General features: G+C 74.4%; 52 protein-coding genes (2 of these 52 only partly in view). 38 read left to right on the top strand and 14 right to left on the bottom strand.

All coding sequences use genetic code 11. From position 1 onward, the window contains the following. From TNCT1_RS23350 to TNCT1_RS23325, 6 genes are all read left to right on the top strand, one after another. Window positions 1-2,648, top strand: the 3' portion of a protein-coding gene (locus TNCT1_RS23350; protein ID WP_143635341.1) for an RNA helicase. 205 nt of this gene lie to the left of the window's left edge; 2,648 of the gene's 2,853 nt are visible here — the last part of the coding sequence; its start codon lies beyond the left edge, outside the window; it ends in the stop codon at window positions 2,646-2,648. A 349-nt stretch (window positions 2,649-2,997) separates the two neighbouring features. After that, the gene (locus TNCT1_RS23345) at window positions 2,998-4,656 is read left to right on the top strand and encodes a sensor histidine kinase KdpD (protein ID WP_235902849.1); all 1,659 of its coding nucleotides are present in this window, start codon (window positions 2,998-3,000) and stop codon (window positions 4,654-4,656) included. After that, a complete protein-coding gene (locus TNCT1_RS23340) occupies window positions 4,653-5,057 on the top strand; it encodes a roadblock/LC7 domain-containing protein (RefSeq protein ID WP_143635339.1) in 405 nt (134 codons plus the stop codon). Before TNCT1_RS23345 ends, TNCT1_RS23340 begins: the two co-directional genes overlap by 4 nt. Further along, window positions 5,054-5,473 carry a DUF742 domain-containing protein gene (locus tag TNCT1_RS23335; RefSeq protein WP_143635337.1) on the top strand — a complete coding sequence of 140 codons (420 nt, stop codon included), beginning with the start codon at window positions 5,054-5,056 and terminating at the stop codon, window positions 5,471-5,473. Before TNCT1_RS23340 ends, TNCT1_RS23335 begins: the two co-directional genes overlap by 4 nt. After that, a complete protein-coding gene (locus TNCT1_RS23330; protein ID WP_143635335.1) occupies window positions 5,454-6,074 on the top strand; it encodes an ATP/GTP-binding protein in 621 nt (206 codons plus the stop codon). The genes TNCT1_RS23335 and TNCT1_RS23330 overlap by 20 nt, the downstream gene beginning before the upstream one ends. Before the next feature lie 38 nt (window positions 6,075-6,112). Beyond that, window positions 6,113-7,591: a cytochrome P450 gene (locus TNCT1_RS23325; protein ID WP_143635332.1), complete on the top strand. Its 1,479-nt coding sequence runs from the start codon at window positions 6,113-6,115 to the stop codon at window positions 7,589-7,591. A 169-nt stretch (window positions 7,592-7,760) separates the two neighbouring features. On the opposite strand, the gene TNCT1_RS23320 is transcribed toward TNCT1_RS23325, so the two are convergent. From TNCT1_RS23320 to TNCT1_RS23310, 3 genes are all read right to left on the bottom strand, one after another. Beyond that, entirely contained in the window at window positions 7,761-8,717 is a 957-nt protein-coding gene (locus TNCT1_RS23320; RefSeq protein WP_143635330.1) for an RluA family pseudouridine synthase, read from the bottom strand. A 127-nt stretch (window positions 8,718-8,844) separates the two neighbouring features. After that, complete coding sequence (locus TNCT1_RS23315) at window positions 8,845-9,693, bottom strand: siderophore-interacting protein (protein ID WP_143635328.1); 849 nt, start codon at window positions 9,691-9,693, stop codon at window positions 8,845-8,847. Between the two features lie 42 nt (window positions 9,694-9,735). After that, window positions 9,736-10,668: a 5'-3' exonuclease gene (locus TNCT1_RS23310; protein ID WP_235902861.1), complete on the bottom strand. Its 933-nt coding sequence runs from the start codon at window positions 10,666-10,668 to the stop codon at window positions 9,736-9,738. A gap of 116 nt (window positions 10,669-10,784) precedes the next feature. Between TNCT1_RS23310 and TNCT1_RS23305 the strand changes: the two genes are divergently transcribed. The 5 genes from TNCT1_RS23305 to TNCT1_RS23280 all read left to right on the top strand — a co-directional run bounded on the left by TNCT1_RS23305 (window position 10,785) and on the right by TNCT1_RS23280 (window position 16,917). Then, window positions 10,785-11,864, top strand: a complete 1,080-nt coding sequence (locus TNCT1_RS23305; protein ID WP_143635324.1) for a glycine betaine/L-proline ABC transporter ATP-binding protein — start codon at window positions 10,785-10,787, stop codon at window positions 11,862-11,864. Beyond that, window positions 11,857-13,668: an ABC transporter permease/substrate binding protein gene (locus tag TNCT1_RS23300; RefSeq protein ID WP_143635322.1), complete on the top strand. Its 1,812-nt coding sequence runs from the start codon at window positions 11,857-11,859 to the stop codon at window positions 13,666-13,668. Before TNCT1_RS23305 ends, TNCT1_RS23300 begins: the two co-directional genes overlap by 8 nt. A gap of 413 nt (window positions 13,669-14,081) precedes the next feature. Then, window positions 14,082-14,654, top strand: a complete 573-nt coding sequence (locus TNCT1_RS23295) for a helix-turn-helix domain-containing protein (protein WP_143635319.1) — start codon at window positions 14,082-14,084, stop codon at window positions 14,652-14,654. A 185-nt stretch (window positions 14,655-14,839) separates the two neighbouring features. Then, window positions 14,840-15,559, top strand: coding sequence for a helical backbone metal receptor (locus TNCT1_RS23285; RefSeq protein ID WP_143635316.1), 720 nt, complete (start codon window positions 14,840-14,842; stop codon window positions 15,557-15,559). 428 nt (window positions 15,560-15,987) lie between these two features. Further along, window positions 15,988-16,917 carry a LysR family transcriptional regulator gene (locus tag TNCT1_RS23280; RefSeq protein ID WP_143635315.1) on the top strand — a complete coding sequence of 310 codons (930 nt, stop codon included), beginning with the start codon at window positions 15,988-15,990 and terminating at the stop codon, window positions 16,915-16,917. A gap of 67 nt (window positions 16,918-16,984) precedes the next feature. Here the strand turns inward: TNCT1_RS23280 and TNCT1_RS23275 are convergent, their stop codons facing one another. Together TNCT1_RS23275 and TNCT1_RS23270 are read right to left on the bottom strand one after the other, a co-directional pair. After that, a complete protein-coding gene (locus TNCT1_RS23275; RefSeq protein ID WP_174266429.1) occupies window positions 16,985-17,659 on the bottom strand; it encodes a gamma-glutamyl-gamma-aminobutyrate hydrolase family protein in 675 nt (224 codons plus the stop codon). Between the two features lie 67 nt (window positions 17,660-17,726). Continuing rightward, complete coding sequence (locus tag TNCT1_RS23270) at window positions 17,727-18,479, bottom strand: FadR/GntR family transcriptional regulator (RefSeq protein ID WP_143635310.1); 753 nt, start codon at window positions 18,477-18,479, stop codon at window positions 17,727-17,729. Window positions 18,480-18,575: 96 nt separating this feature from the next. Between TNCT1_RS23270 and TNCT1_RS23265 the strand changes: the two genes are divergently transcribed. The 4 genes from TNCT1_RS23265 to TNCT1_RS23250 are packed head-to-tail and all read left to right on the top strand — an operon-like array spanning window position 18,576 to window position 23,354. Beyond that, complete coding sequence (locus TNCT1_RS23265) at window positions 18,576-19,934, top strand: glutamine synthetase family protein (protein ID WP_143635308.1); 1,359 nt, start codon at window positions 18,576-18,578, stop codon at window positions 19,932-19,934. Between the two features lie 11 nt (window positions 19,935-19,945). Beyond that, window positions 19,946-21,319 (top strand): aldehyde dehydrogenase, encoded by a 1,374-nt coding sequence (locus TNCT1_RS23260; RefSeq protein WP_143635306.1) that lies wholly within the window; start codon window positions 19,946-19,948, stop codon window positions 21,317-21,319. Further along, complete coding sequence (locus TNCT1_RS23255; RefSeq protein ID WP_143635303.1) at window positions 21,316-22,098, top strand: 3-oxoacyl-ACP reductase; 783 nt, start codon at window positions 21,316-21,318, stop codon at window positions 22,096-22,098. The genes TNCT1_RS23260 and TNCT1_RS23255 overlap by 4 nt, the downstream gene beginning before the upstream one ends. A gap of 26 nt (window positions 22,099-22,124) precedes the next feature. After that, a complete protein-coding gene (locus TNCT1_RS23250) occupies window positions 22,125-23,354 on the top strand; it encodes a haloacid dehalogenase-like hydrolase (RefSeq protein ID WP_143635301.1) in 1,230 nt (409 codons plus the stop codon). Window positions 23,355-23,462: 108 nt separating this feature from the next. On the opposite strand, the gene TNCT1_RS23245 is transcribed toward TNCT1_RS23250, so the two are convergent. After that, window positions 23,463-24,665, bottom strand: coding sequence for an amino acid deaminase/aldolase (locus TNCT1_RS23245; protein ID WP_143635300.1), 1,203 nt, complete (start codon window positions 24,663-24,665; stop codon window positions 23,463-23,465). 1,574 nt (window positions 24,666-26,239) lie between these two features. Here TNCT1_RS23245 and TNCT1_RS23235 point away from each other — a divergent pair. Then, window positions 26,240-27,100, top strand: a complete 861-nt coding sequence (locus TNCT1_RS23235; protein ID WP_174266413.1) for a hypothetical protein — start codon at window positions 26,240-26,242, stop codon at window positions 27,098-27,100. Then, window positions 27,097-28,314: a type VII secretion-associated serine protease mycosin gene (gene mycP, locus TNCT1_RS23230; protein WP_143635297.1), complete on the top strand. Its 1,218-nt coding sequence runs from the start codon at window positions 27,097-27,099 to the stop codon at window positions 28,312-28,314. Before TNCT1_RS23235 ends, mycP begins: the two co-directional genes overlap by 4 nt. A gap of 55 nt (window positions 28,315-28,369) precedes the next feature. Here the strand turns inward: mycP and TNCT1_RS23225 are convergent, their stop codons facing one another. Continuing rightward, a complete protein-coding gene (locus TNCT1_RS23225; protein WP_143635295.1) occupies window positions 28,370-29,257 on the bottom strand; it encodes an NAD(P)H-binding protein in 888 nt (295 codons plus the stop codon). Window positions 29,258-29,647: 390 nt separating this feature from the next. On the opposite strand from TNCT1_RS23225, the gene TNCT1_RS23220 reads away from it, so the two are divergent. The 8 genes from TNCT1_RS23220 (at window position 29,648) to TNCT1_RS23185 (ending at window position 38,502) form a co-directional block, all read left to right on the top strand. Further along, complete coding sequence (locus tag TNCT1_RS23220) at window positions 29,648-30,550, top strand: AfsA-related hotdog domain-containing protein (RefSeq protein ID WP_143635292.1); 903 nt, start codon at window positions 29,648-29,650, stop codon at window positions 30,548-30,550. Next, window positions 30,547-31,188, top strand: a complete 642-nt coding sequence (locus TNCT1_RS23215) for an isoprenylcysteine carboxylmethyltransferase family protein (protein ID WP_143635289.1) — start codon at window positions 30,547-30,549, stop codon at window positions 31,186-31,188. Before TNCT1_RS23220 ends, TNCT1_RS23215 begins: the two co-directional genes overlap by 4 nt. Window positions 31,189-31,191: 3 nt before the next feature. Then, window positions 31,192-33,963 (top strand): PEP/pyruvate-binding domain-containing protein, encoded by a 2,772-nt coding sequence (locus TNCT1_RS23210; protein ID WP_143635286.1) that lies wholly within the window; start codon window positions 31,192-31,194, stop codon window positions 33,961-33,963. Beyond that, window positions 33,954-35,039 (top strand): ketoacyl-ACP synthase III family protein, encoded by a 1,086-nt coding sequence (locus tag TNCT1_RS23205; RefSeq protein ID WP_143635284.1) that lies wholly within the window; start codon window positions 33,954-33,956, stop codon window positions 35,037-35,039. Before TNCT1_RS23210 ends, TNCT1_RS23205 begins: the two co-directional genes overlap by 10 nt. After that, window positions 35,036-35,473 (top strand): nuclear transport factor 2 family protein, encoded by a 438-nt coding sequence (locus tag TNCT1_RS23200; RefSeq protein WP_143635281.1) that lies wholly within the window; start codon window positions 35,036-35,038, stop codon window positions 35,471-35,473. The genes TNCT1_RS23205 and TNCT1_RS23200 overlap by 4 nt, the downstream gene beginning before the upstream one ends. Beyond that, complete coding sequence (locus TNCT1_RS23195; protein WP_160160427.1) at window positions 35,470-36,738, top strand: cytochrome P450; 1,269 nt, start codon at window positions 35,470-35,472, stop codon at window positions 36,736-36,738. Before TNCT1_RS23200 ends, TNCT1_RS23195 begins: the two co-directional genes overlap by 4 nt. After that, on the top strand, window positions 36,732-37,613 hold the full coding sequence (locus TNCT1_RS23190; RefSeq protein ID WP_143635277.1) for a hypothetical protein: 882 nt from the start codon (window positions 36,732-36,734) through the stop codon (window positions 37,611-37,613). Before TNCT1_RS23195 ends, TNCT1_RS23190 begins: the two co-directional genes overlap by 7 nt. Before the next feature lie 157 nt (window positions 37,614-37,770). Further along, entirely contained in the window at window positions 37,771-38,502 is a 732-nt protein-coding gene (locus TNCT1_RS23185; protein WP_143635275.1) for an SseB family protein, read from the top strand. A 39-nt stretch (window positions 38,503-38,541) separates the two neighbouring features. On the opposite strand, the gene TNCT1_RS23180 is transcribed toward TNCT1_RS23185, so the two are convergent. Beyond that, entirely contained in the window at window positions 38,542-38,898 is a 357-nt protein-coding gene (locus TNCT1_RS23180) for a DUF1844 domain-containing protein (protein ID WP_143635273.1), read from the bottom strand. A 365-nt stretch (window positions 38,899-39,263) separates the two neighbouring features. Between TNCT1_RS23180 and infC the strand changes: the two genes are divergently transcribed. From infC to TNCT1_RS23130, 9 genes are all read left to right on the top strand, one after another. Further along, window positions 39,264-39,914, top strand: coding sequence for a translation initiation factor IF-3 (gene infC, locus TNCT1_RS23170; RefSeq protein WP_143635270.1), 651 nt, complete (start codon window positions 39,264-39,266; stop codon window positions 39,912-39,914). 112 nt (window positions 39,915-40,026) lie between these two features. Next, window positions 40,027-40,221, top strand: coding sequence for a 50S ribosomal protein L35 (gene rpmI, locus TNCT1_RS23165; RefSeq protein ID WP_003977225.1), 195 nt, complete (start codon window positions 40,027-40,029; stop codon window positions 40,219-40,221). A 101-nt stretch (window positions 40,222-40,322) separates the two neighbouring features. Then, window positions 40,323-40,706: a 50S ribosomal protein L20 gene (gene rplT / locus TNCT1_RS23160; protein ID WP_143635268.1), complete on the top strand. Its 384-nt coding sequence runs from the start codon at window positions 40,323-40,325 to the stop codon at window positions 40,704-40,706. A gap of 163 nt (window positions 40,707-40,869) precedes the next feature. Beyond that, complete coding sequence (locus tag TNCT1_RS23155) at window positions 40,870-41,730, top strand: RNA methyltransferase (protein WP_143635266.1); 861 nt, start codon at window positions 40,870-40,872, stop codon at window positions 41,728-41,730. A gap of 50 nt (window positions 41,731-41,780) precedes the next feature. Next, window positions 41,781-42,914: an ATP-binding protein gene (locus tag TNCT1_RS23150; protein WP_143635264.1), complete on the top strand. Its 1,134-nt coding sequence runs from the start codon at window positions 41,781-41,783 to the stop codon at window positions 42,912-42,914. Between the two features lie 146 nt (window positions 42,915-43,060). Next, window positions 43,061-44,182, top strand: coding sequence for a phenylalanine--tRNA ligase subunit alpha (gene pheS / locus TNCT1_RS23145; protein WP_143635262.1), 1,122 nt, complete (start codon window positions 43,061-43,063; stop codon window positions 44,180-44,182). After that, window positions 44,182-46,695 (top strand): phenylalanine--tRNA ligase subunit beta, encoded by a 2,514-nt coding sequence (gene pheT, locus TNCT1_RS23140; RefSeq protein WP_143635260.1) that lies wholly within the window; start codon window positions 44,182-44,184, stop codon window positions 46,693-46,695. Before pheS ends, pheT begins: the two co-directional genes overlap by 1 nt. Window positions 46,696-46,986: 291 nt before the next feature. Then, window positions 46,987-48,327: a transcriptional regulator gene (locus tag TNCT1_RS23135; protein ID WP_143635258.1), complete on the top strand. Its 1,341-nt coding sequence runs from the start codon at window positions 46,987-46,989 to the stop codon at window positions 48,325-48,327. 88 nt (window positions 48,328-48,415) lie between these two features. Then, window positions 48,416-48,961: an NUDIX hydrolase gene (locus TNCT1_RS23130; protein ID WP_143635257.1), complete on the top strand. Its 546-nt coding sequence runs from the start codon at window positions 48,416-48,418 to the stop codon at window positions 48,959-48,961. On the opposite strand, the gene TNCT1_RS23125 is transcribed toward TNCT1_RS23130, so the two are convergent. Together TNCT1_RS23125 and TNCT1_RS23120 are read right to left on the bottom strand one after the other, a co-directional pair. Then, the gene (locus tag TNCT1_RS23125; protein WP_143635254.1) at window positions 48,958-49,215 is read right to left on the bottom strand and encodes a hypothetical protein; all 258 of its coding nucleotides are present in this window, start codon (window positions 49,213-49,215) and stop codon (window positions 48,958-48,960) included. The genes TNCT1_RS23130 and TNCT1_RS23125 overlap by 4 nt on opposite strands. A gap of 193 nt (window positions 49,216-49,408) precedes the next feature. Beyond that, window positions 49,409-50,266, bottom strand: coding sequence for a 3-hydroxybutyryl-CoA dehydrogenase (locus TNCT1_RS23120; RefSeq protein WP_143635252.1), 858 nt, complete (start codon window positions 50,264-50,266; stop codon window positions 49,409-49,411). Between the two features lie 181 nt (window positions 50,267-50,447). Between TNCT1_RS23120 and TNCT1_RS23115 the strand changes: the two genes are divergently transcribed. Next, entirely contained in the window at window positions 50,448-51,722 is a 1,275-nt protein-coding gene (locus TNCT1_RS23115; RefSeq protein ID WP_143635250.1) for a glycoside hydrolase family 10 protein, read from the top strand. 198 nt (window positions 51,723-51,920) lie between these two features. Here TNCT1_RS23115 and TNCT1_RS23110 read toward each other — a convergent pair whose 3' ends face one another. Both TNCT1_RS23110 and TNCT1_RS23105 read right to left on the bottom strand, forming a co-directional pair. Then, a complete protein-coding gene (locus tag TNCT1_RS23110) occupies window positions 51,921-52,121 on the bottom strand; it encodes a DUF1918 domain-containing protein (RefSeq protein WP_143635248.1) in 201 nt (66 codons plus the stop codon). Between the two features lie 18 nt (window positions 52,122-52,139). Further along, entirely contained in the window at window positions 52,140-53,054 is a 915-nt protein-coding gene (locus tag TNCT1_RS23105; protein WP_143635245.1) for a DMT family transporter, read from the bottom strand. On the opposite strand from TNCT1_RS23105, the gene TNCT1_RS23100 reads away from it, so the two are divergent. From TNCT1_RS23100 to TNCT1_RS23090, 3 genes are all read left to right on the top strand, one after another. Next, window positions 53,053-54,525 carry a PLP-dependent aminotransferase family protein gene (locus TNCT1_RS23100; RefSeq protein ID WP_143635243.1) on the top strand — a complete coding sequence of 491 codons (1,473 nt, stop codon included), beginning with the start codon at window positions 53,053-53,055 and terminating at the stop codon, window positions 54,523-54,525. The genes TNCT1_RS23105 and TNCT1_RS23100 overlap by 2 nt on opposite strands. Window positions 54,526-54,639: 114 nt before the next feature. Beyond that, the gene (locus TNCT1_RS23095; protein WP_143635242.1) at window positions 54,640-55,077 is read left to right on the top strand and encodes a GNAT family N-acetyltransferase; all 438 of its coding nucleotides are present in this window, start codon (window positions 54,640-54,642) and stop codon (window positions 55,075-55,077) included. Window positions 55,078-55,150: 73 nt separating this feature from the next. Then, the gene (locus TNCT1_RS23090; RefSeq protein WP_143635241.1) at window positions 55,151-55,744 is read left to right on the top strand and encodes a histidine phosphatase family protein; all 594 of its coding nucleotides are present in this window, start codon (window positions 55,151-55,153) and stop codon (window positions 55,742-55,744) included. Here TNCT1_RS23090 and TNCT1_RS23085 read toward each other — a convergent pair. Both TNCT1_RS23085 and TNCT1_RS23080 read right to left on the bottom strand, forming a co-directional pair. Next, complete coding sequence (locus TNCT1_RS23085) at window positions 55,726-56,169, bottom strand: DUF6314 family protein (protein ID WP_143635240.1); 444 nt, start codon at window positions 56,167-56,169, stop codon at window positions 55,726-55,728. The two genes, TNCT1_RS23090 and TNCT1_RS23085, sit on opposite strands and share 19 nt — an antisense overlap. A gap of 188 nt (window positions 56,170-56,357) precedes the next feature. Further along, on the bottom strand, window positions 56,358-56,447 hold the final stretch of the coding sequence (locus tag TNCT1_RS23080; protein ID WP_143635239.1) for a carboxymuconolactone decarboxylase family protein. 354 nt of this gene lie beyond the right edge of the window; the window shows 90 of its 444 coding nt (coding positions 355-444); the start codon falls outside the window, past its right edge — the gene reads right to left on this strand; its stop codon occupies window positions 56,358-56,360.

Below are 56,447 nucleotides of genomic sequence, written 5' to 3'. Positions count from 1 at the left end.
TGGTGGCCGCCCCCACCGGCTCCGGCAAGACGATCGTGGGCGAGTTCGCCGTCCACCTCGCCCTGCTGCAGGGCAAGAAGTGCTTCTACACGACACCCATCAAGGCGCTGTCCAACCAGAAGTACGCCGACCTGTGCCGCCGCTACGGCGCGTCGAAGGTCGGCCTGCTCACCGGCGACAACAGCGTGAACTCCGACGCCCCGGTGGTCGTGATGACCACCGAGGTGCTGCGCAACATGCTGTACGCGGGCTCGCAGACCCTCCTCGGCCTCGGCTACGTGGTCATGGACGAGGTGCACTACCTCTCCGACCGCTTCCGCGGCGCCGTCTGGGAGGAAGTGATCATCCACCTGCCCGAGTCGGTGACCCTGGTGTCGCTGTCGGCGACCGTGTCCAACGCCGAGGAGTTCGGCGACTGGCTGGACACCGTCCGCGGCGACACCGAGGTGATCGTCTCCGAGCACCGGCCCGTGCCGCTGTTCCAGCACGTGCTCGCCGGGCGCCGGACGTACGACCTGTTCGAGGAGGGCGAGGGCCACAAGAAGGCCGTCAACCCCGACCTCGTCCGCCTCGCCCGCATGGAGGCGAGCCGGCCCTCGTACCAGGACCGGCGGCGCGGGCGCGCGATGCGCGAGGCCGACCGGGAGCGGGAGCGCAGACAGCGCTCCCGTGTGTGGACGCCCAGCCGGCCCGAGGTCATCGAGCGCCTCGACTCCGAAGGCCTGCTGCCCGCCATCACCTTCATCTTCAGCCGGGCCGGCTGCGAGGCCGCCGTCCAGCAGTGCCTGTACGCGGGCCTGCGGCTCAACGACGACGAGGCCCGGGAACAGGTCAGGGCCCTCGTCGAGGAGCGCACCGCCGCCATCCCGCCGGAGGACCTGCACGTCCTCGGGTACTACGAGTGGCTGGAGGGCCTGGAGCGCGGTATCGCCGCGCACCACGCGGGCATGCTCCCGACCTTCAAGGAGGTCGTGGAGGAGCTGTTCGTGCGCGGCCTGGTCAAGGCCGTGTTCGCGACCGAGACGCTCGCGCTCGGCATCAACATGCCCGCCCGCTCGGTGGTCCTGGAAAAACTCGTCAAGTGGAACGGCGAGCAGCACGCCGACATCACCCCCGGCGAGTACACCCAGCTCACCGGCCGGGCCGGACGCCGTGGCATCGATGTCGAGGGCCACGCGGTCGTGCTGTGGCAGCGCGGCATGAGCCCCGAGCACCTCGCGGGCCTGGCCGGCACGCGCACGTACCCGCTGCGCTCCAGCTTCAAGCCGTCGTACAACATGGCGGTCAACCTGGTCGAGCAGTTCGGCCGGCACCGCTCGCGCGAGCTGCTGGAGACCTCCTTCGCGCAGTTCCAGGCCGACAAGTCGGTCGTCGGCATCTCCCGCCAGGTGCAGCGCAACGAGGAGGGCCTGGACGGCTACAAGGCCTCCATGACCTGCCACCTCGGCGACTTCGAGGAGTACGCGCGGCTGCGCCGGGAGCTGAAGGACCGGGAGACCGAACTGGCCCGGCAGGGCGCCCACCAGCGGCGCGCCGAGGCCGCCGTCGCGCTGGAGAAGCTCAAGCCGGGTGACGTCATCCACGTGCCCACCGGCAAGTACGCGGGCCTCGCGCTGGTGCTCGACCCGGGCCTGCCCGCCGGGCGTTCCAACGGCCACCGCGGCTACGACCACCAGGACGGCCCGCGCCCGCTGGTGCTGACGGCCGAACGGCAGGTCAAGCGGCTGGCGTCGATGGACTTCCCGGTGCCGGTGGAGGCGCTGGACCGGATGCGGATCCCGAAGTCCTTCAACCCGCGCTCCCCGCAGTCGCGCCGGGACCTCGCCTCGGCGCTGCGCACCAAGGCCGGGCACATCCCGCCGGAGCGGGCCCGCAAGAAGCGGTCGCAGGCCGCCGACGACCGGGAGATCGCCCGGCTGCGCACGGCGATCCGCGCCCACCCCTGCCACGGCTGCGACGACCGTGAGGACCACGCCCGCTGGGCGGAGCGCTACCACCGCCTGCTGCGCGACACCTCGCAGCTCGAGCGCCGGATCGAGGGCCGTACGAACACCATCGCGCGGACCTTCGACCGCATCGTGGCGCTGCTCACCGAACTGGACTACCTGCGCGGCGACGAGGTCACCGAGCACGGCAGGCGGCTCGCGCGCCTCTACGGCGAACTGGACCTGCTGGCCAGTGAATGCCTGCGCGAAGGCGTCTGGGAGAACCTCGCCCCGGCCGAACTCGCCGCCTGCGTCTCGGCGCTGGTGTACGAGGCCCGGGTCGGCGACGACGCGATGGCACCCAAGCTGCCCTCGGGCGGCGCCAAGGCCGCCCTCGGCGAGATGGTCCGCATCTGGGGCCGGCTGGACGCGGTCGAGGAGGAGTTCCGGATCAGCCAGACCGAGGGCGTCGGCCAGCGCGAACCGGACCTCGGCTTCGCCTGGGCCGCCTACATGTGGGCCTCCGGCAAGGGCCTCGACGAGGTGCTGCGCGAGGCGGAGATGCCGGCGGGCGACTTCGTGCGGTGGTGCAAGCAGGTGATCGACGTCCTCGGGCAGATCTCCGCCGCGGCGCCCACGGAGGGCTCGACCGTGGCGAAGGCCGCGCGCAAGGCCGTGGACCAGCTGCTGCGCGGCGTGGTGGCCTACTCGTCGGTGGGCTGAGCCCCGCCGCGCGGACGCGACCGGCCAGGAGCCGGTCGCGTCCGCGCCCGACCCCCCTCCACTCATCACGGTGAGTGGTATTCGCATGCCCGTACGCCGTCACCGAAGGTGTTCGAACAGGTGCGCAGCGTGGAAATGGGGCCGAGCGTACTCCTGTTGCGCGGGTGAATTCAGGTGCTTGCCGAACACGACACGGCGGTGATCCGGTCGGACTAAGCTCGCCCGCGGCGCACCGAGTTGAGCGACTTCGCGCGCTTGTTCCCAAACGCCCCGAAGATACCGGAAGTTCCGTGAATCTTCCCCGCGCAAGCTCCCCCGACACCCAGCCGTCCCGTCTCGGAAGGCAACCATGGTGAGTGTCCGAAAGCCTCCCGGCGGCCGTGAACTTTCCCTCGCACGCGTGCTGTTGCCGCCCGCCGCGGTGATGACGGCGGTCACCGGGGCGGCCGCCGCCCTCGTCCCGGCGGGCGCCCGGGTCGCCGTCGCCGGATGCGGGGCCGTGGCCCTTCTGCTGCTGCTCGCCCTGGCCTCGGAGATCGTCCGCCGTGCCCGCCGGCTCGGCGAGACACAGGCCGAGCACGCCCGTCACACCGCGTATCTGGAACACCGCATCACCGGCCACGACGCGGAGATCATCCGGCTCGGCGACGACATCCTGCCCACCGCGCTGCTCCACCTGCGTGCCGGAGACCCGCCGCGGGAGGTCATGCGCAAGGTCGTCGACGCCGACCCCGAACTGCGCCACCTGCCCGAGTCGCAGCGCACGCTGCTGTGGACGGCGCTGCGCGGCGCCGACCGCGAGATCTCGATGCGCGACGCCACCGAGCGCTCCTTCGTCAGCATCGCCCGCCGCGTCCAGGCCATCGTCCACCAGCAGGCCGGCGAACTGCGCGAGATGGAGGAGGACCACGGCCGCAACCCCGAGGTCTTCGACGACCTGCTGCGCATCGACCACGGCACCGCGCTGATCGGCCGCCTCGCCGACTCCATCTCCGTCCTCGGCGGCGGCCGCCCGGGCCGTCAGTGGCCCCTGCCCGTGTCGCTGTACAGCGTCCTGCGCGGCGCGATGTCCCGGATCCTGGAGTACCGGCGCATCAACCTGAGCTCCATCGTCAACATCAACATCAAGGGCACCGCCGTGGAGCCCATCATCCACGCCGCCGCCGAGCTGCTCGACAACGCCACCCGCTACTCGCCACCGTCGACCAAGGTGCACGTCACCGCCGTCGAGGTCCAGGCCGGCCTCGCCATCGAGATCGAGGACGCGGGCGTCAGTCTCAGCGAGGAGTCCCGGGCCCGCATCGAGAAGGCCATCGCCGACGCCATGGCGGCCGACGACGCCCACAACCTGGGCGACAGCCCGCGCCTCGGCCTCGCCGTCGTCGGCCGGCTCTGCAAGGCGTTCGACATGCGGGTCTCGCTGCGCGCGTCCGCCTACGGCGGCGTCCGCGCCATCCTCGTCGTGCCGCGCGTGATGACCACCACCGAGCCCGGCGTCGGCGCCGCCCACGGCATCGGGGCCACCGCCGTGCCCATGCCCGAACTCGGCGCGGTGGAGGGCCCCGCGCGCCCGCCCAAGAAGCGCCGCCCCACCAGCCCCCGCATCCCCGCCGGTGTCTCCATGGAGGACGACGTCCCCGAGGTCACCGAGTGGACGGCGGGCGGCCTGCCGCAGCGCCGCAGCCGGGTGAAGACCCCGCTCAGCGTGCGCTACGCCGAACAGGCCGCCGTCGAGCGCGCCGAGCGCGAGGGCACCCCCACCGTCTGGTCCCGCCCGGCGCCCGAACCGGAACCCGGGCCCGAGATCGACCCCGAGCTCCAGAAGCTCAAGGACCGGCCCCCCGGCATGTGGGTCGACGCCTTCTGGGACGGACTGAAGAAGGGCATGCCCGAAGGCGCCACCGCGGCCGAGCTGACCGACTTCACCCGCAACCCGACCGCTTACCTGCACCTGATCGACGATTCGGCAGGCCCCACCGAGGCCGACGAAGAGGGGAACCCCACGTGATCCAGCAGCGAGGCAACATCGACTGGATGCTCAAGCAGCTCAACGACGGCGTCCCGGGCATCCAGATGATCGTGGTCCTCTCCGCCGACGGACTGCGCATCGCCCGGCACGGCGGCGACCCCGACGCCGCCGACCGGGTGGCCGCGGCCTGCGCGGGACTGCAGAGCCTGGCCGGTGCCATCACCCAGGAGATCGAGGGCACCGGCGACATGAAGCTCGTCGTCATCGAGATCGACGGCGGCTACTTCTACCTCATGAACGCCGGCGCCAACGCCTTCCTCGCGGTGCTCGCCGACGTGACCTGCGAACCGGGCCGGATGAGCGGCATGATGCGCGACCTCGTCGTCCGGATCGGCACCCACCTGACGAGCCCGCCCCGGCGCAACGGGCAGACCGTATGACTCCGCCGCGCCGCAGACGCCGCCGCCCACCGCGACTGCCGTCACCCCCGCCCGCGCCGGCCGCCGCTTCGCAGGACGGCCCCGAGCGGCCCGGCAACCCCGAGCGGCTGTACACCATCGCCGGCTCCGCCGACGGCCCCCGGGCCGAACTGGACCTGGTGACGCTGATCGTGGCGCACGCGGCGCCGACACCGTCCGCCTCCCCCGAGCAGGCGGCGGTGCTCCGGCTGTGCACCGCGCCGCTGTCCGTGGCCGAACTGTCGGCCTACCTCGATCTGCCGTTCAGCGCGACGACCGTCCTGCTCACCGAGCTGATCGCGGCCGAACTGGTGCAGGCGCGCGCCCCGATCGTGCGCCAGGCGCTTCCCGACCGTTCACTCCTCGAAGCGGTGATGCATGGACTTCAACGGCTCTGACACCATCCCCGGCCCGCGCACCGAGGACCACCTGCCGCGGACGGCCCAGGCCGCGGTGAAGATCGTGATCGTGGGCGGCTTCGGTGTCGGCAAGACCACCATGGTCGGCTCGGTCAGCGACATCAGGCCGCTGACCACCGAGGAGACCATGACCCAGGCCGGCATCGGGGTCGACGACGACTACGGCTCCGAGACCAAGACGGCCACCACCGTGGCGATGGACTTCGGCCGCATCGGCATCACCGACAAGCTGGTGCTGTACCTCTTCGGCACCCCCGGCCAGGAGCGCTTCTGGTTCCTGTGGAACGGCCTGTTCGAAGGCGCGCTCGGCGCGGTCGTGCTGGTCGACACCCGGCGCCTCGAAGTGAGCTTCGACGTCATGGGACGGCTGGAGGAACGCGGCGTGCCCTTCGTCGTCGCCGTCAACACCTTCCCGGACGCGCCCCGTTACCCGGTCGAGGAACTGCGCACCGCGCTCGACCTGGCGCCGGACATCCCGATCATCGACTGCGACGTGCGCCGCCGGGCCTCCAGCAAGGACGTGCTGATGACCCTGATGCGCTTCCTGCACTCCCTGGCCCTGTCCGGCGCCCTGCGCTGACCCGTGTCCCACCGACCCGTCCGTTCCGGAGCTGCACCGTGACGTCTGAACCCCAGTCCCTGACCGGCACCGCCCCCACCCCCGGCCCGCCGCCCGGCTGCCCGGCGCACGGCCTCGGTCCCGGCGAGGCGCACCGCCTCCACGGCCCCGACGCCGAGGACCTGGGCGACCTCTACGAACACCTGCGGGAGCGGCACGGCGCCGTGGCGCCCGTCCTGCTCCACGACGACGTACCGATGTGGGTGGTCCTCGGGCACGCCGAGAACCTGCAACTGGTGCGCAGCCCCTCCCAGTACACCCGCGACAGCCGGATCTGGTCCCCGCTGCTCCAGGGGCAGGTCAAGCCCGACCACCCGCTGATGCCGCACATCGCCTGGCAGCCCATCTGCTCGCACGCGGAGGGCGACGAGCACCAGCGGCTGCGCGCGGCGGTCACCGGCGCGATGGCGCCCATCGACCACCGCGGACTCAGGCGCCACATCGGCCGCCACACCCAGGACCTGGTCAACGACTTCTGCGAGCGCGGCCGGGCCGACCTGGTCTCCCAGTTCGCCGAGCACCTGCCGATGGCCGTCATGTGCGAGATCCTCGGTATGCCCGAGGAGTACGACGGCCGGATGGTGCAGGCCGCCCGCGACGCGCTCAAGGGCACCGAGACCGCCATCCGGAGCCACGCCCACGTCATGGAGGCGCTCGGCCGGCTCACCGCCCGCCGCCGGGCCCGCCCCGAGGACGACTTCGCCAGCCACCTCATCGGCCACCCGGCGGGGCTGACCGACGACGAGGTCCGCGAACACCTGCGGCTCGTGCTGTTCGCGGCCTACGAGGCCACCGTCAACCTCCTCGCCAACGCGCTGCGCATGGTGCTGACCGAGCCGGGCTTCCGCGCCCGGCTCAACGGCGGCCAGATGACCGTGCCGGAGGCCATCGAGCAGTCGCTGTGGGACGAGCCGCCGTTCAGCACCGTCTTCGGCTACTTCGCCAAGCAGGACACCGAGCTGGGCGGGCAGCGCATCCGCCGGGGCGAAGGGCTGCTCTTCGCGCCCGCCCCGGGCAACGTCGACCCCCGGGTGCGGCCCGACCTCTCCGCCGGCATGCGGGGCAACCGGTCCCACCTGGCGTTCGGCGGCGGCCCGCACGAGTGCCCCGGCCAGGACATCGGCCGGGCCATCGCCGACGTCGGGGTGGACGCCCTGCTGATGCGGCTGCCCGACGTCCAGCTCGACTGCGCCGAGGAGGAGCTGCGCTGGCGCTCCTCCATCGCCTCCCGGCACCTGGTGTCGCTGCCGGTGCGCTTCGAGCCGAAGGCCCAGCAGGACGCCAGCCTGCCGCCCAGGCCCTCGGTCGTCCCCCCGCAGCGCTCCGCCGGCCCCTCCGCCACCCCGCCCCCCGCCGAGGTCCCCGCCGCCGGCCCCCTGCCCCCGGCCACCACCACCGCCCAAGCCCCCACCACGCCGCAGCCGCCCCACCGCACGGGCGTCTGGCAGCGGCTGCTGCGCTGGTGGCGGGGGGAGTGAGCGGGGTCCCGGACGGGGAGTGACGACGCGGGGCGACGGCTGGCCCGTCGGCCGCGACGAGGACGACGACGGCCCGACGCGTCGGCATCGGCGGGGCGGGCCGGTCGCGCCACCGGGCGCGGCCGGGCGGGCGGGCTGGAGCGCGGGGAGGCCGGCCGCGGAGGGCTAGCTATGGTCGCCGGGCGGCGTCCCAGTCGGCCGGGCAGGACCAGGCTCGCAGGGTCCGCCGGCTGGTGAAGGCGTGCCGGGCTCCGGTGACGGGATCGGTGAACTCCAGTTCCCGGGCCAGCAGTTGCAGCGGACGCCGGAAGTCACCGGGCGGTACCGGGCCGGTCACCTCCGGGTACAGCGGGTCACCCAGGATGGGCACGCCCAGCGCGTTCAGGTGCACCCGGAGCTGATGGGTCTGACCGGTCTCCGGGAGGAGCCGGTACCGGCCAAGGCCGCCCCGGTGCTCGGCCAGCTCCACCCGGGTCACCGCGTTCGGCGCGCCCTCGGTCTCCCGCGCCGCCTGCTCCCCGCGCTCCTTCACGATCCGGCTGCGCACGGTGCGGGGCAGGACGAGCGCCGGATCGTACGGCGCGACGGCCTCGTACTCCTTGCGTACCCGCCGGTCCCGGAACAGCGTCTGGTAGGCGCCGCGTTCCTCGGGCCGCACCGTGAACAGCACCAGACCGGCGGTGAGCCGGTCCAGCCGGTGCGCCGCGGTCAGCGCCGGGATCCCCAGCTCGTCGCGGAGCCGGGCCAGCGCGGTCTGGGCGACGTGCGAGCCGCGCGGGGTCGTCGCGAGGAAGTGCGGCTTGTCGGCCACGACGATGTGCTCGTCCCGGTGCACCAGCTCCAGCGGGAAGGGCACCGGCGTCTCGGCGGGCAGCTCGCGGTGGAACCACACGAACATGCCCGGCCGGTAGGGGGCGTCCGGTGCGACCGCCCGCCCGTCCGCGCCGACGAACAGCCCCGCGTCGAACATCGCCTCGACCGTGCCGGGCCCGGCGCCCGTCAGCCGCGCCACGAGATGCTCGCGCACCGTGGACCAGGTCCCGTCGAACGGCAGCCGCACCCGCACCGGGTCGACACCGTGGCGCTGGGGGAGCGGGGCGGGCGGGGGCGGGGTACGGCGTCTCACGAGGGCAAGGGTACGAGCGCGGCGGCGGGCCGGGCTGGGCGGAGGCCGCCCCCCGGGATGGGGTCGGCGCCCTCCGGGACACGGCCGGCGCCCCGGGACAGGCCCTGGCGGCCGTCGCGGGCCGGGTTCAGGCGGCGGCCGCGCCGCCGTCCTCCTGCTCGGCCTCGATCCGGGCGTTCCACTCCCGCTTCGAGGCCTGCCAGCCGTCCTCGTTGTGGCCGAGGCGCCAGTAGCCGGAGATCGACAGATCCTCGCGCGGGATCTGCAGCTCGACCCGGAACATCCGGCGCAGTTCCTTCACGAACGCCGCCTCGCCGTGCACGAAGGCGTGCGGCCGGCCCTCGGGGAACTCCAGCGCCCGTACGGCCTCCAGCAAGGCCTCGCCCACCGGCCGGTCCCCGCGGTGCAGCCAGACGACCTGCACGTCGGAGTCGATCTTCTGCTCCTCCCCGGGGCCCGACACCTCCACGAAGGCGTGCGCCCGGGCGCCGGCCGGCAGCGTCTCCAGGGCGCGGGCGATCGCGGGCAGCGCGCTCTCGTCACCGGCGAGCAGATGCCAGTCGGCACCCGGATCCGGGGCGTAGGCGCCGCCGGGGCCGATGAAGCGCACCGTGTCACCGGGACGGGCCCGGGTGGCCCAGGGCCCGGCCAGCCCCTCGTCGCCGTGGATGACGAAGTCCAGGGTCAGCTCGCGGTGCCCGGGATCCCAGGCGCGCACGGTGTACGTCCGGGTCACCGGCCACTGCTCGCGCGGGAACTCCGCACGGACCCGCTCCAGGTCGAACGGCTCGGGATAGGTGACGCCCTCGGGGCCGAACAGCAGCTTCACGTAGTGGTCGGTGCAGGTGTCCGCGGCGAACCCGGCGAGACCCTCGCCACCGAGCACCACGCGCTGCATGTGCGGGGTCAGCCGCTCGGTCCGCACCACCTGGGCGGTATAGGGCTTGCGCGGCTTTCGTCCCGGACGCTCTGCCATCACGGCCTCCTGCTGCATTGGTTAGGTTTACCTAAGTTAGCATCACGTACCGAGCGTCGTCAGCAGTCGATCGAGGGAGCCGCCCAGTCCCCAGCGTGCCGCCAGCGCCTCCAGACCCGCCGGGTCGCGCGGAGCGCGCGGCAGAGCGGTGTCGACGTCCGGCAGCGGGACGTCACCGGCCACCCGCACCACCTTCGGCGCGACGGCGAGATAGGGCCGGGCCTCGGTCAGCCGCTTGCGCTGCGACGGCGTGAGCCTGGCCCGCGGGTCGTCGACCGCCGCCATGATCCCCGCCAGGTCGCCGAACTCGGCGAGCAGCTTGGCGGCCGTCTTCTCCCCGATCCCGGGCACGCCCGGCAGGCCGTCGCTCGGGTCGCCGCGCAGCAGCGCCAGATCCGCGTACCCGCGCCCGTCGACCCCATACTTCTCGCGCAGCACCGCCTCGTCGGTGAGCTGCAGCGTGCCGACGCCCTTCAGCGGGTACAGCACCCGGACGCCGCGCCCGTCGTCGACGAGCTGGTACAGGTCGCGGTCGCCGGTGACGATGTCCACGGGCCCGCCGGCCCGCGCGGTGAACGTGCCGATCACGTCGTCCGCCTCGTACCCGGCGACGCCCACCCGGGCGATGCCGACGGCGTCCAGCACCGCCTCGATGACCGGCACCTGCGGGGAGAGGGTGTCCGGCACCTCCTCCTCGTCCGGCCGCGCGCCCTCGTGCCCGACGGCGACCCGGTGCGCCTTGTAGGTCGGGATCAGCTCCACCCGCCATCGCGGCCGCCAGTCGGCGTCCATGCAGGCCACCAGGTGCTGCGGCCGGTGGTCCCGCACCAGCCGGTCGATGAAGTCCAGCAGCCCGCGCACGGCGTTCACCGGGGTGCCGTCCGGCGCCTTCACGGAATCCGGCACGCCGAAGTAGGCGCGGAAGTAGAGCGATGCGGCGTCGAGGAGCATGAGTCGTCCGGTCACGCCTCGCATCATGCCGTACGCCACTGACGCGGCCCGGATGTGACGTAAGACACTTAAAAGTTTGACCAATGCGAACTTGGGGAGGCGCGGCTTCTGTCATGTACGGCCGAGGACGAGAGGCACGCGTGCAACCAAGGCTTGAGGCCGAGCACCTGTTCAAGGTGTTCGGCAGACGACCGGACCAGGCAGTGCGGAGACTGCGCGAGGGCGCCGACCGGGAGGAGCTGCGCGCCGACGGCACCACCGCCGCCGTGATCGACGCGTCCTTCAGGGTGGAGGCGGGCGAGATCTTCGTCGTCATGGGGCTGTCGGGCTCCGGCAAGTCCACTCTGCTGCGGATGCTCAACGGCCTGCTCGAGCCGACCGCCGGCCGCGTCAGCTTCGACGGCCGGGACCTGACCGGGCTCAGCGACCACGACCTGCGCGAACTGCGCTCGAAGAAGATCAGCATGGTCTTCCAGCACTTCGCGCTCTTCCCGCACCGCAGCGTCCGCGACAACGCCGCCTACGGCCTGTCCGTGCAGGGCGTGCCCCGCGCCGAGCGCGAGCGCCGCGCCGACGAGGCGCTCGCCCTGTGCGGTCTGGCCGGCTGGGAGGACTCCTGGCCCGACGAGCTGTCCGGCGGCATGCAGCAGCGCGTCGGCCTCGCCCGCGCCCTGGCCACCGACGCGGACCTGCTGCTGATGGACGAGTCCTTCAGCGCCCTCGACCCGCTGATCCGCCGCGACATGCAGGACCAGCTCCTCGAACTGCAGAAGACCCTGAAGAAGACCATCGTCTTCATCACCCACGACCTCAACGAGGCCATGCGCCTCGGCGATCGCATCGCCGTCATGCGCGACGGCCGGATCGTCCAGACCGGCACCGCCGAGGACATCCTGCTGCGCCCCGCGGACGACTACGTGGCCTCCTTCATCCAGGACGTCGACCGCTCCCGGGTGCTGACCGCCGCCGCCGTGATGGACACCGACGTCCGGGGCGACGAGGCCGACTGCGGCTGCGAGACGGCCGCGCCGGACACGCCCTTCACCGAGCTGTGCGCGATCAGCGCCCGGCTCAGCCACCCGGTCGCCGTCCTGGACGCCGGCCGCGAGCTGGTCGGCGTCGTGCCAAGGCGGCGCCTGGTCGGGCTCATCGGCGACGAACAGGGCGACCCCACCGCCTGCGGCGACGACAACGGCGGGAAGGTGATCGCCCATGCCTAGGATCCATCTCGGCGACTGGGTCGACTCCGGCGTCAACTGGCTCGTCGACCACCTGTCCTGGCTCTTCGACGCGATCCGCGCGGTCATGGAGGGCATGTACGACGGCATCGACGCCGTCCTCGCCGCCCCCGCGCCGCTGCTCATGGCCGGCATCCTCGCGGTGATCGCCTGGTGGCTGCGCGGCCTGGTCGGCGGCGTCCTCGCCTTCGCCGGCTTCGCGCTCGTCGACTCGCTCGGCCTGTGGGACCGGGCGATGTCCACGCTGGCCCTCGTCCTGGTCGCGACGGTCATCGCCCTGGTGATCTCCATCCCGCTGGGCATCTGGGCCGCCCGCTCCAAGGCCGTCAGCGCCGCCGTACGGCCCGTCCTGGACCTGCTCCAGACGATGCCCTCGATGGTCCTGCTGATCCCCGCGATGCTGTTCTTCGGCCTCGGCACCGCCGCCGGCGTCGTCGCCACCCTGATCTTCGCGCTCGCACCCGGCGTCCGCATGACCGAGCTGGGCATCCGGCAGGTCGACGCCGAACTCGTCGAGGCGGCCGAGGCGTTCGGCACCACCCCGCGCGACACCCTGTGGCGCGTGCAGCTCCCGCTCGCGCTGCCGACCATCATGGCCGGCGTCAACCAGGTGATCATGCTGGGCCTGTCCATGGTGGTCATCGCCGGCATGGTCGGCACCGGCGGCCTGGGCGGCGCGGTCAACGAGGCCATCGGCCAGCTCGACATCGGCTACGGCTTCGAGGCGGGCGTCGGCATCGTCGTCCTCGCCATCTACCTGGACCGCGTCACCGGCGCGCTCGGCACCCAGCTCTCCCCGCTGGGCCGCAGGGCCGCCGCCAAGACCCGGACCACCGCCTGGTCGTACCGGCCGCGCCCGGTGGTCGCCGTCGCCGGTGTGGCCGCCCTCGCGCTCGTCGCCGGCGGCCTGGGCGTCTTCGGCTCCACCGGCACCTCCGAGGCCTCCGGCACCGACATCGGCCGGGGCAAGGAGATCAACATCGGCTACATCCCCTGGGACGAGGGCATCGCCTCCACGTTCCTGTGGAAGGAGCTCCTGGAGCAGCGCGGCTTCAAGGTGAACACCACCCAGTACGCCGCCGGCCCCCTCTACACCGGCCTCGCCACCGGCCAGCTCGACTTCGAGACCGACTCCTGGCTGCCCGTCACGCACGCCGAGTACTGGAAGAAGTACGGCGACAAGCTGGACGACCTCGGCAGCTGGTTCGGCCCCACCTCCCTCGAGCTGACCGTGCCGTCCTACGTGAAGGACGTGAACTCCCTGGCGGACCTGAAGGACCACGCCTCCGAGTTCGGCGGCAAGATCGTCGGCATCGAGCCGAGCGCCGGCATGATGGGCCTGCTCAAGGACAAGGTCCTGGGGCAGTACGGCCTGAAGGGCAAGTACGAGGTCGTCGACGGCTCCACGCCCGCGATGCTCGCCGAGCTCAAGCGCGCCTACGCCAAGAAGCAGCCGGTCGTCGTCACCCTGTGGTCGCCGCACTGGGCGTACAGCGACTACGACCTGAAGAAGCTGAAGGACCCGGCCGGCGCCTGGGGCAAGGGCGACGGGGTGCACACCCTCGCCCGCAAGGGCTTCGCCGACGACAACCCCGAGGTCGGCGCATGGCTGAAGAACTTCTCGATGACCGAGAAGCAGCTCACCGGTCTTGAGGCGGAGATCCAGAAGGCCGGCAAGGGCAAGGAGCAGGACGCCGTCCGCACCTGGCTGAAGCGGAACCCGGGCCTGGCCGACAAGTGGGCGCCGATCGACCGCAAGGGCGCCGAGAGCCAGGCGGCCGGGTGACCTGACCGTCCCGACCGCCGCCCGAGGGGTGGGCGCCGCGCGCACGTCGATGCACGTGCCCGCGGCGCCCACCCCTCGCGGCATGACCGGGCCCCGGCACGGCCCGGACGCCTCCCCGACGCCCCCATGACCGCCCAAGGCAAGGATCCGGCCAACCACGGAGCGTCATGGACCCCGCTCCGGCGGAACATCGGGGGCTCTGCGAGCCTTGAACCAGGGGAGACCCGTCCCGCACCGCGCGCCGCCGCACTGGCGCGAACCGTGGGGGTGCGGGCCCACCGGCGTGTCAGGGATGTGACAGGCGCGTGAAACGGTTTGCCGAACATGCGTAGGGTGCAGACAACTCTTCAGGGGACTGCCCGGCGGCGGGCGTCCGGCCGGCGGCACGACGAGTGAAGGAGGGAGCCGGAGCGATGGGCGACCACAAAGAGCAGCAGCCCGTGCGGGTGGGCGCGGCCGTACGGCGGCGCCGTCGCGCGCTGGAGCTGACCCTCGCCGTCGTGGCCGAGCGCACCGGCCTGTCGGTGCCCTTCCTCAGCCAGGTCGAGAACGACAAGGCCCGCCCGAGCCGCGGCTCCCTGGAGAAGCTGGCCGACGCGCTGCGCACCACCGCGGTGGAACTCCTCGCCGCCGCCGACCCGGCGGCCAGCGTCGACGTCGTGCGCGCCGAACCCGTCACCGAGTCGGACTTCCTGCCCCGCACCCGCTCCCTGGTGCGCGGCCACCACCAGCTGCACGCCTCCGAGTTCACCGGCGACCACGACGCCGGCCGCGAGTTCCAGCACCGCAACGACGAGCTGATGTACGTCGCCGACGGCGCCGTCGAGATCGAGGCCGAGGGACGCGCCTACCGCCTGGGCCGCGGCGACACCCTGTACCTGACCGGCGGGGTCCGCCACCGCTGGCGCGCCACCGTCCCGGACACCCGGGTGATCGTGGTGGCGGTCGCCGAGCACATCGAGGCCGTGCAGGACCGGGCGCGCTAGGTCGTGTCCGCAAAGTCCCGTCGTCCGCCCGGAGGGCGGGCCCCGCGGCGTCCGGTGCGTGCTCTCGGCGTGCCGGGCGGAGGCACTCGTACTGGACGTACCCGGGGCTTCGCCCGGTGCGGCGAGAGTGCGTGCCGGGCGCTGCGGGGCAGGCGGGACTTTGCGGACACGACCTAGGAGCCGTGGTGCGCGTGGTCTCCCTGGTGCCGTCGCTGACCGAGGCGGTGGCCGCGACGCTGCCCTGCGCGCTCGTGGGGGTCACCGACTGGTGCACGCACCCGCCGGGCCTCGAAGCCGTCCGGATCGGCGGCACCAAGAACCCGGCCGTGGACCGCATCCTCGCCCTCGCCCCCGACCTGGTGATCGCCAACGAGGAGGAGAACCGCGCCCCCGACCTGGACGCCCTGCGCGCGGCGGGTCTCGGCGTGCTGGTCACCGAGGTGCGGACGGTGCCCCAGGCGTTCCGCGAGCTGGACCGGGTGCTGACGGCCTGCGGCGCCCCGGCCCGGCCCGGCTGGCTGGACCGGGCGGAGGCCGCCTGGACGGACCTGCCGGAGCCGCCGGCCCGGACGACGGCGGTCGTGCCCGTCTGGCGCCGCCCCTGGATGGTGCTGGGCCGGGACACCTTCGCGGGCGACGTCCTGGCCCGCCTCGGCGTGGACCACGTCTACGCCGGGCACCCCGACCGCTACCCCCGGGCGCCCCTGGCGGAGCTGGTGGCGGCCGCCCCGGACCTGGTCGTCCTGCCCGACGAGCCCTACCGCTTCACCGCCGCCGACGGTCCCGAGGCCTTCCCCGGCCTGAGCTGCGCGCTGGTCAGCGGGCGCCACCTGACCTGGTACGGCCCGTCGCTGACCGAGGCGCCACGGGTGCTGGGCGAGGCCCTCGCGGCGGCTCGCCGCTGAGCGGCCCGGTACCGTCCCGGAAGCGGCCGCCGGTCACGCGGCCGGCCGGCCGGCGCAGGGCAGGGGTCACGCGGTGCCGTTCGTGCGGCCCACCTTTGCTCGGCACCGGCACCGGCACCGGCCGGTCGTCGAGAGCGGTCGCTGGTCCAGCGGTGATCGCCGGCTCGTGACGGTCGCCGGTCGTGCCACGCCCTGGCCCGCCTCTGTCGCCGGCTCCGCGACGGTCGCCGGGCGCGTGTTGGCGGTGGCTGGGCTCGTGACGCCGGTCCTGTGACGGCCCCGTGACGGCTGCTGGTCCCACACCGCTCGCCGGGCGGCTCGGTGGCCGGCGCAGGGCGGGGTCCCACGGGCTCGGACGCGCACTCCAGTCGTACCGGTCGCCGGTCCGGCCGGGGAGTGCCGGTGTGCGCCGGGCATAAGCTGGTCTTATGAGCGAGCGGAACGCGACGGACGACGGCCCGGCCGGCGGCTCGCTGGCGCACCGGGTGCCCGATCTCGGCGCGTTGGAGCTGCTGCTGGCCGTGGCGCGGCTGGGCAGTCTGGGCGCGGCGGCGCGGGAGGTCGGCATCACGCAGCCGGCCGCCAGCAGCCGCCTTCGCTCCATGGAGCGGCAGCTCGGCGTGGCCCTGGTCGACCGCTCGCCACGCGGTTCCCGGCTGACGGACGCGGGCGCCCTGGTGACCGACTGGGCCCGGCGGGTGGTGGAGGCGGCGGCCGCCTTCGACGCGGGCGCACGTGCGCTGCGCGACCGGCGGGACTCCCGGCTGCGTGTCGCGGCGAGCATGACCATCGCCGAGTACCTGCTCCCGGGCTGGCTGCTCGCCCTGCACGCCGAGCGGCCCGACACCGCGGTGTCCCTGCTCGCGGGCAACTCGGCGAAGGTCGCGGAACTGCTGCTGGACGGCGAGGCCGACCTCGGCTTCGTGGAGGGCCTGACGGTCCCGGCCGGCCTGGACTCGGCGGTGGTCGCCCGGGACCGGCTGATCGTCGTCACGGCGCCCGGCCACCCCTGGGCCCGCCGCCGGCGCCCGCTCACCCCGTCGGAGCTGGCGGCCACCCCGCTCATCCTGCGCGAACGCGGCTCCGGCACCCGCCAGGTGCTGGACACGGCGCTGGGCGGTCTGGCCCGGCCGCTGATCGAGCTGTCCTCGACCACGGCGGTGAAGGCCTCGGCGGTGAGCGGCGCCGGCCCGTCGGTGCTCAGCGAGCTGGCGGTGGGGGAGGAGCTGGCGATGCGGCGTCTGGTGCGCATACCGGTCGAGGGCGTCGCCCTGCGCCGCGAGCTGCGCGCGGTCTGGCCGACGGGGCACCGCCCCACCGGCCCGGCCCGCGAACTGCTGTCGCTGACGAAGGGCTAGCGCCGCGACGGGCCCCGCCCTCGCCCCCGCCCTCGCCCTCGCCCGGCCGACGGGGTTCGGGATGATCTCAGGGCGTGGCGGCCCGTACCAGGGCTCGCATGACCCGGGTGTCGTCGCCCATCTCCGGATGCCACTGCACCCCGAGCACCCACCCCTCCTCCGGTGGCAGTTCGACCGCCTCCACGGTCCCGTCCGGTGCGTGGGCGGACGGCAGCAGTCCCGTGCCGAGCCGGTCCACCGCCTGGTGGTGGTACGTCGGCACGGTCAGCTCCTCCGGGACGATCCCGGCGTACCGGGTGCCCGGCACAGGCTTCACCGCGTGTCCGCCGAAGACGCCGACCAGCTCCGCGTGCCCGTCGAGGTGCTGCACGAGCGTGCCGCCGAGGGCGACGTTCAGCAGTTGCATGCCCCGGCAGACCCCCAGCAGCGGCACGCCCACCGCCAACGCCGCCTCGATCAGGGCCAGTTCCCAGGCGTCCCGCTCCGGCGCGGGCGGCCCCGTGCGGGGAGAGCGCTCGGCGCCGTAGCGCGCCGGGTCGACGTCCGGGCCGCCCGCGACGACCAGCCCGTCCAGCCGGGCGACGGCAGCGGCGGCCATCGCTGGCTCGTCCGGCGGCAGCATGGCGGCCAGCGCGCCGGCCCGCTGCACCAGCCGCGGGTACGCGGCCGGCAGCAGCGCGGCCTCCAGCTCCCACACCCCCCACCGCGCACCCGGCTCCAGATAGGTGCTCACACCGATCAGCGGCCGCACGTGTTCACCGCCCTTCCCGAAGTGCAAAGGTCCGTCCGCGTACCTTTCCGGCGCCCGGTCATGCCAGGAACCCCCGCAGTAGCGCCGCCGTGCCCGCGCAGTGCTCGCGCATCATCTCCCGCGCCCCGTCCGCGTCCCCGTCCAGCACCGCCTCGACCAGCGCGGTGTGCTGCCGCTGCGAGTGCTCCAGGTTGCGCACCAGCAGCGGGATGCAGTCCAGCAGGTCGTTGACGCTCGCCCGGACCGCCGCGTACCGGGCGGCCAGCGACGGCGAGCCGCACAGCCCGGCCAGCGTCAGGTGCAGCAGCGTGTCCTGCCGCCGGTAGTCGGCGAGCGGCGCCTCATGGGTGCGGCGCAGCGCCTCGCGCAGCCGCCCGGCCTGCTTAGGGGCCAGCCCGTGCGCCGCGCACAGCCCGGCAGCGCCCACCTCCAGCACCTCCCGGAAACGCAGCACGTCCTCGATGTCCACCTCGGCGATCCGCCGCCGCAGCTCGTCCTCGCCGCCCGCGTCCGCGCGCGGCAGCACGAACGTCCCGCCGTAGCGGCCGCGCCGCGACTCCACAAGACCCTGGTCGTGCAGCACCTTCAGCACCTCGCGCAGCGTCACCCGGCTGATGCCGAGCCGTTCCGCCAGCTCCCTCTCGGCGGGCAGCCGTTCGCCGCCCGGCACCAGCCCGAGCCGCACCACCTGGAGGATCTGCTCCAGCGCCTCCTCGAAGCCGTTGCCCGCCCGTACCGGCCGCAGCACCGGAGCGAGCCGGTCCCGCCCCGCCCTCTCGTGCGCCCCCCGCGCGTCCGTTTCCCGCGGCATGCGGCCGTGCCCCCTTCCCAGCCAATGGTTCCCGGCAATACCTTATGGCTCCCGGTCCGGCCGAAAAAGCGCCGAACAGCCGAAGGAGGATCTCCCGTGGCAGACCGCACACCCCCGCTGAGCGTCGAGGAACTGCGCGCCCTCGTCGCCGGCGGTGAGATCGACACGGTCGTCCTGGCCTTCCCCGACATGCAGGGGCGGCTGCAGGGCAAGCGGTTCGCCGCCCGCTTCTTCCTCGACGAGGTCCTGCACCACGGCACCGAGGGCTGCAACTACCTGCTCGCCGTCGACACCGAGATGAACACGGTCGACGGCTACGCGATGTCCTCCTGGGACCGCGGCTACGGCGACTTCGCCATGCGCCCGGACCTCGCCACCCTGCGCCGCGTCCCCTGGCACCCCGGCACCGCCCTGCTCGTCGCCGACCTCGCCTGGAGCGACGGCTCACCGGTCGCCGTCGCGCCCCGCCAGGTCCTGCGCCGCCAGCTCGAGCGGCTCGCCGGGCTCGGCTACACCGCGCAGGCCGGCACCGAGCTGGAGTTCATCGTCTTCAAGGACAGCTACGAGCAGGCCTGGGACGCGGACTACCGGGGCCTGACCCCGGCCAACCAGTACAACGTCGACTACTCCATCCTCGGCACCGGCCGCGTCGAGCCCCTGCTGCGCCGGCTGCGCAACGACATGGCGGGCGCCGGCCTGACCGTCGAGTCCGCCAAGGGCGAGTGCAACCCCGGCCAGCACGAGATCGCCTTCCGCTACGACGAGGCCCTCGTCACCTGCGACCAGCACGCCCTGTACAAGACCGGCGCCAAGGAGATCGCCGCCCAGGAGGGCGTCTCCCTCACCTTCATGGCCAAGTACAACGAGCGCGAGGGCAACTCCTGCCACATCCACCTCTCGCTCGCCGGCGCCGACGGCGCCAACGCCATGGCGGGGCCCGACGGGATGTCCGACGTGATGCGGCACTTCCTCGCCGGGCAGCTCGCGGCCCTGCGCGACTTCTCCCTCCTCTACGCCCCCAACATCAACTCCTACAAGCGGTTCCAGCCCGGCTCCTTCGCGCCCACCGCCGTCGCCTGGGGCCACGACAACCGCACCTGCGCGCTGCGCGTCGTCGGCCACGGCCGCTCCCTGCGCTTCGAGAACCGCCTCCCCGGCGGCGACGTGAACCCCTACCTCGCCGTGGCCGGACTGGTCGCCGCCGGACTGCACGGTGTCGAGCAGCGGCTCGAACTGCCCGAGCCCTGCCCCGGCAACGCCTACACCGCGGACTACGAGCACGTGCCCACCACCCTGCGCGAGGCCGCCGAACTCTGGGAGAACAGCCCCCTTGCCAAGGCCGCCTTCGGCGACGAGGTGGTGGCCCACTACCGGAATATGGCCCGCGTCGAACTGGCCGCATTCGACGCCGCGGTCACCGACTGGGAACTGCGCCGCTCCTTCGAACGCCTGTGAAAGGTCCTCACGTGTCCGACCCGCACGAGCTGAAGGTCCTCAACCCCGCCACCGAGGAGGTCGTCGCCACCGTCCCCGCCGCCGGCGCGCGGGACGTGGACGCCGCCGTCGCGCGGGCCGCCCGCGTCCAGCCGAAGTGGGCCGCGCTCCCGCCCGCCGACCGCGCCCGGCTGCTGCGCCGCTTCGCCGACACCGTCGACGGCCACCTGGAGGAACTGGCCCGGCTCGAGGTCCGCGAGGCCGGGCACACCATCGGCAACGCCCGCTGGGAGGCCGGCAACGCCCGCGATCTGCTGCTGTACGCGGCCGGCGGCGCCGAGCGCGTCCTCGGCAGCCAGATCCCCGCTCCCGGCGGCTGGAACGTCACCTTCCACGAACCCCTCGGCGTCATCGGGGTGATCGCCCCCTGGAACTTCCCCATGCCCATCGCCGCCTGGGGCTCCTTCCCGGCGCTCGCCGCGGGCAACGCCGTCGTCCTCAAGCCCGCCGAGACCACCCCGCTCACCGCCCTGCGCCTCGCCGGACTCGCCCTGGAGGCGGGGCTCCCCGAGGATCTGTTCCAGGTGCTGCCCGGCCACGGCCACACCGCCGGCCGCGCACTGGTGGACCACCCGGACGTCGCCAAGATCGTGTTCACCGGCTCCACGGGCACCGGCCGCGAGGTGATGGAGCGCTGCGCCCGGCTGGTCAAGCCGGTCACCCTGGAACTCGGCGGCAAGAGCCCCAGCGTCGTCTTCGCCGACGCCGACCTCGAGGCCGCCCTCGACCCCTTCTCCTTCCTGGACAACGCCGGCCAGGACTGCTGCGCCCGCACCCGGATCCTGGTCCAGGAACCGGTGTACGAGCACGCCCGCGAGTTCCTCGCCGACGCGCTGGCCGCCGTCGTCGTGGGCGACCCGGCCGACGAGAAGACGCAGATGGGCCCGCTGATCTCCCGGCGGCAACTCGACCGCGTACGGTCCTACGTCCCCGACGACGCGCCGGCCCTGCGCGGCGCCGCGCCCGACGGCCCCGGCTTCTGGTTCCCGCCTACCGTGCTCACCGGCGAGCGGCCCGGCTCCCCGGCGGCCCGCGAGGAGATCTTCGGCCCGGTCGCCGTCCTGCTGCCGTTCACCGACGAGGAGGACGCGGTCCGCCTCGCCAACGACACCCCCTACGGCCTGTCCGGCTCCGTGTGGACCCGGGACGTCGGCCGCGCGCTGCGCGTCTCGCGGGCCGTCCGCGCGGGCAACCTGTCCGTCAACTCCCACTCCAGCGTCCGCTACTGGACCCCGTTCGGCGGCTTCAAGCAGTCCGGACTCGGCCGCGAACTCGGCCCCGACGCCCTGACCGCCTTCACCGAGACCAAGAACGTCTTCATCAGCACGGAGGGCCCCGCACAGTGAACGCAGAACCCGTCTGCCGCCGCCTGGCCGGCCGCACCGCCGTCGTCACCGGAGCCGGCAGCGGCATCGGCCTCGCCAGCGCCCGCAGGCTCGCCTCCGAAGGCGCCCACGTCGTCTGCGGCGACGTCGACGAGGTGACCGGCAAGGCCGCCGCCGACGAGACCGGCGGACTCTTCGTCCAGGCCGACGTCACCGACCCCGCTCAGGTCGAGGCGCTGTTCGCGGCGGCGTACGACACCTACGGCAGCGTCGACATCGCCTTCAACAACGCCGGCATCTCCCCGCCCGACGACGACTCCATCCTGGACACCGGCCTGGAGGCCTGGAAGCGCGTCCAGGAGGTCAACCTCACCTCCGTCTACCTGTGCTGCAAGGCCGCCATCCCCTACATGCGGCGGCAGGGCCGGGGCTCCATCATCAACACCGCGTCCTTCGTGGCCCGGATGGGAGCGGCCACCTCGCAGATCTCCTACACCGCCTCGAAGGGCGGCGTGCTCGCGATGTCCCGTGAGCTGGGCGTGCAGTTCGCCCGGGAGGGGATCAGGGTCAACGCCCTGTGCCCGGGGCCGGTCGACACCCCGCTGCTGCGGGAGCTGTTCGCCAAGGACCCGGAGCGGGCCGCGCGCCGCCTGGTGCACATCCCGGCCGGGCGGTTCGCCCGGGCCGAGGAGATCGCCGCCGCCGTCGCCTTCCTGGCCAGCGACGACTCCTCCTTCGTCAACGCCACCGACTTCCTGGTGGACGGCGGGATCTCGGGCGCGTACGTCACCCCCCTGTAAGGGGCAAAGGTGTACGGTCCGCGCACATGCGACAACTTCTCGCGTGGACCCTGGCAGCGGCCGCCGCCCTGGCGGCCGCGCCCACCGCGCCGGCGGCGCGCCCCGACTGCCCCCGGCTGACCACCTCCTGGCACGGCGACAACCGCGCCCGGCTGCAACGCGTCATCGACGCCCGCGGCACCTGTTCCGGGCACACCGGCGCGGTCGCCGCGTTCGACTGGGACAACACCGTCACCAAGAACGACGTCACCGACGCCACCCTCTCCTGGGCGCTGCGCCACGACCGCCTGCCGCGTCCCGCCCGCTGGAAGGACACCAGCGCCTGGCTGACCGAGGCCGCCGACCGGGCCCTGACCGCCGCCTGCGGCACCGGGGCAGGCGCACCGCTGCGCACCTCGGCCGAGCCCCGCTGCACGGACGAGATCCTCGAGATCCGCGAGAACGCCACCACCATGAGCGGCGCCCCCGCCTTCGCGGGCCACTGGAACCACCGGCGCACCGTGCCGCAGTACGCCTGGGTCCCCCAGCTCTTCGCCGGCCGCACCCCCGCCGAACTCGCCTCCTACACCCGCGCCGCCCGCCGCGAGGCCCTGGCCGCCCCGGTCGGCGCGACCCGCGTCCTCGGCACCCACACCGTCCCCGCCTACGTCCGCCCCTACGGCCAGATGCGCGACCTCATCCGGACCCTGCACCGGGCCGGATTCCGGGTCTACGTCGTCTCGGCGGGCGCCGAGCCCGTCACCGAGGTGTGGTCGAAGGGCGTCGGCGTGGACGCGGCCCACACGATCGCCATCCGCCCGGTCCTGGACCGCCGGGGCCGGATCACCACCCGTGACGAAGGCTGCGGCGGCGTCCCGGCGACCCGGGGCGCGGTGATCCCGTACATCGACGGCAAGCGCTGCTGGATCAACCAGGAGGTCTACGGCGTGCGGGGCGCCGCCGCCTGGCAGCGGCAGCCCTGGCGGCGGCGGCCCGCCCTCGCGGCCGGCGACGCCGACACCGACGTCACCTTCGTCGGCGACGCCACCGGCGCCCACCTCGTCATCGACCGCGGCAAGCCGGAACTGATGTGCCGGGCCTACGACGACGCCGACGGGCGCTGGCTGGTGAACCCCATGTTCATCGACCCGCTGCCGCGCCGGACCACGCCGTACCCGTGCTCGGCCACCGCCTGGACCGCGCCGGACGGCACGCCCGGACCGCTGCTGCGCCCCGACGGCTCGGTGGTGCCGGACCAGGCCGGCCGCACCACTTGAGCGGACGGCGGGCGCGGCTCACCGGGGCGGCCACCGGTCGATGCCCGGTGGGGCTCACCGGGACGCGCACCACCGGTCAGGGCCCGGGGGTGCGCGCCCCGGCGCGGTTCACAGGAAGGTGTGGCCCTCGCCGCGGTAGGTGGGCACGGTGGCCGTGACCGTGTCGCCCTCGATCAGGTGCAGGACGTCGAACCGCTCGCACAGCTCGCCCGCCTTGGCGTGCCGGAACCACACCTTGTCGCCGATCAGCAGGTCGTCGGCGGGCGGGCCGAGCAGCGGGGTCTGCACCTCGCCGGGCCCCTCCTGCGGGTCGTACGCCAGCCCCTCCGGCAGATGAGGAACCGGCAGCCGGTCGGGCCCGGCGGCGCCGGAGGCCGGATAGCCGCCGCCCAGCACCGTGACGACGCCCACGCCGGGCCGCCGCACGACGGGCTGTGCGAACAGGGCGGCCGGACGCCCGGTGAAGGACGTGTAGTTGTCGAACAGCCGGGGCACGTAGAGCCCGGAACCGGCCGCGATCTCGGTGACCGCGTCCTCGGCGGCGGTGTGCTGCACGCTGCCCGTGCCGCCGCCGTTGACGAACTCCAGGCCGGGTGCCACGGCGCGTACCGCCCGCACCACGGCCGCGCGCCGCTCGGCCAGTTCGCGCCGCGCCGCGGCCTGCATCAGCCGGACCGCCCGTGAGCGCAGCGGCCGCCCGGCCACCGCGTCCCCGACCCCGGCGACATGGCCCTCGTACGCCATGACGCCGACCAGCCGGAAGCCCGGACGCCGCGCCACCGACCGTGCCAGTTCGGCGAGTTGGGCGGGGGAGTGCAGCGGCGAGCGCCGGGCCCCGATCCGCACCCGGCCGCCCAGCAGCCGCAGCGAGGTGTCCAACTCCAGGCACACGCGCACCACTTCGCGTCCGCCGTCCCGGGCCGCGTCGATCAGGTCGAGCTGGGCCACGTCGTCCACCATCACGGTGACCGCGCCGGCGAGCTTGGGGTCGGCGGCCAGCTCCGCGAAACCCGCCCGGTCGGCGGACGGATAGGCGAGGAGGACGTCGTCGAACCCGGAGCGGGCCAGCCACAGGGACTCGGCGAGGGTGAACGACATGACGCCCTGGAAACCGTCCCTGGCCAGGACCCGTTCCAGCAGGGCGCGGCAGCGCACGGACTTGCTGGCGACCCGGATCGGCTTGCCGCCGGCCCGGCGCCGGAGGTCGTCCGCGTTCGCGTCGAACGCGTCCAGGTCCACGATCGCGAGGGGGGCGTCGAGATGGGCGGTGGCCCGGTCGTAACGGGCCCGGTCGGCGGCGCGCGCAGTCATGACGGAAGCCTGCCAGACAGGATTACCGCAGGGTAGGGGGACGATACGGGCAGATGCCCCGGGCTCGTGGACTGGTTCTCGTTCCCTCCGGGAGAACCCGTAGAGTGACGCGCACGACGGCGGAACGCGCCCGGCCCGCATCGCCTGAACCGGGATGCCGGTCCAGCCGTACGGGTATGCGTGCCCGGACGGAGCTTCGCACCGGGCACGGCCGAGAGCACAGCGGCCCGCCGACGACGACGGCCCGGGCACGAGGAAACGGGGGGTGCATGAGCACGGAAGCGCGCCGCGCCCCGCTCCCACCACGCCCCGCCACCCCGCCCCCCGGCGCCCGAGCGGGCCGGGACGGCGCGGCGGCCGGAGACGGAGCCGAAGCCACCGCTGACCGAGGACAGGGCGCGACGCGTTCCGCCGCCGCCGCGCCCGCAGCCGCGCAGGGCGTCCGAGTCGGTGGCCGGGGGGTCGCGCGTGGGGCCGTCGGGCAGCAGGCTCCGGGCCGGGCCGAAGGAGTCCCCGCCGGCGCCGCGCCCGCTGTGCCGTCGGGTGACGACGCCGACGACGACGAGCCCTCCGTCTTCACGCCGCGCGCCGCGCGGAACCAGGTCGGCCAGGACACGGCGCGGACGCGCCGGCGCGGCGAGCGGTCCGGCGCCGCCGACGGGGGCGAAGGGCCCCGTTTCCCCGTCTTCCCCGGGCCCGCCGTGCCCGGCGCCGCCGACCCGGGCCCGCCTCCGCCGCCCGCCTCCGCCCGCTTCCCCGACACCCCGCCGGCCCGCCGGCCGGGCGCCCCGGCCGAGGCCCTGTCGGAGACGACGACCCGGCTGCGGCCGATTCCGTCGGCGCCCGAGCAGCGCGGTTCCGGTCCGGCCATGCCGGCGCCGACGCGGCCCGGTGCTCCCGCCGAAGCCGTGCCGGAGACGACGACCCGGCTGCGGCCGACGCCGCAGGCGCCCGAGCAGCGCCGCTCCGGATCCTCCCTGGAGCCCGCCGCCGCGGGCCTCGCGGGCTCCGCCTCGACGGCGGTCACCGGCGGTCCCGAGTCCGAGCAGCCGCCCGCCCCCGCCCGCTCGTCCTCAGCACAGCCGCCCGCCCTCACGCGCCCGTCCGCACAGCCTGCTTCCGCCTACCCGGCGTCAGCGGAGCCGCCTGCTCCTGCCGGCCCCGTTTCACAGCAGCCGCCCGCGCCCGCGCGTCCGGCCGTGCCGCCTGCGTCGGCCTACCCGGCGTCAGCGCAACTGCCCGCCCCCGCGCGTCCGTCCGCACAGCCGGCCCCCGCCTACCCGGCACCGGCACAGCCGCCCGCGCCGACCCGCCCGTCCGCACAACCCGCCTCGACCCACCCGGCACCAGCACAGCCGCCCGCCCCCGCGCGTCCGTCCGCACAACCCGCGTCGGCCTACCCGGCACCGGCACAGCCGCCCGCCCCCGCGCGTCCGGCCGTGCCGTCGCAGCCCGCGCCGGTCCCCGGTGCGGGAGCCTCGTCCGTCTCCGCGCCGACCTCCGGGTCCGTCGCCCGTGACGGGCGGGCCGGGTGGAGTCCGGCTGATCCGGCGTACCCCGGGAGCCCCGCGCCGGTGTCGCCGGACCCCGGTCTGTCGTGGGGCGCCGGTGGGGCCGGGCGGCCCGTCGTGTCGTTCGGGGTGCCCGAGTACGGTGAGCGGCCGCGGACCCGGACCCCCGCGTGGCTGGGGCCCCGCGCGGCCGCCGCGGCGGCCTGTCTGGTCCTCGGTCTCGGCCTCATCGGCGGTGCGGCGACCGGGAGCTGGCTCACCGGCGACGGCGCCGACGGGAAGGCCGGCACCGGGTTCAGCGCGGCCGGCGCGCTGTGGCACAGCGTCCCCGTGGACAAGCTGTTCCCGCCCGTCGTCCAGGGCACCGGCGCCGGCCCCGGCGGCGCCGACCGGACCTGGACCCGGATCGCCGTCGCCCCGGACAGCGGCTGCGCCGGGGCCTTCGACCCGCTGCTGCGCGAGGTACTCGCCCCGGTCGGCTGCCGGAGGCTGCTGCGCGCCACGTACACCGACGCCACCCAGAGCCATGTCACCACCGTGGGCCTGATGTTCACCAAGGGCGACCCCGCCGCCATGTCCGCCCTCGCCGCCCGTTTCCGCGACGAGCACCTGGACCGGCGCACCGACCTGATGCCCCGGCCGTACGCGGCCAAGGGCACCGCCGCGGCCCTGTTCGGCGACGGGCAGCGCGCCGCCTGGACCGTCTCCGTCCTCACCGACGCCCCGGTCGTCGCCTACGCCGTCTCCGGCTGGGCCGACGGCCGTACCGTCGACTCGCCGCAGCCCGCCGCCGAGGCCGTACGGGCCGGCGCCGCCTCGGCCGCCGCTCAGGCCGGCCTCGGGCAGGAGGCGCAGGGCCTGGCCGACCGCGTCGAACGCCGGCTGCGCCAGACCGCCGGACCGGCCACGGAGAGCCCCTCATGAGGCGACTCCCGCGCCGGAGCCGGCGCCTGAGCGGGGTGGGGTCAGCGGTGAGCCTGCTGCTCGCCGGCTCCCTCGTCCTGCTGCCGTCCGCCGCCGCCCGCGCCGACGGCATCCGCGCCCAGCAGTGGAGCCTGTCCGCCCTGCGTCTGGACGAGGCCTGGCACACCACCAAGGGCCGGGGTGTCACCGTCGCCGTGCTGGACACCGGCGTCGACGCCGGCCACCCGGACCTGACCGGCAACGTCCTGGCCGCGAAGGACATGATCGGTTTCGGCGCCGGCCCCGGAGACCGGGAGTGGGCCCGGCACGGCACCGCCATGGCCGGCATCATCGCCGGTCACGGCCACGGCGCCGGCCGCACCGACGGCGTCATGGGCGTCGCCCCCGAGGCGAAGATCCTTCCCGTGCGGGTCATCCTCGAGGACGGCGACTCCGCCCGCGGCAAGGCCCGCACCACCCGGGGCAACGCCCTCGCCGACGGCATCCGCTGGGCCGCCGACCACGGCGCCGACGTCATCAACCTCTCCCTCGGCGACGACTCCGACTCCGCCCACCCGGAGCCCGGCGAGGACGAGGCCGTGCAGTACGCCCTGAAGAAGGGCGTGGTGGTCGTGGCCTCCGCGGGCAACGGCGGCGCCAAGGGCGACCACGTCTCCTACCCGGCCGCCTACCCGGGCGTCATAGCGGCCACCGCCGTCGACCGCTACGGCACCCGCGCCTCCTTCTCCACCCGCCGCTGGTACGCGGCGGTCAGCGCGCCCGGCGTGAACGTCGTGATCGCCGACCCCGACCACAAGTACTACGAGGGCTGGGGCACCTCGGCCGCCGCGGCCTACGTCTCGGGCGCCGCGGCGCTGATCAAGGCGGCCCGCCCGGGGCTGGCCCCGGCCCAGGTGAAGAAGGTGCTGGAGGACACCGCCCGCGACGCCCCGGTCGGCGGCCGGGACGACTCACGGGGCTTCGGCATGATCGACCCCGCGGCGGCCCTGAAGGCCGCGGCCCGCCTCCAGCCCCGGAGCCTGCGCCCGGCGTCGTACGGGAAGGAGTACTTCGGCCCCGGCCCGGACACCGCCACGGCCACGGGCTCCGCCTCCGGCTGGGCGGGCCCGCTCGCGGGCGGCGCCGGCGCGGTGCTGCTGGTGGCCGGCGTGGTCCTGTGGCGGGGCCGCGACCAGGGCCGGCGGCGCGACGAGGAGTACGGCGAGGAGTACTGAGGCCCGGCGCCTCCCGCCCGCCCCGTGGCGGACGACGGAAACCGCCGGACGGCCCCTACCGCGGCCGCGCGGCCCCGGCGAGCACCGCCGCCGCGGGCACCGGCCCGAAGGCGTCCCGGTGATCCGCCGCCCACCGCGCGTACGACCGGGCCGCACGGCCGGTGAGGCGGGTGAACGCCGGGTCCACGGTGGTCTTCCGGCCCCTGGACTGCCGTTCGGCGCCGCGCAGCAGCGCCTCGACCACGTGCGGCGGATGACGGCGCGACCAGCGGGCCGCCGCCTGCCGGGCCGTCAGTTCGCGGCACACCAGGGGGATGCCGAGCATCCTGGACAGCTCCCGGGTCTGGTCGGCGGCGGAGATCGCCTCCGGACCGGTGAGCGGGTGGATCCGGCCCTCGTGCCCGGGTGAGGTCAGCGCCGCCACCGCGACCTCCGCGATGTCCCGGGGATCGACGCAGGCGCTCGGCGCCCCGGGGTGCAGGGCGTGCACCACGCCCTCGGCGCGGATCGAGCCCGCCCACGCCAGCGTGTTCGACATGAACGCGCGCGGGCGCAGCAGCGTCCACTCCAGACCGCAGGAGCGCAGCAGGTCCTCGCAGTCCCGCTGCCAGCGCGTGATCAGGTCGTCGGCGTCGTCCTCGCCGGCCGCGTACGCGGACAGCTTCACCACGTGCCGCACCCCGGCCGCCTCCGCGGCGCGCAGGAAACGCGCGTCGCTGTCGCCGCCGGGATCGCGGGTGACCAGGAACGCCCGGTCCACCCCCGCGAACGCGCGCAGCAGCGAACCGTGGTCCTGGTACGACCCGACGGCCACCTCGCAGTTCGCGCCCAGCGCCGGCAGCCGCGCCGCGTCACGGCAGAACACGCGCACCGGACCGGCCGACGCCAGCCTCCGTGCCACCTCGCCGCCCACCACTCCGGTCGCGCCCGTCACCAGAATCATGCGGAGGCCTCCCCAGCCGGATCACGGGGACCGCGCGCCGCCGGCCGCGTCACGGCCCGCGCCCGCGTCCGGTCCCTCGACAAGCGAACAGAGGACCGATCGTGGTCCGGGCCGCTGACCCGCCGCTGACGCGCGGACAACGCTGTCATGCCGGGCGCCGCTGCCCCCGGCAGGGGTCAGCGGCATGTCAGGCGCCTCGTCAAGACTGCCGCGAACACCGGGCCGAGGACGGCCCGCACCGATGCGGCCGGGCACCCGACCCGGCGCCGCGGACGCGCCCCACGTGACACACCGGGGGCCGGGCGGCGCGCCGCCACCGCGGGCACGGGCACCGACGCCGCGGGCCGGCCCGAGCCGAGCAGCAGCACAGTCAGGAATCGAGGAAGACGGATGACCACGCCAACGACCCGAGCCCAGACACGCGTTCAGCGGACCGGCCACGACCCGGCCGGGGACCGGCCCCGCACCGCCCGGGACCACGACGCCGACTCCTGGCTCACCGACCTGACCGTCGACCAGAGCGACCCGTTCTTCTACGACCACCCGCTGGACCACGTCCCCGGCATGCTCCTGGCGTGCGCCATGGCGGACGCCGTCGCCGACCGCGTCGACATCCCGGCGGGCTCGCGCGTGAAGTGGGTCGTCAACTTCCGGGTGATGCCCGAGCTGTCCCCGGGGCTGGTGCTCTACGCGGCCCCGCCCGAGAACGGCCGCCACACCCTGCGCGTCACCCAGGGCCCGACCGTCGTCTCGGACAGCTGGTTCACCCTCACCGGCGACCCGGAGGCCGGCCGGCCCGGCGGGGCGGCCGCGGCGCACGCGCCGGCCGGCGAGCCCGCCCGTGCCTCCCTGGTGCACCGCACCCGCCCGGAGAACGTCATGCTCGGCGAACCCCGCGCCGAGGACGGCGTGTTCACCGCAGCGGTCCTGTTACCGGGGGCCGGGCACACCCTGGCGAGCCGCCGCCCGGGCCGCCGCTCGGTGAAGTCGGTCGTCGAGGCGGGCCGCCAGTTCGCCACCTGGCTCTCGCACCGGGTCGGCGGCTGGCCGGACGAGGTGCAGATGCTGTGGCTGCGGCTCACCGCCGACCTGCCGGCCGACCTGCCCGCCACGCTTCCGCTGGCCCTGCGCTGGCGGCAGACCCGCATGTCCGACGACAAGGCCCGGCTCACCTTCGAGCTGGTCGCGGGCGACGGAGCGGGCACCGGGATCGGCAGCCTCGTCTACGTCAGCAAGGGCCTGACCCCCGAGGCCTACCGGGCCTTCCGCGCCGGCGCCGGGGTCGCGGCATGAACCAGCGCCTCGTCGTCCTCGTCCTGCGCGCCCTGCTGCCACTGACCTGCGCCCTGTTCGCCCTCGCCATCGCGCTGCAGCTCACCTCGGACAGCGCCGGGCCGCACACGGAGGCCGCCCTGTTCGCGGGCCTCTACCTGCTGTGGATCCTCGCCGAGACCGGCATCACCGTGCGCCACCCCAAGCAGTCCGCCGCCGAGAACAGCACCCTGCTGCCGTACGCCCTGGCCCGCGCCGGCACCGGCGTCTCCGCGGTGCTGTGGCCGCTGCCCTGGCACGCCTGGTCGGTGTGGCTGACCGTGCCGGCCGTGGTGTTCGCCGCGTCCGTGGCGCTGCGCCTGACCGCCATCCGCGCCCTCGGCCGGTTCTACTCCCACCACGTGGTCCGCTACTCCGACCACTCCATCGTCACCGACGGCCCCTACCGGCACGTCCGGCACCCCGCGTACACCGGGATGCTGCTGGCCAACGCCGCGTTCGTGGCCTTCTTCTGCAATCCGCTGAGCGTGCTGTTCCTGCTCGCCCTCGCCGCGGTGATCGTGTGGCGGATCCGGGTCGAGGAACGCGTCCTGTGGGCCGTACCCGGATACCCCGGATACGCGGGCGGCCGGGCGCGGCTGCTGCCGGGGGTGTGGTAGCCCATGGCCTCCACGACCCCGCTCGCCCGCACCGGCCCGGCCACCACGAGCGGCCCGCTGCTGGCCGGCGCCGCCGAAGCCGCGCTCGCCGACCCGGCCCTGGTGGGCCACAAGTTCTCCCGGCAGCACGAGATGCGCCACGCCGGGCTGCCCGTCCCCGCCTTCTTCGCGCTGACCGCGGAGGCTTACACGGCCTGCGTGCCGGTCCCCGCCGGCTTCCCGGGCGCCGGGACGGGCACCGCGGAGCTGACCGCCTGGGCCCGCGCGGCCCGCGACGAGGTCCGCGCCACCCCGCTGCCGCCCGGGCTGGCCCGGCAGGTGCTCGCCGGCTTCGACGAACTCGCCGGCCCCGGCGGGCTGGTGGCCGTGCGCGGCTGCGTCGCCGCCGAGGCGGACGGCAGCGGCGAGGACGGCGCCGACGACCCCTTCGCCGGACTCTCCGACAGCTACCTCTACGTCCGCCGCGAAGCCCTCCTGGACCGCGTCGCGGACTGCTGGGCCTCCGCCTACAACCCCGAGGCCGTGCTCTACCGCGTGCGGCGCGGCGTCGACGCCACCGCCGTGCGGGTCGCGGTCGGCGTCCAGCGGATGGTGCCCGGCGTGCGGTCCTTCGTGATGTTCACCAGCGATCCGCGCGGCGGCGCCGACCAGGCGGTGGTCGCCGCCGCGCACGGCATCGGCGAGGGCATCGTGCAGGAGAAGGCCGACATCGACCACTTCTTCATGGACCGCGCCACCGGCGCCGTACACGCCGAACTCGCCGTCAAGTCCGTGATGGCGGGCCTCGACCCGGCCCGGCCGGACGCCGGCCCGGTGCTGCTGCCCGTCCCGGACGCGCTCGGCGGACCGCCCGTGCTGTCCGACGACGAGGTACGCGCCGTCGGCGCACTGGCCGCCCGCGCCGAGGAACTGTTCGGCGGCCCCCAGGACATCGAGGGCACCCTCACCGCCGACGGCCAAATCCACCTCGTCCAGGCGAGGCCCGTGGTGCGGGCCGCGGCCCCGCCCCGGGAGAGCGCGCCGCCGGTGCCGTGGACCAACCACAACCTCACCGAGTCCTTCCCCGGCGTCACCTCCACGCTGACCTACTCCCAGGCGCGCGTCTTCTACCGGACCGGCTTCGCCGACTTCTACCGCCGGCTCGGCGTGCCCGAGGACTCCCTGCGCCGCAACCAGCACCACCTCAGCCGGATGATCGGGCACCTCGACGGGCGGGTCTACTACCGGCTCGACGCCTGGTTCGCGCTGCACGGCCAGATCCCCGGCTTCGACCTCATCCGCCCCATGTGGCAGCGCTCCCTCGGCCTCACCGAACGCGACCAGGACACCGCCCCCGGCCCGGCGGCCCGCCGCCGCGCCTGGAAGCAGGTGCTGCGCGCCGCCCCCCGCCTCACCCGCGCCTACCTCACCCAGCCGCGCCGGCTGCGCGAGTTCCTGCGCTGGTGGGACGACCTGATGGCGCGCTGGCCCTCCTTCGAGGACTGCACCGCCGACGAGCTCATCGCCCGCTACCGCACCATGTGGACCGAGGCCGAACACCGCTGGGGCGTCACCATGGTCGCCAGCTACTTCGCCCTGGTCTCCCTGACCTGCGCCGACGCCCTCCTGGAGCGCTGGGTGCCGGACGGGCGCGCGCTGCTGCCCCGGCTGATGGGCGGCGGCCGCCCCAACCGCACGCTCGCCTCGGTCCGTTCCGCGCTCGCCCTCGCCGAACGCGCCGCCGCCGACCCCGACCTGCGCGCCGCCGTCCTGGAACGCCCCGCGCCCGAGGTCTGGCGGGAGATCACCGAGGGGAAGTACGGCACCGGCACCGCCGACGCCTTCGCCCGGCATCTGCGCACCTACGGCGACCGCGCGCTGCACGACCTCAAACTGGAGGTCCTGACCCCGCGCCAGGAACCCTGGCAGATCGTCACCGCGCTGCGCCCCTACATAGGCCAGGGCCTGACCGTCGCCGCCAACGAGGCCGACGAGGCCGCCGCCCGCGACGCCGCCCGGCGCGCCCTGCGCGAAGCCTGCCCCGCCCCGCTCAAGCGGGCCGCGCTCGGCGCCGTGCTGGCCTCGCTGCGGTTCAGCGTCAAGGCCCGCGAGGACACCCGGTTCTGCCGCAGCCAGCTCTACGGCGTCTCCCGCGAGGTGATGCGCCACCTCGCCCGGCGCCTGGTCGAGACGGGCCTGCTGGAGCGGGCCGAGGACGTCGTCCACCTGCAGACCGAGGAGGTGCTCGGCGCCTTCGACGGCACCCTGCCCGACACCGACCTGCGCGCCCTGGTGCGCCGGCGCGCCGCCCGGGCCGCCGAGAGCGCGGCCGCCGCCGACCCGCCCGCCTACTTCACCGTCCCCGGCGGCCTGCCCGTGCCGGTGGCGCTGGCCTCCCGCCAGGACACCGCGGCGGCCGGCGGCCCCGACGCGGACGGCGTGCTGCGCGGCATCGCCTCCAGCAGCGGCACGGCACGCGGCCGGGCCCTCGTCGTCCGGGACACCGACGTGCCGCCCGAGGAGTGCGTGGGACGGATCCTGGTCGCCAAGGAGACCGACCCCGGCTGGCTGGCGCTGATGATGGCCGCCAAGGGCATCGTCGTCGAGCGCGGCAGCCTCGTCTCGCACACCGCCATCAGCGGCCGGCTGCTGGGCGTCCCCACCGTCGTCGCGGTCCGCGAGGCCATGACGGCCATCGAGGACGGCGCCTTCATCGAGATCGACGGCGCGGCGGGCACCGTACGCCTGCTGCCCGGCGACGACACCGCGGCGGAGGAGGACGGACCGTGCGCGTAGCCGACCTGTTCATCGACGGCCTCGGCTGTTACCTGCCCCGGCCCTACCCGGCCGAACGCGCGGTGGCGGAAGGCCGGTACGCCGAGGAGGAGTGGCGGGCCGGCGGCTGGACCGGCGCCGCCGTGGCGGGCGACGTCTCGCCGCCCGAGATGGCGGTGGAGGCCGCCCGCACCGCGCTGGAACGCTCCGCGCACCAGGCCGCCGACATCGCGCTCGTGCTGCACGCCTCGCTGCACGAGCAGGGCCCCGAACTGTGGACCCCGCACCAGTACGTGCTCCGGCACGCGGTCGGCACCCGGGTGCCGGCGATGGAGGTGCGCCAGGGCTGCAACGCGGCCCTAGGCGCCCTGGAACTGGCCCACGGCCACCTCAGCGCCGACCCGTCCCGCACGGCCGCGCTGGTGACGGCCGCCGAGAACTTCGGCACCGAACGCGTCGACCGCTGGCGCTACCAGAGCGGCGCCCGGATGAAACGCCCCTCCATCCTCGGCGACGCCGCCACCGCCGTGGTGCTGTCCACCCGCGGCGGCTTCGCCCGGGTCCTGTCCCTGGTCTCCGGCTCGCTGCCCGAACTGGAGGAGATGAACCGCCCCCGCGGCGCGCTCTTCCCGCCCCGGCGCACCCGCACCGGCCGGATCGACCTGGTCGCCCGGATGATCGACTACGCCCGCAGCGACCCCGGCGCCGCCACCCTGGCCCGCAAGGCCGTGGACGCGGCCCGCACCGAGACCGGACTGCGCGCCATCGAGGACGCGGGGCTGCGGCCCGGCGACATCACCCGCGTCACCCACGTGCTGTCCGGCGGCCCCGAGTACATCCGCTCGGTCCTCGAACCCCTCGGCATCGACCCGGCCCGCGGCGTCCTCGACTTCGGGCGCGCCCTCGGCCACATGACGACCAGCGACCACTTCGCCGCCCTGCACCACCTCGTCGAGACCCGCCAGGTCGGTCCCGGCGACCGGGTGCTGATGCTCAACAACAGCTTCGGCGTCTCCCTGTTCGCCGCCGTCGTCGAGATCACCGCCACCCCGTCCTGGGCCACCGGGACGCCCTCCCCGTACAAGGAACGGACATGACCCAGCCGCAGACCCTCGCCCCGGCGCCCGGGGCCACCACGGCCGTGCAACGGTGGATCGACGCCCTGACGGACGGCTGGCGGGCCCGCGACGCGGACGCCATCGCCGCCCTCTTCACCGACGACGCCGTCTACCACCAGGGCCCCTACGGCGCCCCGCACACCGGCCGCGAGGCCGTCGCCGCGCACTGGCGCAACACCCTGTCCCGGCAGAAGGACGCCCGCATGTGGTTCGGCGAGCCCGTCGTCTCCGGCGGGCGGGCCGCCGTGGAGTGGTGGTGCGTCCTGTACGACCCGGCCACCGGCGCACCCCGCAACGCGGCCGGCTGCCTGGTGCTCCGGTTCGCCGCCGACGGCCGCTGCGCCTCCTTCCACGAGTACTGGCACGGCGCCCCGGACCAGGAGCTCGAACCCGCCGAGGGGTGGCTGCGATGACCGGGACGTCCACCCTGCGGTGCCCGGTCACCGGGGCCGGCCCCGACCGGCAGCCGCCCGCCTACCCCTTCCCGGACCTGCCCGGCGTCTGCCTCGACCCCGGCCGGCTCGCCCGGTTCCGCCAGGAGCCGCTGGTGCCGGTGCGGCTCGGGAACGGCCGGGACGCACTGCTCGTGACCCGCCACGAGGACGTCAGGACCGTCCTGTCCGACGACCGCTTCAGCCGCGAGGCCTGGGCCGGCGGCACCCTGTTCGCCCGGAAGTCCAGCGCCCTGGCCCTGGTCACCAGCGACGCGCCCACCCACACCCGGCGCCGCAGCCGGGTCCAGGCCCGCTTCACCCACCGCAGGGCCGAGGAGGACCGGCCCCGCATCGCCGCCATCGCCGCCGAACTCCTGGACCGGCTGCGCGCCGCCGACGGCCCCGTCGACCTGATCGCCGAGTTCACCACCCCGTTCCCCTACCGGGTGATCTGCGAGATGCTCGGCGTGCCCGTGGCCGACCTGGACCGGCTGCTGCCCGAGGTCACCGTCATGATGTCCGCCGGGCGCTTCACCCCGGAGGAGAGCGCCCGGGCCCACTCCTTCATGTACGACTACTTCTTCGGGCAGCTCGCCGAGCGCCGCGCGGCCGTAGAGGCCGGCCGGCCCGGCGACGACCTGCTCACCCAGCTGCTGACCGCGCCGCCGGACTCAAGGCTCAGCGACGAGGAGATCGCCGTCTTCGGCTTCGGCCTGATGATGGCGGGCGGCGAGACCACCGCCTCCCACCTCGCCATGTGCGTGCTGCACGTGCTCACCACGCCCGGCCTCGCCGACGAGCTGCGCCGCGACCCCTCGGCGGTCCCGGCCGCCGTGGAGGAACTGGTGCGCTGGGTCTGGTTCGCCGGCACCGGCGGCCAGCCGCACGTCACCACCGAGGAGGTGCGCCTGGCGGGCCGCGTCCTGCCCGCCGGCCAGGTGGTCGTCCCGCTCACCGACGCCGCCAACCGCGACCCGGAGGTCTTCCCCGACCCGGACGTCTTCCGCGCCGATCGCTCGCCCAACCCGCACATCGGCTTCGGCCACGGCCGCCACCTGTGCCTCGGCGCGGCCCACGCGCGCGTGGAGCTCCAGGAGGGCCTCACCGCCGTGCTCGCCCGGCTCGACGGACTGGAACTCGCCGCCGACCCGGCCGAACTGGACTGGCGCGACCGGATGTTCATGCGCGGGGTGTGGGAACTGCCGGTACGCGTCCGCCCGTCGGGTCAGGCACGGCCGTGCTGAGCCGCTGGGCCCGCTTCGTGGCGGGCAGCTACCCGCCGCTGCCGTCCGTGGCGTTCGCGTTCCTGTGGGCCTACGGCGTCTCCGGGCTGTTCGCGGTCGTCCAGCCCGCGCACCCCGCTTGGCGCCCCGGCGCGGGCACCCTCACCGCGGCGCTCACGCTCACCGTCACGCTGCTGCTGATGCGGGCCGTGGACGACATCCGCGACCTCGCCTACGACCGCGCGTTCAACCCCCGGCGGCCGCTGGCCGCCGGGGCCGTGCGCGAGCGCGACCTGCTCGCGCTGTGCGCCGTGGGCGCGGTCCTCGTCCTCGCCCTGAACGCGGGCCGCCCGGCCGCCCTCGCCGTGCTCGCCGGGCAACTCCTCTACTGCGCCCTGGTGCTGGCCGCCGACCGGGCCCTGGCCTGGCCGCCGGGCGACCGGCTGCTGCTCAGCCTCCTGATCAGCTTCCCCGCCCAACTGCTGCTGCACGTCTACCTGTACACCCGCTACCTGGGCGACACCGGGCAGGGCGCCGACCGCGGGGGAGTGCTGGCCATCGTGATCACCGTGCTGGTCACCGTCCACCTGGAGTTCGCCAAGAAGATCACCCGCGGGCTCAAGCCCGGTGAGCGCAGCTACGTCAGCACCCTCGGCCTCGGCGGCACGGTGGCCGTGGCGCTCGCGGCCCCCGTGCTGTCGGTGCTGCTGCTTCTCACGCAGGCCCGCCCGGAGGCGCTGCTGGTGCCGCTGTCGCTGCTGCCGCTGCTGCTGCCCGCCCGGGCCTGCTGGCGGTTCTTCCGGGCCCGCGCCCCGCGCTGGCCGGCCGCGTCCGCCGCCTACTACGTCCTGTCCACCTTCGCCTGCTACCTGGCGCTGAGCCTGGCCTACGGCTGACCCGGCCCACGACCCGGCGCCGGTCCCCGGGCCCCGGCCCCATCGCCGGCCGCGGCCCCCGCGGGTCCCTGCGCAGGTCCCGGCCCCCGCCTCGGCCCTGGCTTCGCCCCCCGGCCCGGGACGGGCCCGGGGCCTGCCTCCCTATAGGGTCGGGACCGTGGCGAAGAAGAACATTCCCGACTCCGGCTACTCCGACGACGACGGCTCCGCCGACCCCCGGCTGAGCGCCGCGCTCGCCGCCTGGGCCGGGGACCGCGCCGCCGTGGGGCCGGTCCTCGCGGCGCTCAAGGGCGCCCGGCTGCTGGTGCCGGTGGTGGCCGTGCTGGGTGAGGTCGAGGAGGACGAGAACGGGCTGCGCCGCGAGAAGACCAGCGACATGGCGGTGCCCACCCTGAAGGCGGGCGACCGCACCGCCCTGCCCGCCTTCACCTCCACCGAGTCCCTGGCCCGCTGGGACCCGGCGGCCCGGCCCGTCGCCGTACCCCTGCACCAGGCGCTGGAGGCCGCGGCGCACGAGAAGGCGGACACGGTCGTGCTCGACCTCGCCGGACCGGTGCCCTTCGAGCTGACCGGCCCCGCGCTGCTCGCCCTGGCCGAGGGCCGCACCAGCACCGACCCGCTCGCCGACCCGACCGTGATCCGGGCCGTGCGCGGCGCCGTCGCCGCGGAGCCGGCGGTCCTGCGCGCCCACCTCGGCCCCGGACGGGCCGACGGCACCCTCGCCCTGGTCCTCGACCCGGCCGCCGACCCCGCCGGGGCCGCCCGCGCCGTCGCCGGGCGGCTGGCCGCAGACGAGACACTGAGGGCCCGCCTGGTGGGCGGCCTCGACCTGGCACTGCTGCCGGCCGGGACCACGCCTCCGGGCGAGCCCCTGTTCGTGCGGGAGTGAGGAAGCGGCCGGGCAGGTAAGCCGGTGCCGCGCCTCGGGTCAGCCGTAGATCGGGCCGGTGTACTTCTCGCCCGGGCCCTGACCCGGCTCGTCCGGCACGATCGAGGCCTCGCGGAACGCGAGCTGCAGCGACTTCAGGCCGTCCCGCAGCGGGGCCGCGTGGAAGGAGCTGACCTCGGTGGCGCTCGCGTCCAGCAGGCCGGCCAGCGCGCCGATCAGCTTGCGGGCCTCGTCCAGGTCCTTGTACTTCTCGCCCTCCTCGCTCAGCCCGAGCTTCACGGCGGCGGCGCTCATCAGGTTGACGGCGACCGTCACGATCACCTCGACGGCGGGGACCTCGGCGATGTCCCGGGTCATCGCGTCGAAGTCGGGGGACTCAGGAGGGATGTCACTCATGCCCCACACGATAGGCGCTCCCCGGCACGCCTCCTCAATTAGCCCTTGTCAAGCGATCCTGCTAACCTTGAAGACGACCGGCCGGACACGCTGTGCCCGGCCCACAAGTGGAGGCTCCGATCTCCCACCTGACCGTCCTCCGGGACGGCGGGTCATCCGGTCAGACGGCCACCATCGTTCCGTACGGACGATGGAGCCGTCCGAAGCGCGCCCCGCGGTCTCCCGCGGCGGTGCTCCGGTAGCCGTGGGAGCCCCGCCTGTGATCGTCCGGGGCATTTTTTGTGCCTCGGCGCGGTTAGGTCTGTAGAAAACAGACATACGCGGCTGTCCGCCAGGCGGTCGCGTGGTGCTACCGAGGAGGATCCATCAGCGCCGAGCCCCGCATCAACGACCGGATTCGCGTTCCCGAGGTGCGACTTGTCGGTCCCAGTGGCGAGCAGGTGGGCATCGTCCCGCTGGCCAAGGCACTGGAGCTTGCGCAGGAGTACGACCTGGACCTGGTCGAGGTCGCGGCGAACGCCCGTCCGCCCGTGTGCAAGCTCATGGACTACGGGAAGTTCAAGTACGAGTCGGCCATGAAGGCCCGTGAGGCGCGCAAGAACCAGGCGCACACGGTCATCAAGGAGATGAAGCTCCGGCCGAAGATCGACCCGCACGACTATGACACCAAGAAGGGTCACGTCGTCCGGTTCCTCAAGCAGGGCGACAAGGTCAAGATCACGATCATGTTCCGTGGCCGCGAGCAGTCCCGCCCCGAGCTGGGCTACCGACTGCTGCAGCGTCTCGCGGAAGACGTCCAGGACCTCGGTTTCGTGGAGTCGAACCCGAAGCAGGACGGCCGAAACATGATCATGGTCCTCGGTCCGCACAAGAAGAAGACCGAGGCGATGGCCGAGGCTCGCCAGGCACAGGAAGCCCGCAAGGCGGACGCGAAGGCCAACCCCGGCAAGTCGCAGAACGCCGCCGAGGCCGAGGCGCCGTCCGAGGCGCCGTCCGAGGAGCCTGCCGAGGCGTGATCCCGGGGGACACGTGTCCCCGAGGATGTAACCGAAACAAGAGCGACGCTCCACCGTGCCCGGTTTCCACGACCGGGCACCGGAGCGCCACCGACGAGGAGAGAACGGCGCTATGCCGAAGAACAAGTCGCACAGCGGTGCCAGCAAGCGCTTCAAGATCACCGGCTCCGGCAAGGTGCTCCGTGAGCGCGCCGGCAAGCGCCACCTGCTCGAGCACAAGTCGTCCCGTGTGACGCGTCGCCTCACCGGCAACGCCGAGATGGCCCCGGGCGACGCCGCGAAGATCAAGAAGCTTCTCGGCAAGTGACGCCCCGGCGTCGCCAGGGCGACGCCGTACGTCTGAACCGGGACCCATTCGTTTCCGGGCCGCGTGAGTATCCCCGCGGCCCCGCTACAAGGAGTTAAGAAGTGGCACGCGTCAAGCGGGCAGTCAACGCCCACAAGAAGCGCCGGGCGATCCTCGAGCAGGCCTCCGGCTACCGCGGTCAGCGTTCGCGCCTGTACCGCAAGGCCAAGGAGCAGGTCACCCACTCGCTGGTCTACAACTACAACGACCGCAAGAAGCGCAAGGGCGACTTCCGTCAGCTGTGGATCCAGCGCATCAACGCCGCTGCCCGCGCCAACGGCATGACCTACAACCGCTTCATCCAGGGTCTGAAGGCCGCGAACGTCGAGGTCGACCGCAAGATCCTGGCCGAGCTGGCCGTCAACGACGGGACCGCGTTCGCCGCGCTCGTCGAGGTCGCCCAGAAGGCTCTGCCGAGCGACGTGAACGCGCCCAAGGCCGCGTGACGCCGCGCCGGCTCCAGGCCGGCTCATGGACCCGCAAGCCTCGTGAGGCTTGCGGGTCCAATCATTGGGGTCCTCGGCCGGCCGCGGGTACTCCGTGGCTGGTCGCGCCGTTCCCCGTGCCCCCGCGGGGCGCCCCGCCGAGCTCCCGAAGGTGAAGAGGAAGATGCCCCCCGTCAGTCCCGAGCTGATCTCGGCCCGGTCCGGTCGTGTCGTCGCTGCCCGGCGGCTCGGCAAGCGGAACTTCCGGGGCAAGGACCGGCTGTTCCTCGCGGAGGGCCCGCAGGCCGTCAGGGAGGCCGCCGGGCACCGCGCGGACGGCGTCCCCACGCTCGTCGAGCTGTTCGCCACGGTCGAGGCCGCGGAACGGTACGCCGACATCGTCGGGGCGGCCCGCGAGGCCGGCGCCAGGGTGCACCTCGCCTCCGAGGACGTCATCGCGGACATCTCCACCACCGTCACCCCGCAGGGCCTGGTCGGCGTCTGCCGGTTCCTGGACACGTCCTTCGAGGACGTGCTGGCCGCCCGGCCCCGGCTGGTCGCCGTGCTCGCCCACGTGCGCGACCCCGGCAACGCCGGAACCGTGCTGCGCTGCGCCGACGCCGCGGGCGCCGAGGCCGTCGTGCTCACCGACGCCTCCGTCGACCTCTACAACCCCAAGGCCGTGCGCGCCTCCGTCGGCTCCCTCTTCCACCTGCCGGTCGCCGTCGGCGTGCCCGTCGAGCGGGCCGTCGAGGGCCTGAAGGACGCGGGCGTGCGCATCCTCGCCGCCGACGGGGCGGGCGACCGCGACCTGGACGAGGAACTCGACAAGGGCACCATGGGCGGCCCCACCGCCTGGGTGTTCGGCAACGAGGCCTGGGGGCTCCCGGAGGAGACCCGCGCGCTGGCCGACGCCGTCGTGCGCGTCCCCATCCACGGCAAGGCCGAGAGCCTGAACCTCGCCACCGCCGCCGCCGTATGTCTCTACGCGTCGGCGCGCGCCCAGCGCGCCTCCGGAGGGTGCCGCTCCGTCACCCAGAGCTAGTAGGGTGGCCAGCTCGGGGCCCTGCGCCGTCTGAGAGGTGGGGTACGGGGATGAGGGTGGTCGGCAGCAGCACCGCGCCGGACGGGCGCGACGCGCGCCGCACGCCCGCGCCCCGGCACGCCGACCACACCGGCATCGACCCCGACCAGTTGCCCGACGGCCTGGTGACCGCCGACGAACACGGCCGCGTGACCTGTTTCAACGCCGCCGCCGAACGCATCACCGCCCTCCGCGCCGAGGACGCCCTCGGCCGGCACCTGGAGAAGGCGCTCCCCCTGGAGGACCTGGAGGGGCGGCGCTGGTGGCAGCTCACCGACCCCTACGGCGGCCTCGCCATCCGGGTGCGGCAGCCGGAGCGCAACCTGCTGCTGCCCGGCGGACGCGAGGTGCTGGTCTCCGCGCGGTACGTGCGCGCCGAACCCCTCGGGCCCGTGCGCGGGCTGGTCGTCTCCCTGCGGGACACCGAGGCCCGCCACCGCACCGAGCGCAGCCACGCCGAGCTGATAGCGACCGTCGCGCACGAGCTGCGCTCCCCGCTCACCTCCGTGAAGGGCTTCACCGCCACGCTGCTCGCCAAGTGGGAACGCTTCACCGACGACCAGAAGCGGCTGATGCTGGAGACCGTCGACGCCGACGCCGACCGCGTCACCCGCCTCATCGCCGAGCTGCTGGACATTTCCAGGATCGACAGCGGACGGCTGGAGGTGCGCCGGCAGCCCGTCGACATCGGCGCCGCCGTCGGCCGGCACATCCAGGCCTACGTCGCCGCGGGCCAGCGGGCCGACCGCTTCCTGCTGCGCGTCGAGCAGCCGCTGCCCGCGCTGTGGGCCGATCCCGACAAGGTCGACCAGGTGCTGAGCAACCTGCTGGAAAACGCGGTGCGGCACGGCGAGGGAACCGTCACCATTGACATCACGCCCGCGGCATCCCCGCGCGAGGGCGAGGAAACGGCCACGTCGGTCACGGTGAGCGACGAGGGGCCCGGCATCCCGGAGGAGTCCATGAACCGCGTCTTCACCCGCTTCTGGCGGGGCAGCAAGCGCGGCGGCACCGGTCTCGGGCTGTACATCGTCAAGGGCATCGTCGAGGCCCACGGCGGCACCATCACGGTCGGCCGCGCCCCCGGCGGCGGCGCCGAGTTCCGATTTACGCTGCCCGTGTGCGCGCCGGCGTATCTCGCCTAGCGGCCCACGGGCCATTCGTCCACCCCCGCCCCGTTAGACTCGGCGATTGGCACCACTGTGTCCTGTACACGGCCCGCAGCGAGCCACCGCCGTCTCGGAGTCGGTGACGGGGACCGTCCGCCAGCCAATCGGAAGCACGGGAAGAAATGTCGGCACCCAATAAGTCGTACGACCCTGTCGAGGTCGAGGCGTTGAAACCGGAAGAGATCGAGCGCATGCGGGACGAGGCGCTCGCCGCCTTCGCCGCCGCGGACTCCCTCGACGCGCTCCACGAGGCGAAGGTCGCCCACACCGGCCCCGCCTCCCCGCTGGCCCTCGCCAACCGCGAGATCGGCGCCCTGCCCCCGCACGCCAAGGCCGACGCCGGCAAGCGCGTCGGCATGGCCCGCGGCGCCGTGAACAAGGCCCTCGCCGGCCGCCAGGCCGAGCTCGAGGCCGAGCGGGACGCCCGCGTGCTGGTCGAGGAGGACGTCGACGTCACGCTGCCGTACGACCGCGTCCCCGCGGGCGCGAGGCACCCGCTGACCACGCTCTCGGAGCGCATCGAGGACGTCTTCGTCGCCATGGGCTACGAGGTCGCCGAGGGCCCCGAGGTCGAGGCCGAGTGGTTCAACTTCGACGCGCTCAACATCGGCCCGGACCACCCGGCCCGCGGCGAGGCCGACACGTTCTTCGTCGAGGGCCCCGACGGCACCGCCGACTCCGGCGTCGTGCTGCGCACCCACACCTCGCCCGTGCAGATCCGCTCGCTGCTCAGCCGTGAGCTGCCGGTCTACGTGATCTGCCCCGGCCGCGTGTACCGCACCGACGAGCTGGACGCCACCCACACCCCGGTCTTCCACCAGGTCGAGCTGCTCGCCGTCGACGAGGGCCTGACCATGGCCGACCTCAAGGGCACCCTGGACCACATGGTCCAGTCGCTGTTCGGCGAGGGCATGAAGACCCGGCTGCGGCCGAACTTCTTCCCGTTCACCGAGCCGTCCGCCGAGATGGACATGGTGTGCTACGTCTGCCGCGGCGAGTCCGTGGGCAACCCCGACCGGCCCTGCCGCACCTGCTCCAGCGAGGGCTGGATCGAGCTCGGCGGCTGCGGCATGGTCAACCCCAAGGTGCTGGCCGCCTGCGGCGTCGACCCGGAGAAGTACAGCGGGTTCGCCTTCGGGTTCGGCATCGAGCGGATGCTGATGTTCCGCCACAACGTCGAAGACATGCGAGACATGGTCGAGGGTGACGTCCGGTTCACCCGGCCGTTCGGGATGGAGATCTGATGCGGGTCCCGCTTTCTTGGCTGCGGGAGTACGTCGACCTGCCGGCGACCGAAACCGGCCGTGACGTCCAGGCCAAGCTCATCTCGGCGGGCCTCGAGGTCGAGACCGTCGAGCAGCTCGGCGCCGACCTCAAGGGTCCGCTGGTCGTCGGCCAGGTGCTGACCATCGAGGAGCTGGAGGGCTTCAAGAAGCCTATCCGCTTCTGCACCGTCGACGTCGGCGAGGCCAACGGCACCGGCGAGCCCCAGGAGATCGTCTGCGGCGCCCGCAACTTCGCCGTCGGCGACAAGGTCGTCGTGGTCCTCCCGGGCGCCACGCTGCCCGGCGGCTTCTCCATCGCCGCGCGCAAGACCTACGGCAAGACCTCGCACGGCATGATCTGCTCCAGCGACGAGCTGGGCATGGGCGACGACGGCACCCACGGCATCATCGTGCTGCCGCCGGAGACCGAGGTCGGCAAGGACGCCGTCGAGCTGCTCCAGCTCGTCGACGAGGTGCTGGACATCGCCGTCACCGCCAACCGCGGCGACTGCCTGTCCATCCGCGGCGTCGCCCGCGAGACCGCCATCGCCTACGGCCTGCCGCTGCGCGACCCGGCGCTGATCGACGTGCCCGCCCCGAACGCCTTCGGCTACCCGGTCAAGGTCGCCGAGCCGGTCGGCTGCGACCGCTTCACCGCCCGCACCGTCACCGGTCTGAGCCCGGAGGCGCGCTCCCCGATCTGGCTCCAGCGCCGGCTGCAGAAGGTCGGCATGCGCCCGATCTCGCTCGCCGTCGACGTCACGAACTACGTGATGATGGAGCTGGGCCAGCCGCTGCACGCCTACGACCGCACTCTGGTCCAGGGCACCATCGGCGTGCGCCGGGCCGAGGAGGGCGAGAAGCTCGTCACCCTCGACGGCGTCGAGCGCACGCTGCACTCCGAGGACCTGGTCATCACCGACGAGCGCGGCCCGATCGGCCTGGCCGGCGTGATGGGCGGCGCCGACACGGAGATCGCCGACCACGAGGACGTGGAGAACGCCACGACCGACGTGGTCGTCGAGGCGGCCCACTTCGACGCGGTCTCGATCGCCCGCACGGCCCGCCGTCACAAGCTGTCCTCCGAGGCCTCCCGCCGCTTCGAGCGGGGTGTCGACCCGCAGGCCGCCGCGGCCGCCGCGCAGCGCACCGTGGACCTGCTGGTGCTGCTCGCGGGCGGCACGGCCGAGGCCGGCGTCACCGAGGTCGTCGCGCCCTCCGCCCCGCGGACCATCACGGTCCCGGCGGACCACCCGGACCGGGTCGCGGGCGTGGAGTACGGCCGCGAGACCGTGGTGCGCCGGCTGCAGGAGATCGGCTGCGACGTCTACGGCCAGGACGACCTGGTCGTCACGGTGCCGTCCTGGCGTCCCGACCTCACCGAGGCCAACGACCTGGCCGAGGAGGTCATCCGCCTCGAGGGCTACGAGAACCTGCCCTCCACGCTGCCGAGGCCGGCCTCCGGCCGCGGCCTGACCCACCGCCAGCGGCTGCACCGCCGGGTCGGCCGCGCGCTGGCCGGCGCGGGCTACGTCGAGGCGCCGAACTACCCCTTCGTCGGCGAGCAGGTCTTCGACCAGCTCGGCCTGGAGTCCGGTGACCCGGCCCGCCGCGTGGTGAAGCTGGTCAACCCGCTCAACGACGAGGAGCCCGCGCTCCGCACGACGCTGCTGCCCGGCCTGCTGGGCGCCCTGCGGCGCAACGACGGCCGCGGCTCGCACGACCTGGCCCTGTTCGAGACCGGACTGGTGTTCCAGCCGCGCGAGGAGCGGCTGCCCGGCGTGCACCTGCCCGTCGACCGCCGCCCGACCGACCAGGACATCGCCTCGCTGGACGGCGCGCTGCCCGAGCAGCCCCGGCACGTCGCCGTGGTGCTCACCGGCGCCCGCGAGCAGGCCGGCTGGTGGGGCAAGGGCCGCCCGGCGGACTGGGCCGACGCGATCGAGGCCGGCCGCGCCGTCGCCCGCGAGGCCGGTGCCGACCTGACCGTCCGCAAGGGCCAGTACGGCCCCTGGCACCCCGGCCGCTGCGCCGAGCTGCTCGTCGTCGCCGACGGCGCCGAGCGGGTCGTGGGCCACGCGGGCGAACTGCACCCGCGCGTCCTCAAGGCGCTCGGTCTGCCCGAGCGCACCTGCGCGATGGAGCTGGACCTGGACGCCCTGGCGGCGGCCGGCGACGGCGTTCCGCAGGCGCCGGCCATCTCCACCTTCCCAGTGGCCACGCAGGACGTCGCCCTGGTGGTCGACCTGCCCGTCCCGGCCGCCGAGGTCGAGGCGGCGCTGCGCGAGGGCGCGGGCGAACTGCTGGAGTCCATCCGGCTGTTCGACGTGTACGAGAACGCGGAGCAGCTCGGCGAGGGGCGCAAGTCCCTGGCCTACGCGCTGCGGTTCCGCGCGGGTGACCGGACGCTGACCGTGGACGAGGCGTCCGCGGCCCGGGACGCCGCGGTCGCCCTGGCGGGCGAGCGGACCGGAGCGGTGCTGCGGGGCTGACCCGCGCCGAGGCGGCCCGCCGCGCGGGCCCGTGCCCGCCGGCGGCGGACGGACCGGTCCTGCGGGGCCGGTCCGTCCGTTTTCGCCCACCGCCCCCGAGCCGCCGTGGCCGACCCGGCCAAGCCACCGCTTTTCGAGGGGGAGCCGGTGGCTTGGCCGGGCGACCAGTCAAGCGGCGGGACCACGCTCCGCGACAGTGCGCGCACGGCCCGGGTGCGCGCACTCCGTTCACACCCCGTGTGAAGGCCGAGCCACTACGCTGACGGTCACCAGGCCACTCGGGGGGCACTCATGCAGCCCAACACTCTGCTCGACGCCATCCTGGACGAGGCGGGCATCTCGCACGCCGGTCTCGCCGCCCATGTGAACCAGGCCGGGCGCGGACGGGGCCTCGCGCTGCGCTACGAGCACACGGCCGTGGCGCGGTGGCTGAAGGGCCAGCGGCCGCGCGGCCAGGTGCCCGACCTGATCTGCGAGGTGCTCGCCGGACGGCTGCACCGGCCGGTGACGCTGGACGACATCGGCCTCGGGGTGCCCGGTGAGCCCAGCACCCCGCACACCGGCTCGCTGTCCGGCTTCGTGGAGCGGGCCACCGCGCTGTGGCGCTCGGACGAACAGCAGCGCCCGCACGTGCTCGGCGCGCCCGCGGTCACCGGCACCCCCGCCGTCATGCCGGTGTGGGAGTGGGAGAACCCGCCCGAGGACGTGGACGTCTCCCGGGGCGGCCGGCACCGGGTCACCGCGGCCGACCTCGAACTGCTGCGCGCCGCCCGCACGCACTACGAGCAGATGTACCGCAAGGCCGGCGGCGTCGCGACCCGGGCGCGGATCGTCGGCTTCCTCAACGCCGAGGCGGCCCCGCTGCTGCGCGGCGGCTACACCGACGCCACCGGACGTCAGTTGCACCGGGCCACGGGCGGCCTGGTGGCGATCGCCGGCATCTGCGCCTACGACTCCGACGCGCACGGCCTGGCCCAGCGCTACTTCCACCAGGCCCTCCGGCTGGCGAAGGCCAGCGGGGACCGGGGGCTCGGCGCCTACGTGATCGCGCTGCTGGTCAACCAGGCGCTGTTCATGCGGGAGCACCGGCAGGCCGTCGCGTTCGCCGAGGCCGCCCTGCGCGCGGCCGGCAGGCACATCACCCCGGCCCTCGCCTCCGACCTGTACGCGATGCAGGCCAAGGCGTACGCCCACCTCGGCGACTCCGGCAGCGCCCTGTCCTGCATCCGCCGGGCCGAGACGGCCGCCGACCGCATCCGGCGCGGGTACGAGCCCGACGAGACCGGCTACGTCCAGCCCGGCCTGGTCAACGTCCAGGTGGCCGAGGCGCTGCTGAGCCTCGGCGAACTGGCCGCCGCCCGGGAGCACGCGGCGGCCGCGGTGGACAACCCGGCCCACGACCGCGGCCGGGTGCACCGGCTGGCCATGCTCAGCACGATCGAGCTGCGCCAGGGCAACGCCGACACCGCGGTGGCCACGGCCGTGCGGATGGCCGAGCAGGCGCGCGGGATGGAGTCCCAGCGGCTGCGCGACAGACTCCGCGCGGTGCGCGAGCACCTGGTGCGCTGCGGCTCGGCCGGGACCGCCGAAGCCGCCGAACTCATCGACGGCGCACTGCGCGTACCGCTGTAGGCGTACCGCGCCTACCGCTGTAGGCCCACTGTAGGTACACCGCCGCTGCTGCGATATTGCCCCTTACTCGGCGGAAGGTGGCAGAACCGTGCAGTGGACGAAACAGAACGAACAAACTGTGTATGAGAACCGCTGGTTCAGCGTCAATCTCGCGGATGTGGAATTGCCGGACGGCCGGCATCTCGACCACTTCCTGATCCGGCTGCGGCCGGTCGCCGTCGCCACGGTCGTCAACGAGGCCAACGAGGTCCTGCTGCTGTGGCGGCACCGCTTCATCACCGACAGCTGGGGCTGGGAACTGGCCGCGGGCGTGGTGGAGGACGGCGAGGACGTCGCGAGCGCGGCCGCCAGGGAACTGGAGGAGGAGACCGGCTGGCGGCCGGGACCGCTGCACCACCTGATGAGCGTGGAGCCGTCCAACGGCCTCACCGACGCCCGGCACCACATCTACTGGTCCGACCGCGGCGAGTACGTCGGACATCCCGTGGACGACTTCGAGTCGGACCGCCGGGAGTGGGTCCCGCTCAAGGTCGTCCCCGACCTCATCGCCCGTGGGGAGGTCCCGGCCGCCAACATGGCGGCCGCGTTACTGCTGCTGCACCACATGAGGCTCGCCGGCGACGCCGTCGGCTAGCGGGCCAGCGCCTGCCAGACCGTCACCACGAGGGCTCCGAGGGCGGTGAGGACGGCGAGCGAGGGCAGGGGCCAGCGCGTGTGTTCCAGCGAGGCCATGCGCGTGTGCAGGTCGTCCACCTCCTTGGCGGTCTCCTCGGCGCGGTGACTGAGCAGGGCGAGTCCTCCCTCGACGCGGGCGTAGGCCACGTCGAGTCGGCGCCGTAACTCTGCGAGTTCACCATGGACCACGGGATGCTCCGGTTCGGCGCTCACGGGTCCACTCCTTTCCGTAGTCGGACGTAGGGGTTCCGCACCCCTTGCATGCGCATGCAGAGTCAACTCGGCTGGTGGGCGCGTGGGGAGCGTGTGTGACGGGCATATGCGGGCCCGGCGCGCACACGGCGTGTGAAACAGATGGGCCCGGCACCGAATCCGGTGCCGGGCCCACGGGCGTAGCGGACGGTAATCAGTAGCTGTAGAAGCCCGATCCCGTCTTCCGGCCGAGCCGGCCCGCCTCGACCATGCGCTGGAGCAGCGGGGGAGCGGCGTACAGCGGCTCCTTGTACTCGGCGTACATGGAGTTGGCGATGGAGACGATAGTGTCCAGGCCGATCAGGTCGGACAGCTTCAGCGGGCCCATCGGGTGGGCGCAGCCCATCTCCATGCCGTTGTCGATGTCCTCCCGGCTGGCGATGCCGGACTCGAACATCCGGATCGCGGACAGCAGGTAGGGCACCAGCAGCGCGTTCACCACGAAGCCGGAGCGGTCCTGGGCGCGGATCGCGTGCTTGCCGAGCAGTTTCTCGGCGAAGGCCTGGGCCCGGCTGAGGGTGCCCTCGGAGGTGGTGAGCGCGGGGATCAGCTCCACCAGCTGCTGCACCGGGGCCGGGTTGAAGAAGTGGACGCCCACGACATGGTCGGGCCGGGAGGTGGAGACCGCCAGCTTCACCAGCGGGATGGAGGAGGTGTTGGAGGCGAGGATGGCGTCCGGACGGGTCACCACCTGGTCGAGCACCTGGAAGATCTCCGTCTTCACCTGCTCGTTCTCCACCACGGCCTCGATCACCAGGTCGCGGTCGGCGAACTCGCCGAGGTCCGTGGTGAAGCTGAGCCGCGCCTGCGTGGCCTCCCGCTCCTCCTCGGTGATCTTGCCGCGCTCGGCGGCCTTCGCCAGGGAGTTGTACAGCCGGGTACGGCCGATCTCCAGGGCTTCGCCGGTGGTCTCGGCGACCTTCACGTCCAGTCCCGCGCGGGCGCACACCTCGGCGATGCCCGCGCCCATCTGGCCGCAGCCCACGACTCCGACGCGCTCGATGTCGGTCACATCGTCCCCTTCGCTGGTTCTCCGGCGGCTTTGTCCGGGTGTGGCAGGCCTCCTGGTCGGCGCCTGCTCCGATCGTGCACGTTACCGCCAAGTATCGATGATCGATCGCGCGGGTGGGGGCATCCTGGGGCGCGGGACGATCCGTGAGGGAGCGGATCCGGAGCGTATGGGGGTGGCGGGTATGGGGCGGATCTCACGCCGGGCGTTCACGGCCGCGGCGCTGTCGACACTGGCGGCGGCCGGGGCGGCCGGAGCCCAGGACGCGTACGCGGCGTCCGGCCGGGCGGGCTCCGGCGCCGGGCGGACCGCGGCCGGCCGGCACCGCGCGGCCGCCGAGATGCGGGGCGTGTGGCTCGCGACCGTGGCGAACCGGGACTGGCCCTCGAAGCCGGGCCTCACCGCCGCCGAGCAGCGCGCGGAGCTGATCGCCCATCTGGACCGGGCGGTCCGGGACCGGCTCAACACGGTGATCCTCCAGGTGCGCCCGACGGCCGACGCGCTGTGGCCCTCGCCCCACGAGCCGTGGTCCGAGTACCTGACCGGAGCCCAGGGCCGGGACCCCGGCTGGGACCCGCTGGGCACCGCCGTGCACGAGGCGCACGCCCGCGGCCTGGAGCTGCACGCCTGGTTCAACCCGTACCGCGTCGCCAACCACACCGACCCCGGCCGGCTGGTCGCGTCCCACCCGGCCCGTGTGCACCCGGACTGGGTGGTGCCCTACGGCGGCAAGCTCTACTACGACCCGGGCCGCCCGGACGTCCGCGCCTTCGTCCAGCGGGCCATGCTGGACGCCGTCGCCAGGTATCCGGTCGACGCCGTCCACTTCGACGACTACTTCTACCCGTACCCGGTCGCCGGCCAGACCTTCGACGACGACGCCTCCTACGACCGGTACGGCGGCGACTTCGCCTCCCGGGCGGACTGGCGCCGGGACAACATCGACCGGCTGGTCCGCGAGACGGCGGCCGGCATCCGGCGGGTCCGGCCCGGCACCCGGTTCGGGATCAGCCCCTTCGGGGTGTGGCGCAACGCCACGACCGACCCGCTCGGCTCGGACACCCGGGCCGGCGTGCAGACGTACGACGACCTGCACGCGGACACCCGCACCTGGGTGCGCAACCACTGGATCGACTACATCGTCCCGCAGCTCTACTGGCACATCGGCTTCGCCGCCGCCGACTACGCGACCCTGGTCGACTGGTGGGCGGAGGTGGCCCGGGGCACCGGCACCCGGCTGTACGTCGGGGAGGCGCTGTACAAGGCGGGTGCCGCGGGGCAGCCGTCCGAGTGGCAGGACCCGGTCGAGCTGTCCCGTCACCTGACGCTGGCCGCCCGGTACCCGCAGGTGCGCGGTCACGTCTTCTTCGCCGCCAAGGAGGTGGCGGCGGACCCGATCGGCGCGATGGCACGGGTGGTCGCCGACCACTACCGGCAGCCGGCGAGAACCCCGCGCTGAACCGGCGCGGCCCGTCCGGGACGGAGCTCCCGGCCAGGGCCTGTCTGACAATTCCCGCCGGGCCCGCGACGCCTGGCACCGCACCTCGCCGCGTTGTCGGGTACGCCCAGGTACATCCAGTACAAGGGCGGCCCTCCGCCTTGCGATGCACGGCACCAGACGCCGCGGGCCGACCCGACGTGAATTGTCAGACAGGCCCTAGAGCTGCTGTTCCTTCTCCTTGTGCTTGATCTGGCAGTCAGGGCCGGGGGACATCACGGCCTCGTGTCCGTCCGGGAAACGGACGCGGTAGGGCGGGTTGCCCTCCGAGCCCATCACCTCGACGACTTCCGACACCTGGTCGTGCTGGCCGACCACCCTGCCGTGCTGGACAAGCTGGTCTCCCACGGATGCACGCATCGGCAGGCCCTCCTCACGTCACGCCCGCTGGGTCACGGCGATGCACACGAGCACGGCGACGGCGGTCAGGGGAGCGGCCGCCGTGAGGCCCTCGCCCAGCAGCAGCGCCGACCACACCAGTGTGAGCAGCGGCTGGGCCAACTGCAACTGGCTGGCCCGCGGGACGCCGATGGCCGCCATGCCCCGGTACCAGACCACCAGCCCGAGGAACTGCGAGCCGACCGCCACCCACAGCAGGCCGGTCACCGCGTGCGCGGTCAGCCGCACCGGCTCGTACGACAGCGCCAGCGCGGCACCCGGGACGCTCAGCGGCAGGCACAGCACCAGCGCCCAGCCGATGACCTGCCAGCCCGGCATCACCCGGGCCAGCCTGCCGCCCTCGGTGTACCCGGCCGCGCACACCAGCAGCGCGCCGAAGAGGTAACCGTCGGCGGCGGTGAGCGCGCCGCCGCTCTGGCCGACGGTGAACGCGACCACGGCCGCCGCGCCCGCCAGCGCCGCCAGCCAGAACCGCCGCGCGGGGCGGTGGCCCGTGCGCAGGGCGGAGCAGACGGCGGTGGTCAGCGGCAGCAGGCCGACCACGACGGCGGCGTGCGCGGTGGTGGAGGTCTGCAGGGCCAGCGTGGTCAGCAGCGGGAAGCCGAACACCACGCCGGCGGCGACGACCGCGAGGCCCGGCAGATGGCGGCGCTCGGGCAACGGCACGCGCAGGGCCAGCAGACACCCGCCCGCGACCAGCGCGGCGAGCACGCTGCGGACGGCCACCAGCGTCCACGGCCCGAAGCCCTCCAGGCCCCAGGCGGTGGCCGGGAACGTCAGGGAGAAGGCGAGGACGCCGAGCGCGGCCTGTCCGGCCCCGAAGCCCGGGCGCTCGGCGGCGGGGGCGGTGACTGCTATCGAGGTCGCGGCAGTAGCGCTACTCTGTGCTCTCATGCATGAGCGTAGCAGCGTGGGCGAACTGGCAGAACAGCTCCGCCGGGAAGTGAACCGCTACTCACCTGGTGGAAAGCTGCCGTCCAGCCGGGCCCTGGTCGAGCGGTTCCGGGTGAGCCCGGTGACCGTCTCCCGGGCCCTGGCACAGCTCGCCGCCGAGGGACTGGTGGTGACCCGGCCCGGCGCCGGCGCCTTCCGGGCCGGGCCGCGCGCCGCCGCCGCGCCCGCCGGGGACACCTCCTGGCAGGAGGTCGCGCTGAGCGCCGACGGCGCCGAGCCGGCGCCGCGCACGGTGGACGCCTCCGGGGTCACTGTCTCGCTGGCGGCGCCGCCGCCGGGCGTCCTGGAGTTCAGCGGCGGCTACCCGCACCCCTCCCTGCAGCCGGAGCGGGCGATGGCCGCCGCCCTCGCCCGCGCCGGGCGGCGGCCCGGCGCCTGGGAGAGACCCCCGCTGGAGGGGCTGCCGGAGCTGCGGGAGTGGTTCGCGCGCGGCATCGGCGGCGCGGTCACCGCCGCCGGGGTGCTCATCGCGGCCGGCGGGCAGTCGGCGCTGGCCACCGCCCTGCGGGCGCTCGCCCCGCCCGGCGCCCCGGTGCTCGTCGAATCGCCCACCTACCCGGGCATGCTCGCCCTGGCCCGCGCCGCCGGGCTGCGCCCGGTCCCGGTGCCGGTCGACCCCGACGGGGTGCGCCCCGACCTGCTCGCCGACGCCTTCCGGGCGACCGGCGCCCGGGTCTTCGTCTGCCAGCCGCTCTTCCAGAACCCGACCGGCGCCGTCCTCGCCCCCGGCCGCCGCGCCGAGGTGCTGCGCATCGCCCGGGCGGCGGGCGCCTTCGTGGTCGAGGACGACTTCGTGCGCCGCATGGTGCACGCGGACGCCGGGCCGCTGCCCCGCCCACTGGCCGCCGACGACCCCGACGGCGTCGTGGTCCACGTCGGCTCGCTGACCAAGGCGACCTCGCCCAGCTTCCGGGTGAGCGCACTGGCCGCCCGCGGGCCGGTGCTGGAGCGGCTGCGGGCCATCCAGGTGGTGGACAGCTTCTTCGTGCCCCGGCCGCTGCAGGAGGCCGCGCTCGAACTCGTCGGCTCCCCGGCCTGGCCGCGCCACCTGCGGGCGCTGTCGGCCGAGCTGAAAGCGCGCCGCGACACCATGACCGCCGAACTCGCCCGCCACCTGCCCGAGTTGTCCCTGCCTCACATCCCGTCCGGCGGCTACCACCTCTGGGTGCGCCTCCCCGACGGCACGGCGGGCGCCGGCGGCTCGGGCCCCGGGGCGGAGTCCGCCCTCACCGCGGCCGCGCTGCGCGCGGGCGTCGCCGTCACCCCGGGCCGCCCCTACTTCAGCGCCGAGCCCCCCGCCGGCCACCTCCGCCTCAGCTTCGCCGCAGTCGCGGGCACCGGCGAGATCGCGGAGGGCGTGCGCCGCCTGCGGACCGCCTGCGACGAGGTGTTCCGGCGCGGCGCCCGCTGACCCCGGGGCGCACGGCCGGGCCGCCGTCGGCCGCGGCGCGCCGAGGGCCGAACCCACCGGTCCGGCGGCGAAACGGGGTCGACGCCGGGCCCGGCGGCCTGTGAGGATGCCGGCATGAGCGACGCACCCGAGCTGCCCGACGGCTACGAGTTCTCCGCCGACACCGGCCGCGTGGACGTGGACCGCGTGCACGGCTGGCTGTCGTCCGACGCCTACTGGGCGCTCGGCAGACCCCGCGAGAAGCACGAGCGCGCCATGGCGGAGTCGGTCAACTTCGGCGTGTACGACGCGGCCTCGGGGGAGCAGGTGGCGTACGCGCGGGTGGTGACCGACCGGGCGCTGTTCGCGTGGCTCGCCGACGTGTACGTCGACCCCGCCGTGCGCGGCAAGGGAGTGGGCACGGCGTTCGTCGGCCTGATCCGCGAGCACCTGCGGCCCTACGGGCTGCGCCGCATCCTGCTGGCCACCGAGGACGCGCAGGAGGTGTACGCCAGACTCGGCTTCCGGCCGGTCGACCACCCCGGGCGCTGGATGGTGCACTCCTTCGAGTGAGCGGCTTCCTACCCTCGGTAACATCCGTACGGCAGCCCTTGACCTGGATACCCCCTGGGCCCACCATCACGGCATGCCACTTCGGGTGACGTTCGTCGCCGCGGCGCGCAGTTCCCCGCTGCTCGCGGAGCGCTTCGAGGACGACCGGCCGCTGGACCAGGCCGGCTGGGACGAGGTGCAGCGCGCCGCCGGGGACCTGCTGCCGCTGGCCGCGGCCGAACTGCGCTACTGCTCACCGACCCCGCGCAGCCGCGCCACCGGCGACGCCCTCGGATACGCCCCGCTGGTCCAGCTCGCCCTGCGCGACTGCGACATGGGCCGCTGGCGCGGGCTGACGCTGGGCGAGGCGATGGCCCGCGAGCCGGAGTCCGTGGACGCCTGGCTCGCCGACCCGCGCTCCGCACCGCACGGCGGCGAGTCGCTGCTCGCCTTCATCTCCCGGGTCGGCGGCTGGCTCGAGACGCGCCCCGCCGACGACGGCGGCCGGATCGTCGCGGTCACGGAGCCCTCGGTGATCCGCGCGGCCCTGGTGTACGCCCTGAAGGCGCCGCCCGCCGCGTACTGGAACATCGACGTCCGCCCGCTGTCGGTGACCACCGTGGCGGGCCGCTCGGGCCGCTGGAACCTCCGTCTCGACGGCGTCCTCGCTCAGCCCTCGCGCACGTAGTCCGTGGTGAGCACCAGGTCCTTCGCGGGCCCGCCCACCCGCCACACCGTCCGCCAGCGGTCGGCGTCGGTGACGGTGAACTCGCCGCGGTAGAAGTCGGCCGCGCAGGGGTGGGCGGCGACGTACCGCCCCGAGGTCAGGTCCAGCTCGTGGAAGGGCCGGCCGTCCGCGAACCGCACGTCCGCCGTGCCCGGCTCCCGCCCAGGCAGGAAGCGCAGCGTCCGCGTCGCGGGCCGTGCCACGCCCCGCCAGGTGAACTCCCCGGACTCCTCGTGCAGCAGGCCGCCGCCGTCGAGCGGGCTGAACACGGTGACCCCGGTGAACCGCCCCTCGTCCCCGCCCGCCAGGTCCCGCACCCGGCGCTCCACCCGCCAGCGCCCGGCCAGATGGGCCAGCACGTCGGGCACCGGCACGAGATCGCTCACCGCCGGTCCTATCGGGACCCCGGCCGCGGGCCCGTCCGGCGGCCCGGCGGGCGACTGCCGCCCGGCGGGCCGGCGAGGCATCGGCTCATGCATGCCCCGAGTCTACGAGCGGGTCCCGCGCCGCCCCGGGGCGGCCTCGGAGCACGCCTCCCAGTGCGACGCCTTCCCGGCGGACTCCGCCGCGTCCCTCAGGGCCGGGCGGTGGAGGCCGCCCCGGGCGCGGGCGGCTGCCCCACCGGCAGCAGCCCGCGCTCGGCGAAGACCTTCTTCGCGGCGAA

It is taken from the genome of Streptomyces sp. 1-11 (genome assembly GCF_007176755.1).
Classification (GTDB): Bacteria; Actinomycetota; Actinomycetes; order Streptomycetales; family Streptomycetaceae; genus Streptomyces.
Note: the sequence above shows the minus strand (reverse complement) of the source record. Positions and strands in the feature narration are given on the sequence as shown.

Excerpts from the sequence above, each read along its gene's own strand:
- TNCT1_RS23345 (WP_235902849.1), top strand. The coding sequence starts at position 2,998 with ATGGTGAGTGTCCGAAAGCCTCCCGGCGGCCGTGAACTTTCCCTCGCA.
- TNCT1_RS23335 (WP_143635337.1), top strand. The coding sequence starts at position 5,054 with ATGACTCCGCCGCGCCGCAGACGCCGCCGCCCACCGCGACTGCCGTCA.
- TNCT1_RS23330 (WP_143635335.1), top strand. The coding sequence starts at position 5,454 with ATGGACTTCAACGGCTCTGACACCATCCCCGGCCCGCGCACCGAGGAC.
- TNCT1_RS23315 (WP_143635328.1), bottom strand. The coding sequence starts at position 9,693 with ATGGCAGAGCGTCCGGGACGAAAGCCGCGCAAGCCCTATACCGCCCAG.
- TNCT1_RS23310 (WP_235902861.1), bottom strand. The coding sequence starts at position 10,668 with ATGCGAGGCGTGACCGGACGACTCATGCTCCTCGACGCCGCATCGCTC.
- TNCT1_RS23300 (WP_143635322.1), top strand. The coding sequence starts at position 11,857 with ATGCCTAGGATCCATCTCGGCGACTGGGTCGACTCCGGCGTCAACTGG.
- TNCT1_RS23295 (WP_143635319.1), top strand. The coding sequence starts at position 14,082 with ATGGGCGACCACAAAGAGCAGCAGCCCGTGCGGGTGGGCGCGGCCGTA.
- TNCT1_RS23280 (WP_143635315.1), top strand. The coding sequence starts at position 15,988 with ATGAGCGAGCGGAACGCGACGGACGACGGCCCGGCCGGCGGCTCGCTG.
- TNCT1_RS23270 (WP_143635310.1), bottom strand. The coding sequence starts at position 18,479 with ATGCCGCGGGAAACGGACGCGCGGGGGGCGCACGAGAGGGCGGGGCGG.
- TNCT1_RS23250 (WP_143635301.1), top strand. The coding sequence starts at position 22,125 with ATGCGACAACTTCTCGCGTGGACCCTGGCAGCGGCCGCCGCCCTGGCG.
- TNCT1_RS23245 (WP_143635300.1), bottom strand. The coding sequence starts at position 24,665 with ATGACTGCGCGCGCCGCCGACCGGGCCCGTTACGACCGGGCCACCGCC.
- mycP (WP_143635297.1), top strand. The coding sequence starts at position 27,097 with ATGAGGCGACTCCCGCGCCGGAGCCGGCGCCTGAGCGGGGTGGGGTCA.
- TNCT1_RS23225 (WP_143635295.1), bottom strand. The coding sequence starts at position 29,257 with ATGATTCTGGTGACGGGCGCGACCGGAGTGGTGGGCGGCGAGGTGGCA.
- TNCT1_RS23220 (WP_143635292.1), top strand. The coding sequence starts at position 29,648 with ATGACCACGCCAACGACCCGAGCCCAGACACGCGTTCAGCGGACCGGC.
- TNCT1_RS23215 (WP_143635289.1), top strand. The coding sequence starts at position 30,547 with ATGAACCAGCGCCTCGTCGTCCTCGTCCTGCGCGCCCTGCTGCCACTG.
- TNCT1_RS23210 (WP_143635286.1), top strand. The coding sequence starts at position 31,192 with ATGGCCTCCACGACCCCGCTCGCCCGCACCGGCCCGGCCACCACGAGC.
- TNCT1_RS23200 (WP_143635281.1), top strand. The coding sequence starts at position 35,036 with ATGACCCAGCCGCAGACCCTCGCCCCGGCGCCCGGGGCCACCACGGCC.
- TNCT1_RS23195 (WP_160160427.1), top strand. The coding sequence starts at position 35,470 with ATGACCGGGACGTCCACCCTGCGGTGCCCGGTCACCGGGGCCGGCCCC.
- TNCT1_RS23180 (WP_143635273.1), bottom strand. The coding sequence starts at position 38,898 with ATGAGTGACATCCCTCCTGAGTCCCCCGACTTCGACGCGATGACCCGG.
- rpmI (WP_003977225.1), top strand. The coding sequence starts at position 40,027 with ATGCCGAAGAACAAGTCGCACAGCGGTGCCAGCAAGCGCTTCAAGATC.
- TNCT1_RS23155 (WP_143635266.1), top strand. The coding sequence starts at position 40,870 with ATGCCCCCCGTCAGTCCCGAGCTGATCTCGGCCCGGTCCGGTCGTGTC.
- TNCT1_RS23150 (WP_143635264.1), top strand. The coding sequence starts at position 41,781 with ATGAGGGTGGTCGGCAGCAGCACCGCGCCGGACGGGCGCGACGCGCGC.
- pheS (WP_143635262.1), top strand. The coding sequence starts at position 43,061 with ATGTCGGCACCCAATAAGTCGTACGACCCTGTCGAGGTCGAGGCGTTG.
- pheT (WP_143635260.1), top strand. The coding sequence starts at position 44,182 with ATGCGGGTCCCGCTTTCTTGGCTGCGGGAGTACGTCGACCTGCCGGCG.
- TNCT1_RS23135 (WP_143635258.1), top strand. The coding sequence starts at position 46,987 with ATGCAGCCCAACACTCTGCTCGACGCCATCCTGGACGAGGCGGGCATC.
- TNCT1_RS23115 (WP_143635250.1), top strand. The coding sequence starts at position 50,448 with ATGGGGCGGATCTCACGCCGGGCGTTCACGGCCGCGGCGCTGTCGACA.
- TNCT1_RS23110 (WP_143635248.1), bottom strand. The coding sequence starts at position 52,121 with ATGCGTGCATCCGTGGGAGACCAGCTTGTCCAGCACGGCAGGGTGGTC.
- TNCT1_RS23100 (WP_143635243.1), top strand. The coding sequence starts at position 53,053 with ATGCATGAGCGTAGCAGCGTGGGCGAACTGGCAGAACAGCTCCGCCGG.
- TNCT1_RS23105 (WP_143635245.1), bottom strand. The coding sequence starts at position 53,054 with ATGAGAGCACAGAGTAGCGCTACTGCCGCGACCTCGATAGCAGTCACC.
- TNCT1_RS23095 (WP_143635242.1), top strand. The coding sequence starts at position 54,640 with ATGAGCGACGCACCCGAGCTGCCCGACGGCTACGAGTTCTCCGCCGAC.
- TNCT1_RS23090 (WP_143635241.1), top strand. The coding sequence starts at position 55,151 with ATGCCACTTCGGGTGACGTTCGTCGCCGCGGCGCGCAGTTCCCCGCTG.